Below are 55,336 nucleotides of genomic sequence, written 5' to 3'. Positions count from 1 at the left end.
TGAACGGATCTCAATCTGGCGAAGGAGGGCTATGCGGTGGGTGATGTGAAGCGCACGTATTCCATCATGCGTAGATGAACGCTAAGGGAAGGAAAGCTTTCTGTTCGTTTACGAGTCGTGCGCCAGGCAAGGGAGCGCCTCGATGACGGCGAAAAAAAACCAGCCGAAGGACTGGCCTTCGGCTGGCTCGGTGCTGCTTTCGAAGTGCTGCTTTCGAAGCGTTGCTTCGGACTGCTTAGCGCATCGTCAGAACTTGTGGCGCAGGCCCAGGCTGACGAGGGTTTGGTTCGACGTGCCGGCGTAGCCGTACGAGCCGACCGATGCTTGAGCCGCCACCTTGCCGCCCGTGCCGTCGCCCGTATCGCCGCTTGCATGCTGCCACGCACCGACCAGATACACGTCCGTGCGCTTCGACAGGTTATAGTCGGCGCCGGCGGAAACTTGGTGATACGTCGCCGATGTGTCGCCGCTCGACTTCGTGTAGCTATAGCCGAGGCCCAAGAGCAGTGCCGGCGTTGCCTGGTAGTTTAGGAAGCCTTGGCCCGTGTTGTACTTCTCGGTCGTATGGAACGCGGAGAATCCATCAGCCTTGTACTGCGCGTTGCTGTAGCCCGCGCCGAACGTGAATGCGCCCAACGTGTACTGCGCAGCCACTCGAGCGATGCCGATCGACTTCGCCGTGGCATAACCGCTGTTAACCGGGCCATCGAACGTGCCGTCAGACGTTGACGATACCGCTGCCGATCCCGTCGACGTCCACGTGGTGCGCGCCGCGCTGTTCGCGTTGTCGGTCAGCAAATAGCCGGCCGCAACGCCAATCGGGCCGTTGTTGTAAGCTGCCGCAAACGACCAGGTTTGGCCACTGCTCGTCTTGCCGGCCACGCCGCCAAGCGCGTACAAAGCTTCGACCTGGAAGCCGGCATACGTCGGCGACGTGTACTTGATCGCGTTGTTGACGCGGAAGCTGTTATCGTAGTTGTCGACGTCACCCGCCGTAGCAAAGACGCTGCCGAAGTAGTTGTCGGCGGTGATACCTTGCACGAGGTCGATGAGCGGATCGTACTGGCGACCGAGGGTCACCGTACCGAACTGGTTGCTCTGCAGGCCGACGAAGGCTTGACGGCCGAATTCGCGCGAACCCTGACCCAGCTTGCCGTTGCCCGGGTCAAAGCCATTTTCCAATTGGAAGATCGCGGCGAGGCCGCCACCGAGATCTTCTTGGCCCTTCAAGCCCCAGCGCGTGCCCGACAGGTCACCGGAGTTGCTGTTGCTGACCGACCACTGATTCTTGCCGCCGTCGGCATGGTTCACATACGTGATCGACGTATCGATGATGCCGTACAGCGTCACGCTGCTTTGCGCGTGCGCCACTCCAGCTGCACCGATAAGCGCGAGCGAGAGGCTCGACAAAGCGATTTTTTTCATCATTTCTCCACGCGGATGAGTTATGAGTCTGTTGCGGAACGCAGAATAGCTCAATGCCCTCGAGACGACGAACGGAAAAAATAAAGTGTCTCAAAAAGGTAACAACGCGTTGCGCGGCGCTGGACAACGGTCTGCCGGTTATCTCGATCGAAGCTGGCTTGAGCCGATGGGTGTTTTATTTCATATTTGGAAATAGCTAATTAGCCGCCTTGCAATAATTCATTCTTTGCATCTCTTTTGGGCTTGATGTCCCATTCAGGTGCGCGCGGACCGCTGAATGAGCAATGAACTGACGATTCAACGCGCCGAGTGCGAGCCGCCGTGCGCGTGTTCGGTGCGTGCCGCTGATCTGGCGTGCGTTCGCCCGCGCGCCGCGGCGTATTCCGCTCCGAAAAGCAGCACCGCCGCCGAAAAGTAAAGCCACATCAACAGCACGGCCAGCGAGCCGGCCGCCCCGAATGCGTTGGCCATCCCGGCATGGGCGAGATAGATCGCGAAGAGCTTCTTGCCGCCGGAAAAAAGCACGGCGGCGAGGATTCCTCCGATGATCGCATCGCGCCAGGCGACATAGGCGTCGGGCAGGAACTTGAGCAACGCGGCGAACGACAGCGAGAGTACGCCGAGGCCGAACGCAAGTTGCAGCGCGTCTCCGACGATGACATAAGTCGAGTTGCCCCAAAGCCATGTCCCGATGTAGGTGATGAACGTATCGAGCACGAGCGAGACGATGGCGAGAAACGCCACCCCGAGCACGAGACCGAAAGAGATGAGGCGAATCTTGACGAGCGAGAGTACGCTTGCGAAGCGGCCGCCCCCGCTTTGCGGCCATATGATGGAGAGCGCCGTGTTGAGCGAGGCGAAAGTGGCGGACGCACCGAACGCCAACGCGATGAAAGAGACGAATGCGGCGAAGCCCCCCGTGTCGCTATGCTTGCGCGAGTTGATGACGATCATCTGAACGGCGGCGGCCGCCTGATCGCCGATCAACTGGTGCGCATCCTGGTAAATCTGTCCTCGTATCGCATCCGTTCCGAAAAACCACCCGGCGACGGCGATGACCATTACGAGCATTGGCGCCAACGAGAACGCGGAATAAAAGGCGATGCCCGCCGCCATCGTCGAGCAGCGATGTTGACTGAAACGCATAACGGCATCCGCGAAGCGCGCGCCTTCGCGACGCGTCGCACTGAAGAAGGTTCGCAGCGCGATGGCGGACATCTATCGCCTCCAAACCAATGCTCGGTTGCGTCGATGAGGGAGATGCAGAACACGTGCCTGTTTGGGCTGCCACACCGTTTGATCGGGTGGCGCGTCAGCGCCATTCAGGTCTCGATGCCTTTCATTGCGTCGCGCACGAAGGAGACGAAGCGGTCGGTCACGGCGTCCTCGCGTGCCGACGGCCACGCGAGCCCGACGCGCCATGTCGCTGGCCTGCCGTGCAGCGGCAGTATCGTCGCGTCGCGCAGCAGATGTTGCGCGCGCGAAGGAACGAATGCGATGCCGACCCCGGCCGCGACCGACGTCAGCACCGACTGAATATCCTCAGCCTGCTGCGTGACGTTCGGCACGAAGCGGTGCTCGCCGCACCAGCGATCGATCTGCGCGGCGAGTCCCGGGCCGCGCGAACGCGAGAGCGCAATAAAGCCGATTTCATTGAGCGTGCCGAGGTCCGATGGCAGCCGCTTGTAGCGAAGCTGAGGAGGGATGGCCAACGCGAGCGATTCATCCATCACCTTGAACGACGAAAGCCCTTCTCCGACCGGCAGGCGCAAGAAGCCCGCGTCGAGCTTGCGCGAAAGGAGCCGGCGCGTCTGCTCGGCCGACGAGAGATCGCTCAGCGTAATCGCAACGCCGGGATGTTGACGCCGGAAATCGGAGATGAGCTTCGGCACGAGCGTGAGCACGGAGATGCAGATGCCGACGCGCAGATGGCCGCGGCGGCCGCTGCTCGCTTCGCGGGCTCGCACGAGCACTTCCTCCGCATCGTGAACGAGCGCCTGCGCATCGGGCAGAAATTCCTCGCCGAACGGCGTCAGCTCGGCGCCGTGCCGTCCCCGTTCGAAGAGCTTGCCGCCGAGGCTCGCCTCGAGCGCGCCGATCTGCTTGCTGAGCGCCGGCTGGCTCATATGGAGCGCATCGGCGGCACGGCTGAAATGGCGCAGTTCGGCGACGGTCAGGAACGTCTTTAGCAGTCGGATTTCCATTCTATGCGGTGATCGAAACGGTAGAAACATTCATTTTACTTATCGATCGCCGCGACGTTCAATGACTGCATGCAGTCTCACTGACACCCCACGAAATGTCCTCTCGAACGATTTTCGATGCGGCAGCAGCGGCTGGTGCGGTCATGGAACCGACAGCCGAAAGCGGCGACGCCGCTCCTCCTCGCGAGGACCGCGTCGATTCGCGCCGCGACTCGCCGCGTCGGCGCCGCTACGCGCAATCCGCAGGGCAGGCGCAATCCGATACATGCCAGGCAATGGGCTCAATCGCGGTGAGCTTTGCTGTCGTCAGTCGTAGCCGATGGCCCCGTTGAAGCCGGCCGCGTGGACTCGTCGTTCGAGCCGCATTTCGGGCGGTAGAGGCAATTTGCAAACTGCGCTGGCCGGCCCCGCATCGCGAGGCGAGCCAAGTCGTCAGGCCCGATGGCAGGGTCCCGTTGAATCGCGAACTCTCAGCTCCGCAGGCACTTCGTGGCCTGCGACGTCGGTGCCGCCCGCCAGCAGGTCGAGCAGCGCGGAAGCCGCGATTCTTCCGATCGCGTCCGTGTCGACCCACATCGTCGTCAGCGAGGGGCGCAGCTCGCGGGCGAGCGCGATATCGTCGAACCCCGTTATCGATAGCTGTTGGGGCACGTCGATCCCGAGCGCCTGCGCTTCGAGCAGTGCGCCGACAGCGAGGTTGTCGTTGCCGCAGATGACGGCCGTCGGCCGAGCGGTTGAGCGATCCCATATCGCCCTCAGGCTTTGCCGGCCGAACTCGATCGTCGCCGGACCTTCGCGCAAATTCGTAGGCCGAACGGCGAGCCCTTGCGCCGCGAGCGCCTCATGAATCCCTCGCAGGCGTGCCTGCACGCGATCGTTGCCGGCCGACGGTTGCACGATCACGGCGAAGTCGCGATGGCCGAGCGCCAGCAAGTGGTCCGTCATGGCGGCGAATGCCGCGCGATTGTCGAATCCGATGCAGCAATGCGGACTGCCCGCGCGATACGCATAGGTGACGACATAGGGCACGCCGCGATTCGTCAGGAGTTCGAAGAGTTCGGGCGGATGCGCCTCGCCCACCACCGATACCGCTTCGACGCCGCGCGCGAGCATGGCGCCGACTTGCGTGAGCGCTTGCGCGGGATCGTAGTTCGAACAGCCGAGAAAAAGCGTGATGCCGTGCTCGGCCATCACCGTCTGCATGCCGGCAACCTGCGATGCAAACACGTGGTTGTCGAGCGTCGGAATAATCGCGCCGACGATATGGGTGCGAGTCGATGCGAGCGCGCGCCCCGCGGCATTGGGAATCCAGTTCAGTGCTCGCGCTGCATCGCGCACGCGCTGTTGGACTTCGGCCGATACCTTGCCGGGATCGTTATAGACGCGCGAGACGGTGGCGGTGGATACACCGGCCAACTTGGCGACATCGCTGAGCACCGGGCGCCCCGTGCCGCGGCGCTCGCGCATCACGGCGGTGTCCGAGGTGTCATGCAGCATCGTTGTTTACCCTCGGTTCGAGCAGTGGGCCTTGCATAACGAGCGATGCCTGTGAGAATGTAAGCGCTGACAGCACGCCGATCGCTGCCATTATGCCAGTAACGCGGTGCGCTGTATCCCCGCATGTTTCACGAGATTCCCAGCAGCTGGCCGTTCGCTGCTTGCTTATGTAAGCGGTTACACGCAGCGCAACATCAGCGCTGCGCCACCAGGGCCAGGCCAGACGATCAATACATGGAGACAACGTCGATGAAAGAGACCTCATCCGAGCCAAGCGCGTCGCCGCGCATTCGCCGCGCGCAGCGCGTGGCGCTTGCGTTGCTGGTAGTGAGCGGCGCCGTCAACTATCTCGATCGCGGCACGCTTGCGGTCGCGAATGCTTCGATTCGCGGCGATCTCGGATTGTCGATGGGGCAGATGGGCGTCTTGCTGTCGGCGTTTTCGTGGAGCTACGCACTCTGCCAGTTGCCGATGGGCGGGCTGGCCGACCGTGTCGGTCCGCGCCGGCTGCTCGGCGCAGGCTTGATTCTCTGGTCGCTTGCGCAGGCCGCCGGCGGCCTCGTGGCGACGTTCGGCTGGTTCATCATCGCGCGCATCGCGCTCGGTATCGGCGAAGCCCCGCAGTTCCCCTCGGCCGCGCGCGTCGTCAGCAATTGGTTTCCGCTGCGCGAGCGCGGAACGCCGACAGGCATCTTCAACGCGGCGTCCCCGCTCGGCACCGCGCTTGCGCCGCTCGTGCTTTCGATCCTCGTCGTCTCGTTCAGCTGGCGCTGGGCGTTCATCGCGACCGGCGCGGCAGGCATCGTGGTCGCACTCGTCTGGTTCGCGCTTTACCGCGATCCGGTGCGCTCGCGGCTTTCCGTCGATGAGTGCCGCTACCTCGATGCGGGTGCCGAACACGGTGTATCTGCGCCCAAAGTGACTTTCGCGGACTGGCGCGAACTGTTTTCGCACGTCACGACATGGGGCATGTTGATCGGCTTTTTCGGCTCGGTTTACCTCAACTGGGTCTATCTGACCTGGCTGCCGGCCTATTTGACGACGGAACGTCACATGAGCCTGCTGCGCACGGGCTTCGCCGCGTCGGTCCCGTTCTTCTGCGGGTTCATCGGCGCGCTGTCCGCGGGCTGGTTTTCGGACTTGATCACGCGCGGCAGTCGCAACGCCGTCGCGAGCCGGCGCAACGCGGCGGTGGTCGCCATGCTCGGCATGGTCGCCTTCACGATCCCCGCGGCGCTCGCGCAAAGCAATACCGTGGCGATCGCCTGCATTTCGGTCGTCATTTTCCTGGCCAACGCGGCGTCAGCGTGCTCGTGGGCGCTCGCGACGGCCGCCGCTCCGTCGAACCGCGTTGCTTCGCTCGGCTCGATTCAGAACTTCGGCGGCTTTATCGGCGGTTCGCTTGCGCCGATCGTCACCGGCTTCATCGCGCAAAGGTGGTCGTTCGTCCCGGCGCTGCTCACGGCGGCCGCGATTGCGTTCATCGGCGCGATGGCCTATCTGCTGCTCGTCAGAAAGCCGATCCCCGAGCACTCTGCCCATGCCGCGGCCGCCGCGCCGTCGGGCGAAGCGCCCGCTGCCCAATCTTGAAAGATCAAAGGAGGATGTGATGGTCCATGCAGTGCAGTCCGGCAAATCGATCGAAGGCATCGTGCCGGTCATGCTGACGCCGTTCGACGATAGCGGCGCAATCGACTACGCCGGACTCGAGCGTCTCATCGAATGGTATCTGCAGCACGGCACGGACGCGCTTTTCGCCGTCGCGCAATCGAGCGAGATGCAATTCCTCAGTCTCAGTGAGCGCTATCAGTTGGCGCGCTTCGTCGTCGATTGCGTAGCCGGCCGCGTGCCCGTCGTCGTGTCAGGCCATATCAGCCACGCGCTCGATGCGCAGGTCGAGGAGTTGACGGTGGCCGCGGAGTCGGGGGCGCAGGGGATCGTCCTCGTCACGAACCGTCTCGATCCGCACCGGCAGGGAAGCGCGACATTTCTCGAGAATTTGAAACAGCTGCTTTCGCGACTGCCGTCCGATGTCCCGCTCGGCCTTTACGAATGTCCCGCACCTTATCGCCGGCTGTTGAGTGACGACGAATTGAAAGCCTGTATCGATACAGGCCGCTTCGTCATGCTGAAGGACGTGAGCTGCGATCTGGAAACGGTGAAGCGGCGCGTTGAGCTCGCGCGCGGCTCTTCGCTGAAGATTCTCAACGCCAACGCGGCGATCGCCTGGGACGCAATGAAGGCGGGTTCAGCGGGATTCAACGGGGTATTCACGAACTTTCACCCCGATCTCTATCAATGGCTGCGCACGCGCAGCGCGACGGCCCCCGCTCTGGCGGAGGAACTGTCGGCATTCCTCGTCGTCGCGGCGGTATCCGAAGCGCTCGGCTATCCGGCGCTCGCGAAGATGTATCACCAGCGCATCGGCACATTCCAGTCGATTCGTTGTCGCGCGATCGACTATGACGTCCGCGAGCGCTTCTGGGCGCTGGACGCCGTGCTCGACAAGATCGTGGCCGGCACGGAGCAGTTTCGCGCACGCATCGCGGCGTTGTAGCGCCCGCCGTGCCGCATGCGGCTCGATCGTTCACTCGTCGCCCGGCACTCCGTAGCTCGGGGCCGCGGTCGGGTTGAGCGCGCGCACGACGTAATCGTGCATCTGCGGCCGGTAGGCTTGCCATAGCGCGTCGAGTCGGGCGATCGGGTCGTCGTCCGCCCAGTCGACGCGCAGATCGACGATCGGCCAGATCGGTGTGTCGACGATTTCGAGCGCAGCCGAATGCACGGGTCCCGCTTCGCCGCCGGCTTCGACCGCTGCGTGCATGGCCGCTATCAGCCGATCGGCGAGCGCGCCTTGTGTCTGCTCGAACGCTTTCACCATCGCATCGATCACGTGTCGATCGGCAAGCAGGTTGCCCGCCGCGACACACTGATCGCCGGCCACGGCGTGGTGCACGCCGAGTGCTTCCTTGCCGGTGAACATCGCGGTTCGGCCTTGACTGTCGACCACCGTCACCTGTCGGTACTCGCTCCATTCGCTCTCGCTCAACGCTCGTTCGAGCGCCGCATCGGGCCCGGTCCGCTCGTGTTCGAGCAGATCGAGAATCCGCGGGCCGAGCGCGGGCAACGTGACATTCTGCGTCGCCACCGCGCCGACGCCCGCGCGCGCCCACGGACACCGCGCGCCTACCGCGATACTCGACGAACTGATGGCGATGCCGAGCTGGCCCGTTTCCCGGCAACGTCCGACGATCGAGAATGTCATGATCGATTCCTTACCCTTGAGCGGGGTTCCAGTTATCCGGAATCACCGCGATGACGTCGATCTCCATCAGCCACTGCGGCTGCCCGAGCGCGCTCACGACGAGCCCCGTCGAAATCGGGTAGACGCCCTTCAGCCACTTGCCGATTTCCTGATACACCGGCTCGCGATAGCGTGGGTCGATGAGGTAGGTGGTCGTCTTGACGATGTGCGAGAGGTCGCTGCCTGCTTCTTCCAGCAGTTGCTTGACGTTTTTCATCGCCTGCTCGGCTTGCGCGCGAGGATCGCCGAGCCCGATCAGATTGCCGTCGAAATCGGTGCCGACCTGGCCGCGTACATAGACCGTGTTGCCCGCGCGGACGGCCTGACAAAGATCGTTGTCGAGCGACTGGTTCGGGTAGGTGTCTTTCGTATTGAACATGCGGATGCGAGTATGCGTCGGCATCAATTCACTCCTATTTCGTTGGCTCGATGTGCGTGCGATGCGCTGCCGTCGCACTCGGCGCCGCTCGAGTCGGCGGTACGCGCGTGGCCTGCCTCCTGCCGGCGCTGCGACGCGTCGTGATACGAGAGGTAGCGGCGCTGCGTGGCGATGTGATCGGCGATGCGCTTCGCGTCGTGCCAGACGCCCCAGATAAACGACGATCCGCGATGCGACAGGTAGGGCAACCCGAGGAAATACAGACCGGGCTCCTTCGAGACGCCGCGCAGATGTCGGGGCTTGCCTTTTTCGTCGAATGTATCGACGTGCAGCCAACCGAAGTCGATCGAATAACCGGTCGCCCAGATGATCGTGTTCACGCCCGCCTTCGTCAGGTCGAGTTCGGCGAGCGGATGCGTCACGCATTCCGGATCGGGCGGGATGACGCGCGCCTCGGGATCTTCCGGCAGATCGATGCCGTTACGAATGACGTAGGCATCGGCCGCGTCGAGCAGGGACATCAGATTGTCGTCGCCGCGCTTCAGATTCGCGGCGAGGTCCTGCTCGAACGTCGCGAGGCCGTTCTCGAACGATTTCGTCGTACCGAGGAGCATCATGCCCTGGTGCGCGAGCCCGCGGAAATCGATTGTCTTGCCGCCGTACGCGCCGCTCACCGCGATCGTCACGTGCTCGCGCCCCGGACCGGCGGCTTCCTTGTCCCATTCGCCGAGCACGCCGAGCCACCAGCAGAAATCGCGATTGCGGTAAGCGCGCGGCGGACGATCGTGCGCGCCGACCGACAAATAGACCCTGCGTCCGGCGCGCAAAAGCTCGTCCGCGATCTGGACGCCCGACGAACCCGCGCCGACCACGAGCACGGCGCCCTCCGGCAATTGCGCGGGATTGCGATAGTCGGCCGAATGAAGCTGCGTGAGATTCGCGTCCCGCGGTGCGATCGTCGGAATGACAGGACGTTGGAACGGCCCCGTCGCGACGACCACGCGATTGGCCTCGATCGTGCCGTCGGAGGTTTCGACCGTAAAGCCCGGCCTGCCGGTTTGCCGAACGACGCTCGTCACTTCGACGCCGGTGCGAATCGGCGCGTTGAACCTGCGCGCATAGGTCTCGAAGTAATCGGCGACCTGATCCTTCGTCGCGAAGGCGTCCGGATCGAGGCCTTCGAATTCCATGCCGGGAAAGCGATCGTGCCAGGCCGGGCCGTTGGCGACGAGCGAGTCCCAGCGGCACGTGCGCCAGCGCTCCGCGATACGGTCGCGCTCCAGCACGAGATGCGGCACGCCCAGCCGGCTCAGATGTTCGCTCATCGCCACGCCAGCCTGACCGGCCCCCACGACGAGCGTATCGATCGACGATTTGTCAGCCGTCATGGCTGTCTCCTTCGGAAAAGCAGTCGGGTTCAGATCCGTCTTCCTCGACGCATCCGTCATCGAGGCGCGTCGACGATCGCTTCGCTCGAGCTGGCAAGCAGCGCGTCACGATTTGCCCGACCGCGTTCGGACAGAATCTACGCTCCGTCGCGGCTGCGGAAAAATATATTTAAAAAATGCTTTGCATCGCTTTTCTCTATGCAAACGCCCGATCGGAGAGCGACAATGGCCGGACAGGCCAAGGAGGGCGCAGATGGACGGCAACTCGGTGCGGTATTCGTTGCGTCAGCTACGGTATTTCGTCGTCACGGCGGAGACGCTTTCTTTTACCGCCGCGGCGAGGCGGCTGCACATTTCTCAGCCATCGATATCGACGGCGCTTGCCGATCTGGAGGAGTCGTTCGGTGTGCAGCTCTTCGTCCGCCACCACGCGAGCGGCCTTTCCCTCACGCAACCGGGCCGCGATCTGCTCGGCCACGCACGCAACCTGTTGAAGAACGCCGAAGAGCTGCAGTTGGCGGCGAAAGAAATGGACGGCGGGATGTCGGGCTCGATCTCGCTGGGTTGCATGGTATCGCTTGCCCCGCCGCTGATGCCCGGCATCATCAGCCGCTTCGTGCAGGATCACTCGGCGATCACCTTTCGCACTACCGAGGGCCATCAGGACACGCTGCTGAACGGACTGCGCGACGGCTCGCTCGATATCGCGCTCACCTATAGCCTCGATATCAGCGACGGCATCGCGTTTACCCCACTTCTTTCTCTGCCGCCTTATGCAATTCTGCCCAAGACACACCGCCTCGCACGGGCGCGCAAGGTGTCATTGGCCGATCTGCTTTCGGAGCCGTACGTGATGTTGGACCTTCCGCATAGCCGGGAGTACTTCTCGGCGCTCTTCGATGCGGTCGGCAGCCGCCCGACCGCGGCTTTCCGTTCTTCGCAGCCGGAAGTCGTGCGTGGCATGGTGGCCAATGGGTTGGGCTACAGCATTTTGAACTTCCCTCTGAAGTCGAGCCGAACCGTCGACGGGGAAGACTTCGTCATTAAGCGTTTCAAGGAGAACGTCAATGCAACGAACCTTGGCATTGCATTGCCGAGCGCTGTGAAGCCGCGTGAGGTCGTCAAGCGCTTCTCGACGTTTTGCGAAACCTACATCCGCCGTCTGCATATCTGACGGGCTCCGGAGCGGCTTCGCATAGGCTCGGCCTATTCAATGCATCCAAAAACAATATTTTACCTAGTAATTTGGATTGTTAGATTGGTGCTCATCGCATGCACGCACCGCCAGGAGGCCCGCATGGCAGCCTTTCCTCTTTCGCCGGACGCTGGATTCGACCTTGTCCGCGCCTTGCGCGAAAACTGCGAGCGCCCGTTCGAGGATGCACGAGCGATGCCGCCTGGCGTTTATACGTCGGAAGCGTTCCTGACGCTCGAGCAGCGTGATTTGTTTGAACACGAGTGGTTGTGCGTGGGCCGGGCGAGCGCGCTTGCTCAGAGCGGCGACTACCTGACGGCGCGCATCGGCGACCAGCCGGTGGCCGTGCTGCGCGATACGGACGGCGCGTTGCGTGCGCTTTCGAACGTCTGCCTGCATCGAATGTCGGTGCTGCTCGAAGGGCAGGGCAACGTGCATCGCATCGTATGCCCGTATCACGCCTGGAACTACACACTCGACGGCAAGCTTGCCGGCGCCCCGTTGATGGATCGCCAGCCGGGCTTTTGCAAAGAGCATTACGCGCTGCCCGCCGTCCGCTGCGAAACGTGGCAAGGCTGGATCTATGTGACGCTGAACGAGCATGCGCCGCCCGTCTCCGCCCACCTCGCCGAGCTGAGTGCGCTCATCGAACCGTACGGCATGACCGATTACGTCGAGACTTTCCACGAAGAACACGTGTGGGATACCAACTGGAAGATCCTCGCGGAAAACTTCATGGAAAGCTATCACCTGCCGATGCTGCATCGCGCGACCGTCGGTCCGCACTCGAAGCTCGACGAAATGGAGTGCCCGCCAGGACACCGGGCGTTCAACTATCACTGGATCACCAAGGAAGCGACGCTGCCGATCGGCAACGCGCATCCGGCCAACCAGCGCCTGCAAGGCCATTGGCGCCGCACGACTGCGCTGCTCGCGATCTATCCGACGCATCTCGTCACGCTCACCCCCGGCTACTTCTGGTATCTGATACTGCAACCGATGGGCGTAGGGAAAGTGCATATTCGATTCGGCGGCGGACTCGCGCCGGAATTCATCGACGATCCTAAAGCCACCGACTACATGGCGACGTTGAAGACACTGCTCGACGAAGTGAACGCCGAAGACCGGCGCGGCGTCGAGGCGGTGTTTCGCGGTGTGCACGCGCCGCTCGCCAAGCCCGGCCGCCTGAGCCCGCTGGAGCGGCCGAACTACGACTTCGCGCGCTACCTCGCGAGCCGCCTTGGCGCAATGTGACAACGTCGCCGCGTATGAACAGCCAACAAACCGCCGACCTTCTCATGTCAAGCGATCCGTTCATTTCTTTCTCGGGCGTCAGCAAGTCCTATGACGGCGTAGCGAACGTCGTCGAAGGGCTCGACCTCGACGTTGCGCGAGGCGAGTTCGTGTCGTTGCTCGGGCCGTCCGGCTCGGGTAAGACGACGACGCTGATGATGCTCGCGGGATTCGAATCGCCGACGCGCGGCGAGATTCGCCTCGCCGGCAAGCGTCTGGACAATAAGCCGCCGCATCAGCGCGACATCGGGATGGTGTTCCAGAACTACGCGCTGTTCCCTCACATGACGATCGCCGAGAACGTGGCGTTTCCGTTGTCCGTGCGCAAGATCGCCCGCGGCGAGCAGAAGACGCGCGTTAAGCGCGCGCTCGAGATGGTGGAGCTCTCGCAGCTGGCGGGACGGCGGCCGGCGCAGTTATCGGGCGGCCAGCAGCAGCGCGTCGCGCTTGCCCGTGCGCTCGTCTTCGAGCCTAGCGTGGTGCTGATGGACGAGCCGCTCGGTGCGCTCGACAAGCGGCTGCGCGAAAGCATGCAATACGAAATCATGAGGCTTCATCGTGAGCTCTCGCTCACGATCGTCTATGTGACGCACGACCAGAACGAAGCATTGACGATGTCGGATCGGGTCGCCGTGTTCTCCGACGGACGCATTCAGCAGGCCGCCACGCCGACGGAGCTCTATGAAAACGCGGCCAATGCATTCGTGGCGAACTTCGTCGGCGAGAACAACGGACTGACCGGTCGCGTCCTGGTGGGCGACGGCGAATGGGCCGCACTGCAACTCCGCGACGGCAGCACGGTATATGGTCGTGTGGGCGCGGGGCTCGCCACCGGCGATACCGCGATGCTCGCGTTGCGCCCGGAGCGCGCGCATATCGCGGCGACGCCCGAAGCCGCCCAGGAAGCGGCACGGCAAAGCATGAACATCGTGCAGGCGCTCGTCGAGGAACTCGTCTATTGCGGCGACCATCACCGCGTGCATCTGAAGCTCGGCCATGGCGAAACCGTCGTGGTCAAGGTGCCGAACACCGAGCGCCACGATCTGCCCGCGCTCGGCAGTCAAACGGCCGTCACCTGGCGCCGCGACGACTGCAAGGTGCTGCCCGCCGCGGCGGCCACGCCGCATGCCGCCGCATCGACCGACGGCGCCGACTACTCCGCTGCTTCCGCTTCCTCACCCGCCTCGCCACTCATCGCAGGAGCCAACTAGAAATGAAAACTATCCCGTCATTCCGGACCACCGTCGCAACCTGCGCGTTTGCGTTATTTGCTGCGGTCGCGGCTCATGCGGCCGAGACCATTTCCGTCGTGACCTTCGGCGGTGCCTATGAAGCCGCCGCGAAAAAGGCCTGGTTCGAGCCGTTCACGGCGAAGACCGGCGACCAGTTCGCGACCGAATCGTACGACGGCGGCCTCGCCAAACTGCAGGCGATGGAACAAGCGAAGAATCCGACCTGGGATCTGATCGATCTCGAAACCAACGATGCGATCACCGCCTGCGACGAAGGCCTGATCGCAAAGTTCGACAAGAAGTTGCTGGGTAACACCAGCGATTTCCTGCCGGGCTCGATAAGCGACTGCGCGGTCGCGGCGATGGTGTGGTCCACCGTTTATGCGTACGACGCGAGCAAGCTGAAGAGCGCGCCGACGACCATCAACGATTTCTTCGATTTGAAGAAATATCCCGGCAAGCGCGGAATGCGCAAGTCACCGAAGGTGGCCATGGAGTGGGCGCTGATCGCGGACGGCGTGGCCCCGAAGGATGTCTATAAAGTACTCGGAACGTCTGCCGGCGTCGATCGCGCGTTCAAGAAACTCGACACCATCAAGTCGAGCATCGTTTGGTGGGAGGCGGGTGCGCAGGCGCCGCAGCTTCTTGCCGACGGTGCAGTCGTGATGACGCAGGCTTATAACGGTCGCATCGACAATGCAGTGCATCAGGACAAGAAGCCGTTCAAGATTGTCTGGGATGCGCAGGTTTACGACTACGAATGGTGGGCGGTGGTCAACGGCGCAAAGCATGCCGATGCGGCGCAGAAGTTCATCATCTCGTCCTCGACGCCCCAGGCGTATGCCGACCTGTCGAAGTACATCGCCTATGCGCCGCCGCGCAAGGACGCTATTGCCCTGATCGACAAGGCGCGCCTCAATGATCTGCCGACGGCGCCGGACAACTTCAAGCGTCCGCTGCAGATCGATGCAACGTTCTGGGCGGACAACGCCGATGCGATCAACAAGCGGTTTCAGAACTGGCTGACGCAATAAGGCAGTCACGTCCGCCGGAAAAAATCGTGATCGGAGAGACAGGAATGCGATGAACACGCCGCTGCCCGCCACCGTTCGTTTTGATCGCGGCCCGCAGGCCGCGGACCGCGAGTCGTTCCGCGCCGCGCGCCGCAAGGCTGCGGCGCGCGCACTGCTGCTCGCATTGCCGCTGCTCGTGTTTCTGCTCGTCACGTTTGTCGCGCCGATTGCGAGCCTGCTCGGCCGTAGCGTGCGGAACCCCGAAGTGCGCGTCGGCATGCCGGAGCTGAGCGCGGCGCTCGCCGGGTGGAGCGCCGCGGGTGTCCCCGGCGAGCCCGCATTTGCCGCGCTGGTGCATGACCTGAAGGATGCGGGCGAGAACGGTCAGCTCGGCAACATCGCGCGCCGCATGAACTTTTATCAGCCGGAGTTCCGCAGCCTGCTCTTCAAGACGGCGCGCGCCACGCGTTCGCAGACCTTCGCGCAATGGAAGCCCGCGCTGATCGAACTCGACCCACGGTGGAACGCGCCGGAAACGTGGCGCTTGCTCAAGCGTGCGTCCATCTCGCCGACACCCGACTATTTGCTGAACGCCGTCGATGCGAAGGTCGGGCCCGATGGCTCGGTGACGCCCGTCGCGGCCGATAGTGCCGTCTATCGTGCAGCTTTTGGACGCACGGTGACGATCAGCGCGACCGTCACGCTGTTATGCCTTTTGTTCGGCTACCCGGTGGCATATCTGCTCGCGACGTTGCCGGAAAAGCAGAGCAACCGCCTGATGCTCTTCGTGATTATCCCGTTCTGGACCTCGCTGCTCGTGCGCGCGACTGCGTGGTACGTGCTGCTGCAACCCGGTGGCGTCATCAACAGCGCATTGATGAGCTTTGGGTTCGTCAATCATCCATTACCGCTCGTGTTCAACCGCACCGGAGTGTTGATCGGTATGACGCATATCCTGCTGCCGTACATGATCCTCGCGATTTACTCCGTGATGAAAAACGTTTCCCCGGTGTACATGCGCGCGGCGAAATCGCTCGGTGCGCACCCGGCGGAGGCTTTTGCGCGCGTTTATATTCCGCAGACGCTGCCCGGTGTCGGCGCCGGATGTTTTCTCGTGTTCGTGCTCGCGCTCGGCTATTACATCACGCCGGCCCTGCTCGGCGGCGCCGGGGACGAGATGATCAGCCAGCTCATCGCATCGCAAACCAACGATCAGCTCAACTGGGGCCTCGCGGGTGCGCTGTCGTGCTATCTGGTCGTGTTCACGGCGGTGTTCTATTTCATCTTCAACCGGCTGGTCGGTATCGACCGCTTGCGCTTCGGCTAACGGCGGCGGCAAGACTCGACGATCATTCATATCGCTCACCTACAGGCGGACCCCGATGAAAGACGGACGGACCCGGCTACTTTCGGAGCGCATCGCTGCCGCCGGATTGCGCGTGCATTGCGCGATCATTTTCTTTTTTCTCGTTGCGCCGATTCTCGCGATCGTGCCGCTGTCGTTCAATTCCGGTTCGTTCTTCTCCTACCCGATGCAGGGCTTTTCGCTGCGCTGGTATGCGCAGGCGCTCAGTTCACCGGATTGGCAACGGGCGTTTGCGAACAGCATCGGCATCGGCGCGGCCGCGACGCTGATCGCGACGGTGCTCGGCACACTCGCCGCGCTCGGGTTGAGCCGGACGCAGTTTCCGTTCCGCTCGATTGTCATGCCGATCATCGTGTCCCCGATGATCGTACCGATCGTGGTGGTCGCGGCGGGTTTCTATCTCGTTTTTTCGCCGCTAGGGCTCGTGAATTCTTATGCGGGCGTAGTGCTCTCCCATGCCGCGCTCGGGACGCCGTTCGTCGTCATTACAGTGACGGCATCGCTGCTCTCGTTCGATCAAACGTTGCTTCGCGCCGCGGCGGGCCTCGGGGCTCCACCCTGGGTGACCTTCCGGCGCGTCACGCTTCCATTGATCGCTCCCGCTGTCGCGACCGGCAGCATCTTCGCGTTTGCGACTTCGTTCGACGAAGTGATCGTGATTCTGTTTATCGGCGGGCCCGAGCAACGGACCGTGCCGCGCCAGATGTGGAGCGGTATCCGTGACCAGATCGATCCGTCGATCCTGGCCGTGGCCACGCTGTTGATGGCGTTCGCCATTGCTTTGTTCGCCTGCATGAACTGGTTGCGCAAGCGCGCGGCGGCGGCCAGCCGCTCGTTCGCCTGAGTTCGCCCAATCGCTGTAGGTTCGCCGTGGTGCAATGACAAATTGCACAGTAATAAGATTAAAATCTCGCCACGCGCGGTGTTCCTCCAAAAGGCAGTCCGAATAAACTCACCCATGAACAAGACCGAATTCGAAGTGCATGACGCGCGCTTTCGCGCGCTGATCCAACCGAATGCGCCGCTCGAAAAGCTCTACGGCGAATGCCTTTGGGCCGAGGGCCCCGTCTACTTCCCGGCGGGCGACTATCTCGTCTGGAGCGACATCCCTAATAGCCGCATGCTCCGGTGGGTGCCGGGCATGGGAGTGGGGGTCTTTCGCGCGAACTCCAATTTTTCGAATGGGAATGCGCGGGACCATGAGGGGCGGCTCGTGACATGCGAGCATGGCCTGCGACGCGTCACGCGCACCGAGCACGACGGCAGCATCACCGTACTGGCCTCGGCTTATGACGGCAAACGGCTCAACTCGCCGAACGACGTCATCGTCAAATCGGACGGCTCGGTATGGTTTACGGATCCCGATTACGGCATCCTCAGCGACTACGAAGGGGGCCGGGCCGAGAGCGAGATCGGCCGATGCAATGTGTATTGCGTGCAGCCGAAAAGTGGCACCGGCGAGGCTGTGCTCGTTGCGGACGACTTCGTGAAGCCGAACGGCCTTGCGTTTTCCCCCGACGAGAGCCGGCTCTACATCGCGGATTCAGGAGCGTCGCACTTCGAGAATGGGCCGCATCATATCCGCGTATTCGATGTCGTCGACGGCAAGTTGCGCAACGGCCGCGTGTTCGTCGAGATTCAGGAAGGCATCCCCGACGGCATGCGCATCGACGAGCAGGGCAACGTCTGGACCAGTGCCCTCGACGGTGTACACTGCTACTCGCCCGCGGGCGAGCTGCTCGGCAAGATCCTGATTCCCGAAGTCGTCGCCAACCTGACATTCGGCGGACGGCTGCGCAATCGCCTTTTCATCACGGCGAACTCCTCGCTTTACTCTCTTTGCGTTGCGGTGCGCGGGGTGGCGCCATAACGCTTTAAGGCCAAGACACTAATGAGCACAATGAGCGCGACGCAGCGATTCTTCTCCAATCGTCCCCGCTTCATCATCGGTCTCATTTTCGGTGTCGTCGTCTACCTTCTGGATCCCTGGCATTTGCGTCCCATTCAGCACGCACTGCTGGCATGGGACAGCTGCATGTGGGTCTTTCTGATCCTGATCTGGTTCAGGATGGCGAAGGCGAGCCCGGCCGAAGTGCAACGTGTGGCCGAGCGCGAGGACGAGGGCGCGACGGCCATGCTGACGATCATTACGATCGCGGCCGTCGCGAGTATCGTCGCGATCGTCGTCGAACTCTCGCAGGCGAAGGGACTCGGCGGCCGCGCTGCGCTTGTGAATTACACGCTCACAGGGGCGACGATGGTGGGCACATGGCTCCTGATTCCGACGATTTTCACGTTGCAATATGCGCGTTACTACCATCAGTCGGGCGACAAGACATCGTTGAAATTTCCGGAAGAAAACCCCGAGCTCGACTACTGGGACTTCCTTTATTTCTCGTTCACGATCGCCGTGGCATCCCAGACGTCCGACGTCACGGTTTGCTCGAAGGAGGCACGGCGTACCGCGCTCGCGCAATCGATCCTCTCGTTCTTCTTCAATGCGGCGGTGCTCGGGTTATGCGTCAATATCGCAGCCGGGCTGTTGGGATCGTAATGGAGAAGCGCTGAGCCGCTTCAGTTCGGCCCCGGATTCGACATCGCGGCCAACGGAATGTAAATTGGTTGGCGTCCGCATGCATCGATGTCGACGCGACCGATGCTTCCCGACGTGCGGGCATTATTGCAATCGGGAGATGACTGCCATGAGCAAACAACCCGGCAAAACCGAAGCGCCTGATGAGGCGCCGCGAGAACCCCCCACCGATCTCCCCAAGCCAATTGGCGACGCCGTGCCCGCGCCGGAGGAGCCGGGCCTTGATCGGCCACTGCCACCGACAACGCACCCTGACGAGACTTCCGACGAAACGGCCGAGCGTCCGGAGGAGCCGACGGAGGCGCCACCGGCCGAAACTTCGGAGCCGCTCGGTGAAGCTATCCCCGCGCCGGCGGAACCCGGCCTCGATCAGCCGCTGCCTGCGAAAAAGCCGCCGCCCCGTTGACAGGGTCCGCGCTTAGCGCGCCGATGACGATGGCTGGTGGCGATTCTTTCGTGGTGCTAACTGATTGCGGGCCTTGTCGTCATTCCGGTTGTCCGCGCTCGCGCAGCAGATCGGACAAGCTGCGCGCAGCCGGTTTCAGCGGCATCCGATGCTGCGTCCATCCCATTTGCCGCGCGGGCGTCAAGGCGCGCAGCCGCGTGGCCGACCAGCGGAAGAATCGATACACGCGCGGATGCGAGAACGCGCCGCTCCAGAATCGCCAGATGAGCTGCTCGCCGCGACTATGGCTCGCGCCCTGGCCGCGCAGCGGGTGTGCAACCTGCTCATCCGGTGCGCGATTTGCCTCCGTCCGCAGCCGCACCAGCAATTGCGGAATCGGTATGCGAACGGGACATACTTCGCCGCACGCGCCGCAAAGGCTCGAGGCTGTCGGCAAATCGGCGGTCGCGTCGAGCCCCAGCAAATGAGGGGAAATGATTTTGCCGATCGGTCCAGGGTAGGTCGTGCCGTACGCTTGCCCACCGATGCGCGAGTAGACCGGGCAGTGGTTCATGCATGCGCCGCAACGAATGCACTGCAGCGTCGCGCGTAACTGTTGGTCGGCATAGGCTTGCGTGCGGCCGTTGTCGAGCAGCACGAGGTGCATCTGGCGCGGGCCGTCGAGCTCGCCGGGCCGTCGCGGGCCGGAAATCAAGTTGAAGTAGGTCGTGATCGCCTGCCCGGTTGCCGAGCGTGTGAGCAGGCTCGCGAGCGGAACGATGTGCTCGAGTTTCGCCACGACCTTCTCGATGCCCATGATCGCGATGTGCACGGCGGGCACCGTCGTGGAAAGCCGGCCGTTGCCTTCGTTCTCGACGAGCCACAATGTACCGGTGTCAGCCGCCGCGAAGTTGACGCCCGAGATGCCGACATCGGCTTCGACGAATGCGCCGCGCAATGCCCGCCGGCCGGTCTGGATCAACTCGTCGACGTCTTCCGTATACGAGGTATCGGGGATATGCGCTTCGAACAGCTCGCCGATCTGCTCGCGCGTTTTGTGGATGGCCGGCATGACGATGTGCGAGGGCTTCTCGCCTGCCATCTGCACGATGTATTCGCCCATGTCGGACTCGAGGCAATCGATGCCGCGCTCGCCGAGGTAATGGTTGAGCTCCATCTCCTCGCTCGCCATCGATTTTCCCTTGATGACGCGGCGCGCGCCGTGGCTTGCCACGATGTCATGAATGATGGCGTTGGCTTCTTCGCTCGTTTCGGCCCAATGGACGCGGACGCCCGCGGCCGTCAGCTTCGTCTCCAGTTGCACGAGCAATTCGGGCAAGCGCGCGAGTGCGTGCCGGCGAACGGCTTCGCCAAGGTCGCGCAGCGCTTCGCGTTCGTCTTCGTCGGGAAACTGCGCGGCGCGTTTCGTTTGCAGAAAGTTCATCGCTCCGCGCATGCTTTTGCGCAGCAACGGGTCGTCCAGTGCGGCTCGTGCGCGCGCCTTGAAATCCGCGGCGGGAACGAATTGCATCGGGCTCGTGCTCATCGGTGGTCTCCTTCCCTATCGACCGATTCGGTCACGATGACAAGCCATAGCCATCGGGGGCCATGTGCCCCGTAGGCGAGCGTTTGCTGAATGTCGGACGTCTTGGACGGCCCCGAAACAAGGACGAGGTTCGTCGGCATGCCTGCATGCCAACGCTCGGCTCGCGCCGCCGCATGCAGGTCCGGGTGCAACGTACGTTCGTGAACGAGCGCGATATGGAGTGGCGGCGCGAGAGAAGCGGTGCGCGGCGAGCCGGCATCGGGTGCGAGGACGAGCGTTCCCGTCGCCGCGATACCCGAGCGTGCGACGGTGAAGCCAGCGTCGACAGTTTCGAACAGCTCCCGCTTCCAGGCTTCGATCGGCCGGTCATAAGATATCGCTTTGACAGTTGGCGGCAGCGCGTGCGCCAATGCGGCGCCCTCGCGGCTGCCTTTGTCGACGAGCAGCCGTCGCACGCGATGTTCCGCCAGACGTCGAGCGATTTCCTCAGGCCACGCCGTTGCGCTCGAACACCATACGTCGGCATGCGCGGTTTTCAGCGACGAATGCATCGCCTCGACCAGCTCGCGCTTCGATGTCGGGCCGGCTGCGCGGCGGCGCTCGTCGTAGTGCGCGTCGATGCGCTTGTCGATTTCGGTAACTTGAATTTCGGGCTGTGACGCGGCGGCGCGAAGACGGCCGAGGATTCGTTCGCGTGCGGTGAGTGCGCTCATGCCGTTTCTCCCATGTCGCGCTGATCCGTGCCGGCGCCGCCCGTGCGACGCCATAGGAAGCTCGCGAGATGCTCCACCGGTAGGGGGGCGCTATGGTAAGCGGCGGCATTGCCGATGTTGAGCAGGCAGCCGCAGTCGGCCGACACGAGGCGATCGCAGCCCGTCGCGCAAGCGGAAGCGATCTTGTCATAGACCATCGCACCCGAGATATCGGGATGTTTCAGCGAAAACGTGCCACCGAATCCGCAGCATTCCGACTCGCGCTCGTGATCGATTCGAGTGACGCCCGGCAGCGCATCGACGAGCGCCACGCCGTGCTGACGCGTGCCCATCTCGCGCCGTGCCGCGCAGGAAGTGTGCAGCACCACGCGCTCCGGCGTCGGCTTGTTAGCAAGGTAACGGGTGACGTCGAGCTTGACCACGTTCAGCAGGAATTCGCCGAGCTCGTAGATGCGCGCCGCGAGCTCCCGCGCTTTCGTGCTCGCCTCCGGGTCGCCTTCGAACAGCTTCGGCCAGTGATGGCGCATCATGCCCGCACATGAACCCGAAGGAACGATGACCGGCCATGGCTCGGCAAACAGGTCCAGCTGCGCACGCGCTACTTCGCGCGCTTGCTCCGGATTGCCGCTGCTGTAAGCGGGCTGTCCGCAACAGCTTTGCGCACGCGGGAAATGCACGGTCAATCCTTCGCGCTCGAGGAGACGGACTGCATCGAGGCCGGCCTGCGGGACGAACAGGTCGACCAGACAGGTCGCGAACAGATAGATGTCGTTGGGCGGGGCCGAAGGGTACTGCCGTTCCTGCATGCTTTTCTCCATCGCGCCGCTTGCGCGCCTGACGCGCGATGAGAGGGTGCGGCGATCCAGGCATAATCCTGTCGACGGGCCTGATGCACAAATTGGTTGGACCACTCCGCATCGCGGGCCAGCATGATGGACGTGTGGATTCCGGCTTGTCGGCCGGCTCAGCGACGGTGGGAAACGGAACGATGATGAGAGGCGAAGAAGGCGGACGTGTCGAAGCGGTCATGCGTCGGCTCGAGACGGCCTTGATCGATGGCACGTGGCCTGCCGGTGCGCGTCTGCCGGCCGAGCGCACGCTGGCGAGCGAATATGCGGTATCGCGCAATACGGTTCGCGAGGCAATCCAGCGTTTGGCGGCGCGCGGGCTCGTGCAAGCGAGACATGGAGCGGGCGTATTCGTGACGGACCGCTTGCGGACGGGAATCGCCTCGCCATGGGGGCAGCTCGTTGCCGATCACCCCGTACTGCGCGACGACATGCTCGAATTTCGCCGCGTCCTCGAAGGGGCGACGGCCTATTTCGCCGCATTGCGGGCGACGGCCGAGGACCGCAAGCGTATCCGCGCGCTCCTGCGCGACCTGGAGAAAGCTCGCCGGGCGAACGATATGGCGGCCGAAGCACGGGCCGATACGAGCTTCCACGAGGCGATTGCGCGCGCCTCGCACAACGCGATGTTCCTTCATCTGCACGCGAGCGTGATCAGCATGCTGCGCGAACATATCGCGACGAGCGGCACCGGCCTGCGTGAAAACGACGAAGAGGCGTCGGACGTTCTGTTGCTGCAGCACAAGGCGCTTTGCGAGGCGATATGCACGCGCAACCCAGAAGAAGCGCGCACCGCGATGCAGACACATATCGATTTTGTCCGCGGTCGGTCCGGTGCACGCGATGCGTGATGACGCGATTCAGGGTCGCGTCACTATGCCTTGTTTTCCAAACAGGGTTAGCTCGCCCGCTGCAATTGGGCGACTACGACGCGCGCGGCGTCAGCGATGGCCTCATCGCGTCCCCGCGTGTCAGGCTTTTCCTGAGTGTGATAAATGGCCAAGACGATCGGTTTGCGTGAGGGCGGCCAGATGACCGCAACGTCGTTGGCTGTTCCGTGGTCGCCCGTGCCTGTCTTGTCGCCGACATCCCAACCGGCCGGCACCGCGGCCCTGATTCGCTTCGCGCCGGTCTGACAGCCGCGCAGCCACGTCTGGAGGGTATCGCGTTGCGTTTCGGGGAGCGCATTGCCGAGCGCCACGGCTTGGAGCGTGTGCGCCATAGCCCTCGACGTCGTGGTATCGCGCGGGTCGCCCGGTATCGCGGTATTGAGCTCGGTTTCCCAGCGATCGAGCCGGAATGTGTTGTCGCCGATCGAGCGCGCGAAGGCGGTCACGGCGGCAGGCCCGCCCAGCAGTTTGATCAGCTGGTTCGCGGCCGTGTTGTCGCTCAATTCGACGGCGGCGCGGCAAAGCTCGGCTACCGTCATGCCGTCGGCGACATGCTTGCGTGATATGGGCGAGTAGCTGACTAGATCGCTTTGCGCGTACTGCATCCGTTGCTCCATCAGGCCCGGCTCCTGGACACTCTTCGCGAGCACAGCGGAAGCGAGAACCATCTTGAACGTGCTGCAAAATGGAAAGCGCTCGTCCGCGCGGTGACGGATCTCCGTACCGCTGCCCGTATCGAGGGCGTAGACGCCGAGCCTTCCTCCGAATTGTTTTTCGATCGCCGCCAGCTTGGTCTTTGACGGTTCGCGGTCTTCTCCTGACATCGCGCGTGCGTCGAGCGCAAACGCGAATGGTGCAGCGACCGCGGCTAGCAGCAATGCACGGCGGTTGGGTGAATGAGCCATCTTTGTCACATGCTCCTTTGCAATCGAATGGTCTCGGACCAAGTCGTCCGGAGCACCGACTATCGGGCAGTTCAACGGTATCGACAAACGGCAAATTCTGAAGACTGTCACAAGAAAAACTAGGGGCTCGGCACCCGTGACCGCCCGATAGCTTTTGCCAATCGCATAGATTTGGATTATCGAATTCACGACGCGATAGGTTTATCGCATAATGGTCACACTTTCACCCAACCATGAGGGATCCAGTCGAAATGTCGATCATCAACAGCCAAGTCAAACCGTTCAAGGCCACCGCTTTCCACAACGGCGATTTCGTGACCGTTACCGACGAAACGTTGAAGGGCAAGTGGTCGGTCGTCGTCTTCTATCCGGCGGACTTCACGTTCGTCTGCCCGACCGAGCTCGCCGACCTGGCGGACCGCTACGCTGAATTCCAGAAGCTTGGCGTCGAGATCTATAGCGTGTCGACCGACACGCACTTCACGCACAAGGCGTGGCACGATACGTCGGACGCCATCGGCAAGATCAAGTATCCGATGATCGGCGATCCGACCGGCGCGATCACGCGCAACTTCGACGTCATGATCGAAGAAGAAGGCCTCGCGTTGCGCGGCACGTTCGTGATCAACCCCGAAGGCCAGATCAAGCTCTGCGAAATCCACGACAACGGCATCGGTCGCGATGCGGGCGAGCTGTTGCGCAAGGTCCAGGCCGCACAATACGTTGCCGCGCACCCGGGTGAAGTCTGCCCCGCCAAGTGGACGCCGGGCGCCGAGACGCTCAAGCCTTCGCTCGATCTCGTCGGCAAAATCTAACAGCTCCCAGCAGCACCCCGCAGCCGACGAGGCTGCATGAGCGGCGTCATCCAAAAGATGACGCCGCGGCTCTCCCTCGCCCTTCGCAAAGCACAATCGGACGAACCATGCTCGACGCCAACCTCAAGACGCAACTGAAAACGTACCTCGAAAAAGTCACGCGGCCGATCGAGATCGTCGCATCGGTCGACGATACTGCAAAGTCGCAAGAGCTGATTGAACTCCTGCGGGACATCGAGGCTTTGTCGGACCACATTACCGTCATCGAACGCCGCGGCGACGATGCGCGCAAGCCGTCGTTCTCGATCGGCGAGCTTGGCAAGCCGGCCGGTATCCGCTTTGCCGGTATTCCGATGGGCCATGAATTCACTTCGCTCGTGCTGGCGCTGCTGCAGGTGGGCGGCCATCCGGTCAAGCTGGACGATGCGGTGATCGAGCAGATTCGCGAGCTGGACGGCGACTATCAATTCGAAACTTACTTCTCGCTGAGCTGCCAGAACTGCCCTGAGGTCGTACAGGCGCTCAACGTGATGGCAATGATCAACCCGCGCATCCGCCATGTCGCGATCGACGGTGCCTTGTTCCAGCAGGAAGTCGAGGCGCGTGAGGTCATGGCCGTGCCGACGATGTTCCTGAACGGCGAAGTGTTCGGGCAAGGCCGCAGCGGCGTGAAGGAAATTCTCGCTAAGCTCGATACGAATGCCGGGGCGAAAGCGGCGAAAGCACTCGAGAACAAGCCCGTATTCGACGTGCTGATCGTCGGCGGCGGGCCGGCCGGGGCGGCTGCCGCGATCTACGCGGCCCGCAAGGGGATCGCGACGGGCGTTGTGGCCGAGCGATTTGGTGGTCAGGTGCTCGATACGCTCGCCATCGAGAATTTTGTTTCCGTGCAGGAGACGGAAGGGCCCAAGTTTGCTACGGCACTGGAACAGCACGTGAAGCAGTACGAAGTCGACATCATGGACGTGCAGCGCGCGCAAGCATTGATTCCCGGCGCGGTGAACGAGGTCCGCCTTGCGAGCGGCGCCGTGTTGAAGGCTAAGACCATTGTTCTTGCGACCGGTGCGCGGTGGCGCGAGATCGGCGTGCCCGGCGAGCGCGAGTACCGCAATCGCGGGGTCGCTTATTGCCCGCACTGCGACGGCCCGCTGTTCAAGGGCAAGCGCGTCGCCGTCATCGGCGGCGGCAATTCGGGCGTCGAAGCGGCGATCGATCTCGCGGGTATCGTCCGCGAGGTGACGCTGATCGAGTACGGCGAGAGCCTGAGGGCCGACGAAGTGCTCCAGCGCAAGCTGCGCAGTCTTGCCAACGTGACGGTCGTCACGCGTGCGCAGACCACCGAAATCGAAGGCGACGGCGCGAAGGTGAACGGCCTCGTTTATAAGGACCTGCGCACGGGTGAGGCGAAACGCGTGGCGCTCGAAGGCGTGTTTGTTCAGATCGGTCTCGTGCCGAACACGGAGTGGTTGAAGGGCACGGTCGAACTGTCGGAGCGGGGCGAGATCGTCGTCGATGCGAAGGGAGCCACGTCAGTGCCGGGCGTCTTTGCCGCGGGCGACGTCACGACCGTGCCTTTCAAGCAGATCGTCATCGCCGTCGGCGAAGGCGCGAAAGCCGCGCTCGGCGCGTTCGATCATCTGATTCGTAGTGCACCTCAAGAAACCGTCGGGGCAGACGAGGAACGGGAAGTGGCGGTCGCCTGAGAATAAAACGCGGCGCGATGCGTCTCGCCGCTGATGCTGACAGCACTGCATTCGCGATATCGAGTCTCTTTGCCGGATTCGATATCGCGCACGCGCCTTGAATGCGTCGCGTCAATTCCCGATGATATGGGCCACGACGTCACGCGAATGCTCGCGCTGCCGGTGCTCGAACAGATAGATACCCTGCCAAGTGCCGAGCACGAGGCGACCCTGCTCGATCGGAATCGATAATTGAACCTGCGTCAGAGCCGTGCGTAGGTGAGCCGGCATATCGTCAGGACCTTCTGTGCCGTGCTCGTAACGCTTCGGGTCCTCGGGTGCGATCGTTTCGAAGTACCGTTCGAGGTCGCGCTGCACTGAGGGATCGGCGTTTTCCTGGATTAGCAGCGATGCCGACGTGTGGCGGCAAAAGAGCGTCAGAACGCCGATGTCGACTGACTGCCGATCGACGAACTCGCGGACTTGCTCCGTGATTTCGACGAGCCCGCGTCCGTCGGTCTCGACTTCGAGGTGTTCAAGGGCTTGGCGCATCAGGGGCCTCCGTAGTGCAGGTTCGGTCGCGTTTATCGATCCGATATGTTACTGCTGCGCTGGGACGAAGCCAAAATGACTTGCCAAAGTGGTCACATTGAGCTACGATTATGACTCTGGTCAGGTGACTATAGGTGCGTGGATGGAAGCTAATCAAGTTTCGAAGTCCGAGTTCAAGGCGAAAGCGCTCGAATTTTTCCGCCAGGTCGAGGCCTCCGGCGAGAGTGTCGTCGTGACTGATCACGGCAAGCCGACGTTGGAGGTCCGGCCGTACCGTAGCGATGAACGGAATCCGCTCGACGTTTTGCGCGGCTCGGTGGTCCGCTATGATGATCCGACCGAGCCGGTAGATGTTGAGTGGGAGGCTAATCGGTGATCGTTCTCGATACGCACGCGCTGGTTTGGTGGGCGAACGGTGATGACGCTCTGAGTAAAAAAGCTAAGACGGCCATCGATCGAGAGTTGGACGGTGGCCAGATCGTGGTGTCTGCGATATCTGCGTGGGAAATCGCGATGCTGGTCGATCGCGAAAAGTTGGTTCTCTCGATGGACGTAGCAAGCTGGCTCACCACCGCATCTGCGATCGAGGCCGTCCGCTTTCTGCCCGTGGATGTCGAAATCGGCCTCAAGGCGGTAGACCTGCCGGGCGAGTTTCATAAGGACCCCGCTGACCGCATGATTGTAGCGACAGCGCGTAAGCTGGCTGTCCCGCTCGTGACGCGAGACGAGAAAATTCGCGCCTACAAGCACGTCAAGACCATTTGGTAATCGGAAGACGGAGCGACGGTGCACCGTGGCCGCTGTGCTGTTTTGTCGGCCCGTTTTCTGCTCGAGGTTTCAGTTTTAGCGGCGCACCTCTTCGAGAGGCGCGCTCGGTCGAACCCGACGCCTGCTGCTTCGGCCAGGCGTCCGTTCGTGTGCGGTGTGCGTAACAGCCCGAGATCGCTACGTGCTAGACAGTTGCCTGACTGTTCGCAATGAGTTCGCAAACGGCCTCGGTAACCTGCGCGGTGGTCGCGCTGCCTCCGAGGTCTCCGGTGTGAAGTTTCGGGCTCGCCGTGACGGCTTCGATCGCGCGCATCAGCCGCTTGGCGGCACCGGATTCGCCGAGATGCTCGAGCATCATGACGGCGGACCAGAAGGTGCCGATCGGATTGGCGAGGCCTTTGCCCATGATGTCGAATGCCGAGCCGTGGATCGGCTCGAACATCGAGGGATAGCGGCGCTCTGGATCGATGTTGCCCGTCGGCGCGATGCCGAGGCTGCCGGCGAGCGCGGCGGCGAGATCGCTGAGAATGTCCGCATGCAGGTTCGTCGCGACGATCGTATCGAGCGAGCCAGGGCGATTGATCATGCGTGCCGTCGACGCATCGACGAGTTCCTTGTCCCACTTCACGTCGGGGAATTCTTTCGAGATCCGTAGCGCCACCTCGTCCCACATGACCATTGCGTGCCGCTGGGCGTTGCTTTTGGTGATGACGGTCAGCTGCTTGCGCGGACGCGACTGCGCGAGCCGAAAGGCGAAACGCATGATGCGCTCGACACCGGCGCGCGTGAGGATCGATACGTCGGTTGCCGCTTCGATAGGATGCCCCTGATGTACGCGCCCCCCGATGCCGGAGTATTCGCCCTCCGAGTTCTCGCGCACGATGACCCAGTCGAGATCGCCGGGCTTGCAGCGTTTGAGCGGAGCGTCGATGCCCGGCAGGATTCGCGTTGGCCGCACGTTGGCGTACTGATCGAACCCTTGGCAGATCTTCAAGCGCAGACCCCACAGCGTGATGTGGTCGGGGACGTCGGGATCACCGGCCGAGCCGAATAGAATCGCGTCCTTGTCGCGCAGCGCGTCGAGGCCATCGGCCGGCATCATCACGCCGTGCTGGCGGTAATAATCGGCGCCCCAATCGAAATCCTCGAATTCGAAAGTTAAGCTATCGGCGGTCTTCGCAAGTGCCTCAAGCACGTGTTTGCCGGCCGGAATGACTTCCTTGCCGATGCCGTCGCCCGGAATCGCTGCAATGCGGTACGTCCTCATTTGGTCAGCTCCTCAAATCTTTGTCGCCAGGGCTCCGAAGTTAACGCAACGTGGGTTGAGGTGGCCGGTGCTAAACTCAAAGCATTCTTAACTTCAATTCATAAATCGGCCGCGTCGGAAACCGTTCTTCCGTCCGATCTGAGCCTTTTTCGACGCTTGCTGCATCCGGAAATGGCAGTGCCGCGGCGCGCGAACTACGCCGTCTACGCTCATGGCATCAGATGTCGACGAGGATTCGCGCGTTCGTCAATTTTCCGGCGAGCACCGCGAAGGCGTTCGTGGCTGGTCGTAGCCGAACATATATCGCGCATCGGAGCGATTGAGGATTTTCCGAGAGTAAGGATTTTCCTGGTTTCATGTCGGCATACCGACAATCGGCGCTTTCGTTCAAGAACCGCCTATCGCGCATCTAAAGTTAGAAATCGAGCGGTCGTTTACATAGTGGTTGATAGTAATTTTGTTGGCGAGACGCAGTGTCGGACAAGCCGGCGAGCGCTCTTCTTCCATCCTCCCCGATACCTTCGATTGCGAGCACGTCGATGTACAACCTTCAGCCGAGTCTGGCTGCTCATGAGCAGGCCCTGATCGAAAGCGAGACCCGCCTGTTGCATGAGGTGCCCCCCGCGGGTTCGCGACATCCCTCAAAACCGCGGCGCCCATTGCCTGCTGCGCTCGACGATTGGCGTCTCGCTCACGCCGTACGCTTCATGGAACGCAACATAGCTGAATCGGCGCGACTGAACGACATCGCCGCGCATGTCGATCTGAGCGCGTTCCATTTTCAGCGCTATTTCAAGCAGGCGATGGGTGAGACGCCCGCGGCCTACGTCCGTCGCGTGAAGCTGGACGAAGCAGCAGTCAGCCTCTGGATTAATGACAAGTCGGTGATCGAGCTTGCGCTCGGCTCGGGCTACGGAAGCCATGAAGCATTCGTGCGCGCGTTTCATCGGCAGTTCGGCCTCGTCCCCTCGCAGTACCGGGCATACGCGAGACGAGCGGCAAGCCAGCCGGATCCGGCCGATCTCGAGCGCGCCAAAACGGTGCGCGTGCAACAAATGCAGCCGATTCCGCTGCTCGCAATGCGCTTTTACGGTCCTTACGCGAATGTAGAAACGCACTGGCAGACCTTTGCGAGAGCGGTTCGCGCCGCCGGCCTTAAGCTGGACGATCTGCAAGCGATCGGCGTTGCGTATGACAGCCCGGAAATCACGCCGAACGAACTGATCCGCTACGATTGCGCGATCGTGGACCCCGGATTCGATACGCGCGGCTCCTCACTGACGCCACTCTCGTTGGCATCCGATTACTACGCAACGCTAGCGCACCACGGCCCCTATCACGAGATCTTTGCGACGTATCGCGTCCTCAGCGTCACCTGGCTCGCGGGCGCGGCTCACCAGTACGGCGTCGAAATCATCAAGGCATACGAGTTCTATCGAGAACTGCCTTGGGAAAACACGGGCCGCACGCAGCGCTTCGACCTGATGTTGCCGGTTAAAAGAAAAAAATAGCTATTGCCTCAAGCGCAAGTTTTATCAAGCTTCCTCAATTCTGCGTCGTTATATTCGACCCGGCCCAAACCAGTCGGAGTTGGCCGGGCCGAGCGACGATAAGCGCCGGCGGGACAGGCCATTGAGCCGGTAGATGCGCCCCGAGAGGTGCTGGCGAAGGTATGAGAGGAACGCACGAAATGACCGAAGCGATCGGGGCGGCGCAGCAGCGTCTTGGCGCGATCAACTCCATGTTCCCGGCGTTGATCCGATTGCATGAGGCGCTGCATCGCTGCGCCTACCCAATCGGCGCGATGGATGATGAGACGCATCAGCGGCGTTTGAACGATCTCGCGGGAAAGACTGTCGAGGTGGCCGCGGCGTTCCTTTCTTGCCGCTCGGATCTTGACCTCCACACGAAATCGAAGATCGAGGAAATCGTCACCGGGCTGACAACGATGCCGTCGTGGGCGCATCGTGATTCCTCTCGCTCTCGTCTGATCGAGCTCGAGCGGGATCTGCGCGCGGTAGCGGGAGCCATCGCGGCGGCACGCGACTGAAGAGCCCGCCAGCGGTCAGTGTTTGTTTCTTGAGCGTAAGGATTGGAAATTGAACATTTTCGCGCTATCAGGGTTTAGCGGAGCGACGATCGCGATGCTCCTGCTGATCCTCTGGCTCTCCGCGGTCGTGAGCGGTCTGTCCGGCTTCGGCTTCTCCGCCATCGGCGCGATCTGCCTCTGGCTGTTGCCCCCGACGCTTGCCGTCCCACTGCTGATGGCGTTGTCGTCGGCAAACCAGATGATGTCGCTTAGGCAGATTCGCGCCGACATGAAGCCGCTCCATCAGTGGTGGCCCCAAGGTCCTGCGCCATTCATTGCCGGAGGCTTGATCGGCGTCCCTATCGGCCTATGGCTGCTGCATTCCCTGCCGACCCCTGTCCTGATGGTGATCTTCGGCGCATTCCTCGTTGCCTACGCCGCTTATTCCATGGCGACTCCTGCGAATCCGCGTGTGCTAACCGGCGGCTGGGCGATTGCCGCGCTGGTGGGCATGGCGGGCGGCGTCGTTGGCGGCTTCACTGCCTTTCCCGGCGCCGCCGTCGTCGTATGGATCGGGCGGCTGGGGTTGCCAAAAAAAGAATCCAGGGCAATCGTGCAGCCTTACATCTTCGCCATGCAAATGGTGTCGCTTGCCATGCTGACCGTTCAGCACCCGTCCACGTTCAACGCTACGTTCTGGAGTCTCTTCGCCCTGACCATCGTCGCCGTGCTGCCCGGCACGTTATTGGGCGTGTATATCTACAAATCGCTTTCAGACATCAACTTTCGGCGCGTTTCTTTCTCTCTACTTGGCACATCTGGGCTCGCGATTTTGACCAAAGGCATTGGCGGACTGGGGATTGCAACCGGACTGTTGTCGGTGATGTCGCATTAGACGCGCCTATGTATCCGCCATAGTACCTGAGCGCCGATCCCGGCCGTGTCGAACGTTGGCGGCAACGCCTCGCACACCTGCCGCGACCGCTCGTCGCGCTGGTGTGGGCAGGCCGGCCGACCCATTTCAACGACGCCAACCGGTCGCTGCATCTCACCCAGCTCGCGCCGCTCGCAGTGCCGGGCGTGAGCTTCGTATCAATCCAAAAGGGGCCGGCCGAACTGCAGGCGACCGAGCCCCCGGCGGGGATGTCGCTGCTATCGTTGAGCGACGAGATCCGCGACTTCGAGGACACCGCGGCGATTCTGGAGGTCGTCGATCTGCTAGTGTCGATCGATTCGTCGCCGGTGCATCTGGCCGGCGCGCTGGGCCGGCCGGTGTGGCTGATGCTGCCGTTCGTGCCCGACTGGCGCTGGCTGCTCGGACGCGCTGACACACCTTGGTATCCGGCCACGCGTCTTTACCGGCAGCCGCGACGCGGGGATTGGGGCAGCGTGACGAACGCAATTGGCAGTGAGCTGTCCCGGCTCGCACAACGTGGACGCTGATTCCGTGGAATGTCCGTCGATCGAAAAGACGCGGGGGCTATCGCGGCGGAGGCCGCGTTTGCGCACCGCCTCGTTAGTCGCCTTGTGGTGCTTGGTGGTGAGCGTGGCGCCACTGCTGAGCGCGTGCGAGCAGTTCGAGCGCAACGCACACGCGAATGGGTTGGCCGCACCGGCAGGGATGAGGCGCGAGCAGATCGTGACGGCAAACTTCGTGCTGACCGCATGGTCGCGCATCGGCCGTTCGAATCAGCAGATCGATGTGTATATCGAAGGAGACGGCCTTGCCTGGCTATCGCGCAGCGAACCATCGCTCGATCCAACGCCGCGAGAGGCGACCGGGCTCGCGCTCGCTGTGGCCGATCCCGCACCCAATGTTGTCTATCTTGCACGTCCTTGCCAGTTCACACCGATGGCGCTCAATCCCCGTTGCGGCGTGCCTTACTGGACCGGTCGACGTTTTGCGGCGGAAGTCGTGACATCGATGAATGAGGCTATCGACCAGATCGCGGTCCGGGCACCTGGGCAGCGTATCAACCTGGTCGGCTATTCGGGCGGAGCCGCTATTGCGATTCTCATCGCCGCGCGACGCCGTGACGTCGAATCGATCCGCACGGTCGCGGGCAATCTCGACGACGAGTACATCAATCGGCTGCACGGGGTATCACGAATGCCGGACTCGGAGAACCCGATCGACGTGGCAACCGGCGTGGCATCGATCCCGCAGGTGCACTTCAGCGGCGCCGACGATGAGGTGGTTCCACCCGAGGTGGCAAGGCGCTTTGTCCGCGCAGTTGGCGGGCGGTGTTCTCGGGTGCAAACGGTGCCAGGCGCCACGCATGGCGGAGACTGGAGCCACCAGTGGCCGGCGTTACTGGCGATAACGCCAGGCTGCGGAGGAGGGCGGTAGGCAGCCCCTCGCCCTATTAATTTCGCTGCACCAAGCATGCCCCGATGCTATTCTGAAACCATTTTTAACTTGAATTCATAAGTCGAGCCGTGTCCGAAACCGTTCTCCCGTCCGATTTGAGCTTCTTTTCGACGCTCGCGGCCTCGGGCAGTCTCAGTGCCGCGGCGCGTGAACTCGGGCTGACGGCGGCCGCCGTCAGCAAGCGGCTCGCGTTAATGGAACGGCGCGCCGGCGTCGCGCTCGTCAACCGCACCACGCGGCGCATGATGCTCACGCCGGAAGGCGAGCTCTATCTCGCGCACGCGCGCCGCATTCTCGATGAAATTGGCGAACTGTCGGAATTGCTCGGCAGTGCGAAGAAAAGTCCCAAGGGATTGTTGCGCGTCAATGCAACGCTCGGTTTTGGCCGAAGCCACATCGGGCCGGCGATATCGCGCTTCGTTGCTCAGTACCCGCAGGTTTCGGTGCAGCTTCAGTTATCGGTGGCGCCGCCGCCGCTGACCGAGGATGCGTTCGACGTCTGCGTCCGATTTGGCGAGCCGCCGGACACACGCGTGGTGGCGCGCAGGCTCGCGCCGAATCGCCGGCTTCTTTGCGCGGCGCCGTCCTACATCACCTCACATGGAATGCCCACGTGCCCGCGCGATCTCGCCAAGCACAACTGCATCGGCATCCGGCAGGGCGACGAGGCCTACGGCGTATGGCGGCTCACATCGGGCAGGGGTGCCGCGCGCAAAACCGAAACCGTGAGAATCAACGGCAACCTGACGACGAACGACGGCGAGATCGCCGTAAAGTGGGCGCTCGACGGCCACGGCATTCTGATGCGGGCCGAATGGGACATCGACGAGTACTTGGCCGACGGCCGCCTGGTGGCCATTTTGCCAGGGTATGACACGCCGAGCGCCGACATCTATGCCGTCTATGCGCAGCGGCACCAGATGTCGACGAGGATTCGCGCCTTCGTCGATTTTCTGGCGCGGCACCTGGAAGGCGCTCGAGGCTCCGCGTAGCCGGGTTCAGAATCTCGATCGAACTGACGGAAGGCAATCCGCGGCAACAAATTACTACGCTTTAAAAGCCGAGTTCGACATCGACTTGATGGATAAGCGAGTCGTTTCTCTGCAAGCGACGCACGTTTTCGACGACCTGCCCCGCAATGGCATCAAGACTGGCCGCCGATGCCATGTGCGGCGTCACGATCAGGTTCGGTACACCCCACAGTGCATCATGCGGCGGCAGCGGCTCATGGGGAAAGACATCGACGATCGCACCGCCGAGGTGGCCATCCGATAGGGCCGCGACGAGCGCATCGAGGACGAGCTGCTCACCTCTGCCGACATGGATCAGCTTGGCCCCCCGGGGCAAACGCCGCAGGACGACATCGCCGACGATCCCTTCGGTCTCCCGTGTGAGCGGCAGCAGGCACACGAGCACGTCCAGCCCATCGAGGAAACTCGGCAATGTGTGCGAGCCGGCGAATGTCTCGATGCCGGACAGCGTCTTCGGCGTTCGGCTCCAGCCCCGGACGCGAAAGCCGATGCTTGCGACGGTGGCGGCGACGTGCGCACCGATGCGGCCAAGACCCATCACGCCGACGGTAACGTCGGAGGCGGGCCGCTGTTGCGGCATGTCCCAGCGCCGATCGCGCTGATTGGCCAGCACGCGATCGAACTGCCGATGAAAATGCAATACGCCCCAGAGCACGAACTCGGCCATCCCGCGTGCCTGCACGGGGTCGACGACTCGACAGAGCGGAACGCGAGGCAGCTCAGGGTCGGCCAGAATGTTGTCGACGCCGGCTGCGATCGCGTGCACGAGGCGCAGGTTCGACAACGTGCGCAGTGCACCGTGCGGCGGGTCCCAGCAAACGGCGACTTCTGCGTCGGTGGCGCCGGGCTCGCCGAAGTCGCAGACGTGCAAATCGGGCGCCGCGGCTAATATCGCGGACCTCAAGCCGTTAATGTCGAAATCGTGACCGACGAGAACGAGTTTTGTCATGCGGGGATCGTCTATGAACGGTAATCCGGTACGTCGTCTTCGATGAGCCGCAGCGCGGCCTGCCAGGCGAGCCCGATGATACCGGCGGAGTCATCGTCGGCGAATTGCATTGCCGTTCGCTCACAGACTTCCGGCGGTGGCGTGCGCAGCGGCGTGCCACCCGCGAGCGCGCTGATTTGCGCCTGGCACGCGCGCTCCAGGAAGTAAATTTCGTGGAACGCTTCGGCCGCCGATCCGCCAACCGCGATGAGGCCGTGATTGCGCATGATCATCGCCTTGTGCGGACCCAGATCGGCGACGAGCCGCGCTCGCTCGCCCAGGTCGAGCGCGATGCCTTCATAGTCGTGATAGCCGAGGCGTCCATAGAATTTGAGCGCATGCTGGCTGATCGGCAGCAACCCGTGCTCTTGCGCGGAAACGCCAATACCGGCCGCCGTATGCGTATGCACGACGAATCCGACGTCCTCGCGCGCCATATGGATGGCCGAATGGATCGTGAAGCCCGCCGCGTTCACGCGGTAGCGATCTGATCCGTCGTGCGCTCGTTCATCGATGACATTCCCTTCGTAATCGATCTTGACCAGATCGGAGGCGCGCATCTCATGGAACAAGACGCCGTACAGGTTGATCAGAAACGCCGGCCGCTGTCCTGGCAATCTTGCGGTGATATGCGTGTCGATCATGTCCGTCATTCTGAAATGAGCGACGAGACGATAGAGTGCGGCCAATTCGACTCGGATCTTTCGCTCGACGGCCTGGAGATCGTCGACGAACCCCTTTTCAACATTCATGATTGTCCCTCGCTTACTGCGATTTGCGATTGAAGCGCCCGCCGCCTCCGCGAGGCGCTTCAATCGCGGGCAAACCTCAGCGCCGCTTCACGCCCGGAAGGACGCACAGCATCTCGTAGAGGAGATTGGCGCCGAGCAGCGACGTATTGCCGGTCTTGTCATACGGTGGCGACACTTCCACGAGGTCGCAACCGACGAGATCGAGCCCCTGACATCCACGAATGATCTCGATGGCCTGAATCGTCGTCAAGCCGCCGATCTCGGGGGTGCCCGTGCCGGGTGCCCACGCGGGATCGATGCCGTCGATGTCGAAGCTCAGGTAGACCGGGCCGCCCTGAACCTTGAGCCGGACTTCCGCCATCAGCGGTTCGAGCGACCGGTGCCAGCACTCCTCGGCCTGAACGACGCGAAATCCCTGCCGCCGGCTCCAATCGAAATCGTCCGCCGTGTAACCTTGCGCGCGCAGTCCGATCTGAACCACGCGCTGGCAATCGAGCAATCCTTCTTCGACAGCGCGGCGAAACGTCGTGCCGTGCGCGATCTTCTCTCCGAACATGTGGTCGTTGACGTCGGCATGCGCGTCGATGTGCACGAGGCCCACCTTGCCATGCTTGCGCCTCATCGCGCGCAGAATCGGCAGTGTGATCGTGTGATCGCCGCCAAGGGTCAGTGGAGTCACACCGTGTTCGAGGATTCGATCGTACGATTCCTCGATGATTCTGACTGCATCCAACAAGTTGAACGTATTGATGGGCACATCACCGATATCGGCAACCGAGAGCGAATCGAACGGCGCCGCGCCGGTCGCCATGTTGTACGGACGGATCATGACGGATTCCGTCCGGATTTCACGCGGGCCGAACCGCGTGCCCGGCCGCAGCGACGTGCCGATATCGAGCGGCACACCGACGAAGGCGGCGTCGAGACCTTTCGGCGACGGAAGATGCGGCAGCCGCAGCATCGTCGCGATGCCGCCGAAGCGCGGCATTTCATGTCCGCCCAACGGCTGATAAAACTGTTTGCCCATGACAGTCCTCGGATCGATTCCCATGTTTTGCAACTGTCATCGTGCGACGTGGGCGGGCAACGACAAATCGCTGGCATAAAAAATTTAGTTCAGTTATTTCTAAACTATGCCGCGCGGCGACGAACGCGTGTCGTGCGAAGGAGCCCAGATTGACCACCGTCTTGCCCGAAGCCCGCTTACTGCGAATCTTTACCTGCGTGGTCCGTCATCAGGGCTTCGCATCGGCTCAACAGGAGCTCAACCTGTCGACCTCCGCGATCAGCACCTACATGAGCCAGCTCGAATCGTTGGTCGGCGTAGTGCTTTGCCATCGCGGACGCGGCGGCTTCAGCCTTACGCCGAAGGGCGAGGAGTTCCACCAGGAAGCGCTGCGCCTGCTTGGCGAAGTCGAGGGATTCGAGCGTTATGCGGCGAGCTTGAAGGGCGATCTGCGCGGAAGCTTTCGGCTCGGCGTGCTCGATGCGACGGTAACCGATGCATCGCTGCCGCTCGCGGCCGCGATCGGCGTATTTGCCCGCGAGCATCCTGCCGTCCATTTGCATCTGAACGTTCAGAATCCCTATGAGCTGCAACTGAGCGTGCTCGGCAACCGGCTCGACATGGCGATAGGCGCGTTTCAATTGCGTATGAACGGGCTCGTCTACCATCCCTTATACCGCGAGCAGCATTGGCTCTATTGCAGCGATAGCCATCCGCTCTTCGACGAAGAGCGGATTCAGCCGGAGATCCTGAATCGACAGCGCATGGTCGGGCGCGCCTACTGGAGCCAGACAGAACTGGCGCGGCATGGCTTCAAGCGCAGCGAGGCGACTGTCGACAGCATGGAAGGCCAGTTGATCTTGATCCTATCGGGCGCTTACATCGGCTTCCTGCCCGAGCACTTTGCGCAGTCCTGGGTCGAACGCGGACGCCTGCGCGGGCTCGCGCCGGCAAGCTTCGGCTATCAGGCGCCGTTCTCGATGATCGTGCGGCGTGGGCGGGCGAGGGAGCCGCTCGTGCAGAAGTTTCGCGAGACGTTGCGCTCGCAGAACAGCAGCTAAGCTTGCTTGAGAATCGGTGTCGCCGGGGCCGGATATGCTTGCGCCGAATTGCCCATGAAGCGCCGCACACGTTCTCCTTCCGGGGCTGTCCGTACCGCTTCCGGCGATCCGTCGAACTGGATCTTGCCGTGCTCCATGAACACGACCCGATCTGAAACGGACATCGCAAAGTCCATTTCGTGTGTGACGATGATCATGGTCATCCCTTCCTTAGCGAGTTCGTCGATGACGCTGAGCACATCGTCGACGAGTTCCGGATCGAGCGCTGAGGTCGGTTCGTCGAAGAGCATGACGGCGGGCTCCATGGCGAGCGCGCGTGCTATCGCGACACGTTGCTGCTGGCCGCCGGAAAGCTGATGGGGATACTTGTGCACGTGCGCGAGCAACCCCACCTTGTCGAGCAGTGCGACGGCGTGCGCTTGAGCCGCTTCGCGGCTGAATCGCTTATGGAAGCGAGGTGCGAGCGTCACGTTGTCGAGGATCGTCCGGTGCGGGAAAAGATTGAAGCTCTGGAACACCATTCCGATATCGAGGATGGCTTTGCGTACGCGCTGTGCGTGCGGCCGATCACCCGCGGCAATCAGCCCCTGCCCGAACAAGACGATCTCGCCTTCGTCGAGCGTCTCGAGCGCGTTGATCGTGCGAATCAGCGAAGTCTTCCCGGAGCCTGACGGCCCGATGATGGCAACGACTTCCCCTGTGCGCACTTCGAGGTCGATTCCCTTCAGCACCTCGTGGTGGCCGTAACGCTTGTGCAGGTTTTTTATCATCACAGCACTCGGCGCGCCGCGCGGCTCCGATTCGGCACGCGTGACCCGTGGCTCCGCGATCTCAGAGCGCAAGGCGGTGAGCGCCGCATCGTCGAGCGTCTGGGGCTTGCGCCGGGCGAGTTCCAGCCGCCGCTCGACATACTGCAGCAGCCATCCGAAGACGGTCACGATCAGCACGTAGTAGACGGCAATGGCCGACAGCGTCTCCATGACGAGAAAGTTCTGCGAGTAGAGACGTTGGCCAACCATCAAAAGCTCGGTGAGTGAAATGACCGAGGCGAGCGACGTGAGCTTGACGCAGGTCACGAACTCGTTGATGAGCGCCGGCAAGGCGATCCGGAAAGCCTGAGGGACGACCACGAGACGTTGCCGTCCGATGGTGCCGATGCCCAACGCGGCAGCGGCTTCATATTGACCGCGCGATACGGAGAGCAATCCGCCGCGGTGGATCTCCGCCATATAGGCGGATTCGGTCAACACGAGTGCCACGAGGCCGGAGAAGAACGGGTGCGAGAGCGCAACGCCTGTTGCCGGAAACATCTGCGGCAAGTTGTAGACGAAGACGATCAGCACGAGCAGCGGCACGCTGCGGAAGAACCAGACGTAGACCGCGGCCGGCGCCGAAATCCATCGGAATCGGAACCGTTTGGCCGCGGCAAGCGGAAAACCCAGTAGCAGGCCGAGCAGCCACGACAATGCGCTCAGCTCGATGACGGTCACGCAGGCCTGCCAGAACGCCGGGAACGCGAACAGCGACAGGAAATAGCTGAGGTCGAAGTGCATGAGAAATCCCTACGCGCGGCGGCCAAAAACTGTCAATGGCCGATCACGATGATTGGCCGGCGGGAGGCAAGGCGAGGCTGTACTTCTTCAGTATCGCGTCATACTCGCCGCTCGTCTTCAATTGGTCGAGTGCGTTTTTGACGAGGTCATAAAGTGCCTTGTTGTCCTTTCTGATGTAGATGCCAAGCGTCTGCGGATAGATGAGCGCCGTCGACGCGACGATGACACGGCCGCCCGATTTCTGCGCGAGCGCGTGCGCGGCACCGGCGATTTCCATCTGCGCCTGTACGTTGTTCGACAACAAGGCTTGCAATACTTCGGGGGCGGACGGGTATTCGCTGACCGTTATCTCGCCTTTGCCGTTCGGCTTGCAGTAGTTCTTCGAAAGCGCCTGCAACTGTGACACCCACGTCGTACCCTGCTCGAGGCCGACGTGCAGTCCGCACAGATCCTCGGGCGTCTTGGGCCTCAGCGAACCGCTCGCTGGCACCATGATCGCCGCGCCCGTCTGCGCATAGGGGATCGCCTGCGCTTGTGCCGCGCGTTCCGGCGTGACGTACATGCCCGAGATGACGAGGTCGTAATGGCGTGCGTTGAGACCGAGAATAAGGCCGGAGAAGCGAGTATCGACAAAACTCGGGGCCGCGCTGAGTTGCTTGGCGATCGCACGTGCAAGGTCCGGGTCCGAGCCGACCACCCTGTCGCCCTCGTATGACTCGAACGGCGGATACGTGATCTCCATGCCGACCTTCAGTTGGCCGGGCTCAAGCGTGGCGGGCGCCGTTTGGGCGAAGGCGGATGCGCCGGTCAGCGTCATCGCCGTCGAAATGGCGATTGCGGCGAGGCTGCGTCGAGCGTTTTGTATGAAATTCATCAGCGATTCTCCGGTTTGTCGTAACAGGGGGCGAGCGCTCGCGGATCGGTTCAACTCGGCTGCGCGTTCTTTTTCAAGTGTCCGAAGCTCGCCGGCTTGCGCGCTCGCGGCGGCAGAACGGCTGTGCCTTCTTCCACGCGCCGCCGCAGGTATCGATAGGTCTGCAGCGCCTGCGAATACATGTGCTCGCCGATCGTGATGGGCTCATATTCATCCGTGCCATTTGCGAATGCAGGCAGAGGCTCGATCAGGGTGTGGTAGTCGCACGCGTAGAAGAGGGGAAACGAATAGCGCTCCTCCTTCACCGTCCGTACCCGGTGCGCCGTCGCGACGAATGCGCCTGCCGTCATGACTTCGAGCATGTCGCCGATATTGACGACGAACGTGCCCGGGATCGGCGGCGTGTCGATCCATTCCCCGCGTCCATTCATGACTTCGAGGCCGGGGGCGTCCGCGTGGAGGATCGTGAAGCATTCGTAGTCCGTATGCGCGCCGAGCCCCGGGGCGTCCTGCGCGTCATCGTCGAACGGGTAGTGGATCAGGCGCAGCTTTGACGGAGGCCGTGTCACGAAGCCATCGAAATTGTCCTCGGGCAGACCCAACGCGAGTGCAAATCCGCGAAACAATCGGCGTCCCAGTGCGAATACCTGCGCGTAATAGCGTTGAACGGCGGGCCGGAACCCGTCGAGCGACGGCCAATCGTTTGGTCCGAGCAAGGGCGTGCGTGCGATCACGAGCGGGTCGTCTTCCGGGACTTCAAAGCCGATATCGAATGCCTCCTTGTGGTCGGGTTTGCCCTTGTTGTAGATCTCTTCGCCTTCCGGAACGAAACCTTTATGGCTGCGTGAGGCCCCGATGTAGTGCTCCATCTTTTTGTCGAGCGGCTGGGCAAAGTAATGTTTCGCCGCTTGCCGCAGCCCTTCCACGACGTCGGGCTCGATGCCGTGGCCCGAAATGTAGAGAAAGCCGACATTGCGTGCCGCGTCGCCGAGCTTGCTGGCAATGGCCTGGCGTGATGAAAGGTCGTCGCTGAACAGGCCGGAAATATCGACGACGGGCACCGACGTGAAGTGTTTGGACGGCTTGGCGAGCGTGTTGTCAGCGTCTTGCATCGAGTGCTCCTTCTTGATCAATTTTCACGATGCGGTGGAAATGAGAGCGTTCCGTCCGCGCCATCCAATCGTTGAGTTGCGTCAGATCAGCGACGGGGACGTCGGTGAACGGCAGATGGTGCAGGTATCCGTCCGGTCCGAATTCAGGCGTCAGCGTCGAGGACTCGTAGCCGCGCGCTTTTTGGGCACGCCATACGGCGGCCCAATGCGACTGATGAAACGCCAATTGGGCCGCGAACTCCGGTGCGGCCGGATGCGGCACCTGCGGCCCCTGGTCATATCCGACGCGGGCCTGGATGTGGTGAACGCGCTCGACAAACGGCGTGAGGTCGTCGGCCGGGTCATCCAGGAGGCGCTCGCAGACCACCACCCAGTGGCTGATGTCGCTCGTAAAGCGAAGGTCCGGCAGTTGCCGGATGAGGTCGAGCGTGACCCAAGGGCTGTAGAGCGAGCGCGCGCGATGCGTTTCGAAACTGCAGAATTGTCCGTGCCGGACAGCGAGTTCCAATGCGCGGCCGAAGAAGTCGACCTGTTGCGCGAGCGGCCATCTGTCATTGCCCGCGAGCACATTGACGAACCGCGGCGAAAGCTCCGAGGCCCAATCGAGCTTTCGCCCGAGGTCCTGCAAATGTTCCGCGGGCGTCGCGTGCTGGCGCGGGAGCACGGCACTGTCGGTAAAGCAAATGGCGATGTAATCGAGCCCGTATGCGGCGAGTGATCCACTGAGCGCCACGCGAGCCTCCGGCTCGAGCGGCAGGCGGGCCTCGATACCCGCGAGTTCGGACGCGCTTGCTTCTTCGAGCACGGTCCGCATTTCGCCGCGATAGCCCCAGAGGGAACGAAATATGTCTAGTCGCATGAGTGATGCTCGATCAGATTCGGCGCCAGTTACAGCAGTCAGGCACCGATACTGTCATCGAGCATACGTAGCGAAAAATCGCGGAAACAAAAAAATCAGTTTTGGTTTTTCTGAACTAAACCGATCGACTTGGCCATTTCCGTCGTTGTGCCCCAGTCGAGGCCCGAGTAAAGGCCGCGCCCCTGTTCAGTCGCATGCAGGATGGCGTATTCGACGCCGCGTTTCGCAAACTCGGCTTCCGCCATCCGCATGAGCTCGCGCGCCAGACCGCGCTTGCGAGAGGTCGGTTCGACGTAGACGTTGAGGACGTACCCGCGCTTGTCCGTCTCTGGATGCAATGGATGCGGTGGCCAGTCGAGTTCCATCAGACCGATACCGGCGACGGCCTTCCCGTCTTCCATGAGCATGAAGCCAAAATAGCGGCCGTCTCGGAGCCTTGGTGCGAGCCAATGCCGGAAGTGTTCCGTCATTGTCCGTAAGACCTCTTCGCTGCGGCCCGCTTCACGAAACATTTCTTCGCGGTGGCGGCAAATGAGGTCGAGGTCGGCTTCGCAAAGCTCACGCACGTTCATTGGAGTGGTCCTCTCCTGTGGAATCGCGATTATAGGCAACGCGGTTCAGGCAGGCGGCATGCGGGCAATCACTTCGAGCATGAGAGCGATGCCTGTTTCAGCGCATCGTTGCCGGAGGGATTTTGAAAGAACGCTTCAAGACTCGCGTGTGCGTTATCGGCGGCGCTGCTGAGGCACGATTTGCCGCCATTGACGTCGGTAACGTGCGACGGCGCATCGGTGCGGATGACGGTGATCGACAAAACCACTGCGACGAAAGCGGATGCGGTCAGGATTGCGATGACCCACCGCCTGCCGTCGTTCATACCCGTTCTTTGATTCATGATGGGGGGACCTCATGGATGTGAGGACTTCTGAGGCAACCATCTTCCATTGAAGGTAACATTGCGAAAAGTCGAATTTACTGATCGATAGATTCAGTAATCCTGAACTAAGTCCAAGGGGACTCGGTAGACATGCGTGAGATCAGCCTCGATCGATTGCGAACGCTCGTGGCCATCGCCGATTGCGGTTCGTTTGCCGACGCCGCGAGGGCGTTGCACCTTGCTCCGCCGACGATCAGTCTTCACATCGCCGATCTCGAGGAGCGTTTCGGCGCGCCGCTTTTGTCGCGCAAGCGAGGGCAGGTGCGGCCGTCGGCCGTCGGGGAGACGCTCGTCAAATACGCGCGACGGCTGCTTGCCGAGGCCGAGCAGGCATTGCAGGATGTAAAGCGTCAGGTGGAAGGAAAGGGTGGGCGAGTACGGCTCGGCGCGTCCACGGGTGCGATCGCGAATCTGTTGCCGCGGGCGTTGGAGTTGCTTGCTCTCCATCATCCGGGCATCGACTTGCAGATTGCCGTACTGACTTCGCAAGAAACGCTGGCGCGGCTTAAGTCAGGTGCGCTGGACGTTGGCCTCGTCGCACTGCCTCAGCAGGCCACGGATGGACTGACCATCAAGCGTTGGCGCCGCGATCCCGTCATGGCGTTTATGCCCGCGGGATGGAAGTGCCCCGCGCGCGTCACGCCGCAATGGCTCGCGGTACGGCCGCTGATTCTGAACGACTCGAGCACTCGGTTTTCCCGCCTGACTGCGGAGTGGTTTGCTTCCGGCGGCCAGCATCCGGTGCCGCGAATCCAGCTCAATTTCACCGACGCTATCAGGAGCCTCGTGGCGGCCGGATACGGTGCGGCGCTGCTTCCTCAGGAGGCAGTTGCGCCGGTCCAGGATCCTCGCATTGCGATGCGGCCCTTGCGGCCGGCCCTTTGGCGCGAACTGGGCATCGCGCATAGTGCCGAGGACATCGATCGCCCGACTCAGCACGTGCTGGATGCGTTATGGAGCCTGCGGTTGCGCTAGGGTCTGGGTGGATTTATCGTGGCTGGCGCGTTCGTTGCTCGCATTGCTCTGGTCGGTGAAGCGAATTCGCAGGAGGCACTATGAGTTCGACGAATGACAAGCCGCAACAACCGGATCTGGCGCATCCAAAGCCCGCTCAACATAACGACGATGAGCGGAGCCGTATGCCCGAACGCGAGGACAAGCAGCGCAAGCAGTCACCTGCCGATAAGCCGGGCAAGCAACCCGGAGAGGGAGAGACGTCGGTGGGGTGAAGCATGGGAAGGGGGAGCGCGGGCCGGTCACTCGGCCGGCCGGTCTCGCCCTACTCGAAGAGGTCAGCATGTGTGCCGGCGCGGACAAAGGTGACTTCGTCATCCTCTAACCGCTAGATGAGCAAGAAGTCCCCGCCGATGTGACATTCGCGGTGATGTATCCAGGGGCCGGCAAGCGGGTGATCGAGGTACTCCGGAGGCAGCGGCCCTTCGTTTGCGATGAGGAGTAACATCGCCTCCTTCAACCGCCTCATATTGAAGACGCCGGAATGCGTGAGCCGCTTCCAGTCCTTTTGGAACTCCTTAGTGTTGTCAAACGCGCGCGGAAAGCTAGTCCTTTTTGTCGAGATCATCAAACAGGTCCTCGGAGGACCGATAGCGCGCGCGACCCCTCATCTCCTCCGACTCGCGAAGTGCCCGCAAAGTGGTTTCGTCCGGAATGCGGACCTCGAACGGCAATCCTCTCGTCATCACGACCTGCCTGAGAAAAAGCCGAAACGCTTCCGAAATGGTCAGTCCGTTCTGAGCGAGAACGTCCGCCGCTTCCTTCTTGAGCTCGGGTTCGATGCGCGCGCGCACATCGGTAGTCTTAATGCTAAGAGCGAGCATTTGGGAACCTTCATGTCTCGTTGATGAGTCCGCGGATTAGCCCCTGTCGGAGAGGCGACTACAACGCCGCTACGACGCAATATGGGACCGCCGCTCGGCCGAGATCCAATATCGGCTCGCCGTACACTCGCTTACTGTCACTGATCGTAACCATCTCAAAAGCGAATCGATGCGGTCCTGGCAAGTTTCGGTTATCCCGGCCTCCGCGACTCTAGACGCCAACGGGCGCCCCCACCTCTTTCGGTTCAATCCAATTTGAAGCGAACGCGCACATCCTGACGACTCTCGACGGGATGCCCAGCCTTTTTCGCCGGGACGAGGCGCCATCTATGACTGCTGGCGTAGAGCGCAATAAATCTGTCACCATCCCCCGCTCGTAACGGCGAGGCCAAGCGCGATCGCGTTGACACTTCTATTTCCATTCGAAACGCAATAAAAGTGTCAATTCGCATATGTCCGCATTAAATTTGTCAATTCGCCTCCTACACTTCGAATCCCGTCCGTAAGGTCTTGATCTTATGGAAGATTCTCTGCGCAACGCAGAGCCGGTCGCGCTCGCCCGTCCGCGCGGCGCACATCGGCTCGAAGCGTTCAGCCCGAAGCTCGCGCGCCGCGTGGTGTTCTATCAGCGCACATTGCTCGAACAATGGCTGCTGCTCGAGGCGAACCCGACAGTGATCTCGTTCTGCGAGCGCCCGGGATACGTGCTGATTGACGGACACCGGCATCTCGTCGACTTCTGGGTTCGCTACGTTGACCGAGCAGAGTTAGTTTTCGTTAGCGATTCAAAGATCGAGAGCAATGCTAAGACATCATCTCGCGATCTTGATGGCAACGCGTTTCCGATCCGGCGTGTCGCACCGGCTGAACTGGCCGCTGCGTGTGTCTGGACCGATAACTGGCAGCGCATGCTGCCTTACCTTGTCGCCAACCGGAAGCTCGTTCCACCAACGCTACCACCAGCAATTGCGCGCTTCGTGGAACAACCGCAAAGGTTACTCGCCGTCGAGCGCGAGTTCTCGACCGGCGATCCGGTTCTAGTCCGCACAGCCTTATTCGGCCTTCTCCACTGCGGTCGGGTCAGCGCCCCGGAGCTTCGGACGCAACCGCTGTCGCTGCTCACGTCATTCGTGGCTGCGCAGGTGGTGCCATGAATCGCCGTAGACCGGAGTTCCAGGCGATCGACGTTAACGCCTGGCCCACTGTCGCCCAGACGGAACTCAACGATGCCGCGCGGCGCACGTTCGAGACACGCCGGCACGCCGTGGTGCGCTACCTAGCGGGGGATTCCGTCAAAACCATCGAACGCTCGACGGGCATCAATCGCCGGCAATTGTACCGCTGGCTTGAGCGGGCCCAGGCGCCGCATCCGGACGGACGACCCTTCGGCTTTCGAGCGCTCATTCGCTACCTGCGCGTCGCGGAGTACGGGCGAGTGCGCGATGTGCAAGTGCGTGGCGATCGCGGCAGCCGTGGCGCGGCGGGCGCTCTGTCGCAACTGTTCGAGCGCTACCCCGCGTTGGCGGGCTGGCTGCTCCTTCAGGTGAAGCAACGCAAGGTGCTGCTCGAGCAGCGACACACCGAGGGGCGCTTGCGCACCCGCCTACGCGGTTTGCAAGCGCTGCACGACGATTTCCTGCGCCAATGCCGCGCGGTTGGCTTGACGGCGGCCGACTATCCGTTCAATACGGCAGGCCACGCGATCCGTTCGCTCTCGCATCGGTTGAAGGCGGAGATGTTGCGCAGCTTCGGCACGGCAGCCCGCTCGGCGGGCGCTTCGCACCTGAAGGGCTTGCCACGCCCTGACGACGCGGGCACGCCCGCGGCGGCCCGCCCGTATCAAGTCGTCGAATTCGACGGTCACCGGCTCGACATCCGGCTCAAAGTAGTCGTGCGCGATCCGCTCGGCTTCGAACACGAATTCGAGATGGAACGGGTATGGCTTCTCGTGATCATCGACGTCTGCACGCGCGCTGTGCTGGGCCACCACATTGCGTTGGCAAGGGAGTACAGCCGCTACGACGTGGTTAAGACCATCGAAAATGCGCTCGAGCCCCATCGCCCGCGAGCCTTCACGATTCCCGGCCTCGGGTACGGACCGCAGGATGGCTTCCCGTCACAGCGGTTGCCGGAGCTGGCGTATGTGACGTGGGAGCGGATGAGGCTCGACAATGGGAAGGCGAATCTCGCAAACGAGACGCTGACCGCGTTGTGCGAGTTCGTCGGCTGCCTGGTCGATGCCGGACCGAAATACAGCCCCGATGAGCGGCCCTACATCGAGCGGTTCTTCGGCACGATTGCGAGCCGCTTATCCTCGCGCCTGCCCGGGTATACGGGCGCTCATCCGCGCGACCTGCGCCGGGTGCTCGCCGATCCCAAGGGCGACTTGCGCCTCTACGTCTCGCTCGACGAACTCGAGGAACTTGTCGAGTACGCCATCGCGAGCTACAACGCCACCCCGCACAGCGGCCTGAACAACGCGACGCCGCTTGAAGCGCTGGAGTACTTCGTGCGCGGCAGGCAGACGCTGGTGACTTGGCTCGCCGAGCATCATCGCCGGGCGCTCTGCCTGATGCAATCGGCACGGCGCTGTCGTGTGCGGGCCTATCTCGAGCAGGGCGTGCGTCCGCACATCAACCTGCACGGAGTGCGCTACACCAACGGTGTGCTTGCGACTAGCACGCATCTGATTGGCCAGCAATTGCTGATCTACATGAACGCCGATGACCTTCGCTGCGTACGATCCTTCCTGGCGGACGGCACCGAGTTGGGCGTGCTCGAGGCCCAAGGGGCGTGGCGCGTGGTGCCGCACAACCTTAAGGTGCGTCAGGAGATTCGCAAGCAGGCGGGCAAGCGCCGGCGGCGCACGGCCGCCGACACCAATCCAATTGAAGCCTACGTCCAAGAAAAACTCGCGCGGGCAAAGCAAACCCGCAAGGCTGCAACCGAGCTTGCGCACGCGATGCGGTTGCTGGCGAGCGCGCCAACTGTGCGCACGCCCGTTGGTCCAACGCGTCCGGCAGAACCGACGACCGCCGCCGCGCCGGACTCCGCAGCCAGCGTCGCCGCACCGGTGACCACCGTCGATGAGCTCACGCCGCGCACGCCCGTGCGTCCGCGCAAGCTCTCAATCGGGACTGGCCAGGTCTTTTAAACCACATTCACGTTGGGAGGTGCATCATGTCGCTTCAGATACCGCGTCCGATCGATCCGTCGCTGCACCCACTCGTCACCGGCAATTACCGCATCGCTACGCCGGCGATCGAAGCCTTCTATGAGCTGGTCGTCCGCTGTCTCCGCTACCGGATCATGGGGGCGCTGATCTATGGTCCGTCACGCATCGGCAAAACCCGCGCAATTGAGTACGTGCGGTTGCTGCTCGCCCGCAACTATCCGAAAATGACGAGCTACCACGCCCAATGCGAGCACAAGCCGCGTCATGCCGAGGGGCCGTTCTTTGCGAACTTGCTCGAAGCCGTCGGTGACCCGGACCCGAATGCCGGCGCGAATCCGTCGAAACGCATGCGCCTGTCGCTGCGCATCCGCGAGGCCGCGGCGCGGGCCGGTAGTGGCACCGTCCTGCTCTTCTGCGACGAAGCGCAGCGTTACAACGAGAACGAATATGAATGGCTGCGTGATGTGCATGATGCCCTCGACCGTCAGCAGATCAAGCTGTTCACGTTCCTCGTCGGTCAACAGGAACTCCTTGCGCAAAAAACTGCCCTGCAGATCGCCGGCAAGACCCAGATCGTGGCGCGACTGATGGTCGAGGAGCTGTCGTTTTACGGCATTCGCAATGCCGAGGACGTGGCGACGTGCCTGAACGGATACGATCAGACCGCTTACCCGGAAGGGAGCGAGTGGAGCTTTACCCGCTTCTATATTCCCCAAGCCTTTGACGCAGGCTATCGACTGATCAACGACGCCGATAGGCTCTGGTGCGCTTTTGAAGCCGCGCACAATAAGGCCAATTTGCCGGGTCACCTGGCCATCCCGATGGAATCGTTCGCGCGTGCGGTCGAAATCGTGCTGAAGGAAAGCGAGCTCAAGGACGGCTTGGGATATTGTCCGGAGCCCGCCTTGTGGGCCCACGCCGTGCATCACTGCGGCTACGTGCAGTCACGCCATGCAACCGGCCGCGTTCTCGTCGCCGCTGCGTAGCCGCGGGCTGTTGCGGCCTCCGAGCTTTCCGATCCTCACCCTCGACGAACGCAAGCTGACACCTTCGCTCGGGTACGTCTTCAACAAGAAGTGGCTCGATCCCTGCGAGTCACTTGTCTCGATCTTGTGGAAGTTCGAGAAGGCGAACGCGTTGCCGGGCCATGTCGTCGCGCGATTGATGGGACCGGACATCGATCCCTACGAGGGCATTGTCCCGCAACTTGGACTGGTCGACATCGTTCGATTGCACGAAACCTTAGCGGTGCCCGTCAAAATGTTGCGTGCGGCGCTATTGCAGCCAAGCCAGCGGCGACCTTACTGCAGCGTCTTTCGTCACTGTCGCCGCTGCGTGGCGCACGGCTACCACAGCGTGTTGCACCAGATCGAGAGCATCAGTGTTTGCCCGGCGCATCGTCGGCCTCTGGAAATAGCCTGTCGGCGCTGCGGCTACGAAGCACCGTATCTCGTCAGCGTGCGACTGTTGGAGGCGCCCTATCGTTGCGCGTATTGCCGTGCCGGCTATGGAGGCCAAGGATGGTCGCCAAACAATGCTCAGCCGATGAAAGCCGAGTTTCGCAAGGCATTCACTCGGCAATATTTTGAGCGCTACATAGGCTAACTGCGACGAAGATTGCAATGCCTTTGGTCACCTGGATGTAGCGCGATCGATGCTGTCATCTATCTCGCAACAGACGCCTATTCAGATAATCCTTCTTATCGCACCAGACGGATTTCCGACCTAAACTGAGGGTCATGAAAACGCGTCTAGCCCGGGTCGCCACGCCGCATCCCTCACCGAAATTGTCCACGTTCCCCGATGCCGATGCGCTAGCCGCGCTGCGCGCCTGGTACGCGGGGCTGTCCTCGCGCGCAGCGGTCGAGCGGTACCTCTCGGATGCTCGACCACCCGGGGCGTCGGCGCGCGGACTGATTGGCACGATCCGCCGGCAACTGATTGCCTTCGCGCGTGAGCGGCGACGCCCTGACCTCGCGGCATTGCTCGCCCACCCCGCCGACGAGCGGCGGAAGCACGCCGAAGCGGTTGGCCACGCGATCGAGGTCGTGCGCGCGCTCCCCTTGCCGGTGCCACAGATCACCGACGACGTCGATCTGTGGCTGTCGCCGCGCGTGACGCGCGTGCTGCGTGCGCGCGGCATCGCGACCCTTGCTGAGCTGACGGTGCGCGTTGACGACTATACCGCGGTGCAAGCGTGGCTCGCGCTGCACGAGGCGCCGGCCACTCAGCGCGCCTATCGCAAGGAGGCCGAGCGGTTGATACTGTGGGCGATCGTCGAGCGCGGCCGCGCGCTCTCGTCGCTCACGACCGAAGATGCCATCGCGTACCGTGCCTTCCTGCGCCACCCGACGCCGCGCGAGCGCTGGATCGGGCCGCCGCGGCCCCGCACGGTACCGGACTGGCGGCCGTTCGCCGGCAATCTGTCGGCACGCTCGACCGCCTATGCGCTGTCAGTGCTCGGGGCGCTCTTTCGCTGGCTCATCGAGCAGCGGTATGTGCTCGCGAACCCGTTTGCCGGTATCAAGGTGCATGGCCGTACGCGCGTCGCGCCACTCGACACTGCGCGCGGCTTCACCGAAGGCGAGTGGCTGCTGGTGCGTACGCTTGCCGACGGGCTTGAATGGTCGAACGGCTGGTCGGCGTCGGCGGCGCAGCGGCTTCGCTTCCTGCTTGATTTTGCGTACGCGACAGGCTTGCGTGCGAGCGAACTGGTGGGCGCGACGCTCGGCGACGTTAGCTTCGACGAGCGTGGCGATCATTGGCTGCATGTGGTCGGCAAGGGGCACCGCCCGGGCAAGGTCGCGCTGCCACCGCTGGCGCGCACGGCGCTCGATCGGTATCTCGTCGAGCGTCGCCTGCCGTTCACGCCGAGGCGCTGGGAGCCAAGGACGCCGCTACTCGCGAGCCTCGACGAGGACCGCGCCACCGGCATTACGGGAGCGCGCCTGTGGCACATTATGCGGCGATTTTTCCGGCGGGCCGCCGACGTCATCGGCGCCGACTATCCTGTCGCCGCTGAGAAGCTGCGGCGCGCCAGCCCGCATTGGATGCGGCACACGCATGCGACGCACGCGCTCGCGCGCGGCGCGGAGCTCACGAGCGTGCGCGATAATCTGCGCCATGCCTCGATCGCGACGACTTCGATGTACCTGCACAGCGATGACATCCAACGCGCGCGACAGATGGCCGGAGCTTTTACTGCCCGAAAATAAGGTCTGACCCGCTAAATCAAAAATGCTTCAAAAATATCTGCCGTTTGGGCGTACAACGCTCAAGGCGTGCCTGACCTCGTGCCAAACTCGAGCGGCAGATCGGTACGCCTCGGCGAGAGACAGAGAAGTTCCTGCACCGCACATTTGGCTGTCGATGTCTTTCTTCGGCCGCCGGGCAAGCGGAGTTCAATCAGAATCGACTGCGCGACTGCTTCGACGAGGGAGCGTGCCGTCGTTCGCGTCTTCGAGATTGTCTGCTGCGTTTGTCATGACCTGTGCAATTTCGGCTTGTACGAAGGACTGCTCCACGCGGTGCATGCGCACCTCGCCGATGCCATGAGCATGCAGCGCAGTGACCAGCGGCAGTGGCGGGCAGCGTGCCCAACATCTCGATCGCGCGCCCGACCGCTCCGGTGCGGCGACATCGTTCAGAACGGTCAGTCTAAATTTAAATCCTTCGGATTTTGGCGTGGCTGGTTTTTTTCATGGGTAGCCGGAAAACAGATTGAAACGTTTGCGGGTTCGAGGCTAGCGTGACTTAGTGGCGTATACGCGTTAACCATTACTTGAAAATTAGGGGCGCGTAGTATTCACTGGGCAGAATAAAGCAAGAAGTAATCGACGTCAGGGGCATCATCTAGGTCGTTTCAATTGTCTCTTGGCTGCGCCACGCTTCGACAATTGCAGCTACCCCTTTGAGCGAGAGTGTAGCTGTTCTCATTGATTAAACATAATTGACCGTGTGTTATTTCCGTCAGGAGCAGTGGCTTAATAGGTTTCGCGGAACGGGGGATTATCGGATGATGCCATTCATCGCACGTCTTGGCGTGGGTCGTAGTCTCACTTTGTGCGCGCTCGGTGCGACGCACGGTCAAACTATTGTTCGTGGCGGCTCATTTAGAAAAACGTTCAATTTCATCCCGGAAAAAACACCGTGTGTTGTGTTGCGCTCTGCGCTCCGGGAGCTCGGGCTATATTTTGCACGAATGCCAGCCGTCATCATTGTGTTGGCTTTGGCATGCACTTTGTATCCGATGTTTGCGCGTGCGGATGGCGATTATATAACCGCGTCGGTTGGTTATTATAACAATAATCGCGCAATTTTTAAAATTCCGCGCAAGTATAAGCCCGAGGTTCAAGAAAGTTTTTTTAAAATAATAGTCGATTATCCGTCCATGCAGCCAACGGTGGGCAGACGGTCGCCGCCCATAAGCTTTAATTCGTTGGACATCATTGTTGAGGGATACCCAAAGAATGGAACACTGGCTGACGATTTGATCTCGGGCGACACCGGAGCTCGATTTATTGGCCGCGAGAATGATCGCGCCGTATATAGCGAGCCCCTCGGTAAAAATGCCGATCAGAAAGCAATAATTTTCACGGATCATCAAGGGGACAGCGTGGTGGTTGAGATTTTGGGTTCATGGGCAGTTCGCAATAGGATTACTCATGGGGTCCGGGGACGCTACGCGTTTAGATTTTCGGTAAGCAAAAACGTGAAGGTGCGCTTCGAAGATATCGATGAAGCTGTAAGAAAGCTTATTGCATCAATGTACGTCAGCAATCAATAATTGATTGGTTATTTCAGGGTTAAATATTATGTGGGGCTGATAGGCAGTTTTTTTGCTCACGGGGGCTATATGGCGGGCCTGATCAATTTGAACTCGAATCAAGTCACTACATTGCGCGGATATCTCGCAAACGCTGACTATCCGGGTGGCTATCTGTACCTGCAAAGCATCATCGACAGCGCAAATACAACTGGCAATCAGAATATGTCTGCCGCGTCAACATGGTTCGGTGATGCGGCGCAAATCAACGGTAACTATGGATTTCTCGGCCCATTTGCCCGGGGCTACGTCGAATCCGTTGCTACAGAGAGCGGTATCAACATTTCTGACGATCAATTCCAGGTAGCATCGGATAGCTTTGCACGGTCAATGCTAAGCGGCATTGCAGATTCTGGCGTTATTCCGTCGACTCAAACGATAATACCGACGGATGTATCGAGTATGGAGAATACCCTGGGTGTTCCGGAGTATGCCTGGCCCGGCACGTTGGGAGACGCGTTTTTCTTCGGAAATAGCTATACTAGCGTTGTTGATCCGAATGGAAACCCGATCAACACGGCAAGCAACTTTTTGCAAGCTTCTGACGGTGTAGCTGCTGGTTTTAAACGAGCTATGAATGACATGGCTCAGAATGCGTCAAACGATCTTTCGAATTTTTTCTCCGATCTTTTCGGGCCGAATGGCATGTTTTCCAATATGGATGCGGTGCCATTCCCGACCGATGGAACGACTTCAGATCCACTATACGCGTTTACTGTTCCTGCTTTGCTTGGGCGAAGCATGACAGACCCACTGGTATTAGACCTATCGGGTAACGGAGTACAACTAGTGCCACTGACGCAGTCGAACGCCTTCTTCGATCTGTATGACACGGGTTACGCAGTCCACACGGGATGGGTTGGCCCAGAAACCGGGATCTTGGTGAACGAAAACAGCGACGGGACAGTCAACAACATCAGTGATCTCTTCGGCAATTCGAGCACAGACGGGTTTACCGCGCTGGAAGCGTTGGACACCAATCATGATGGCGTCATTAATGCGAATGACCCAGGGTTCGCTAATCTGGAAGTCTGGACGGACACGAATGGCAATGGGGTCGCCGATCCGGGGGAACTGCACTCCTTAGCCAGTTTGGGCATCACCTCGATCAACCTCACCACCCAGAATGTGAATCAAGCCGACGGCGGCAACTTGATCGCCGAGGTCGCGACGTACACGCGATCTGACGGGACCACGAGGGAAATAGCCGAGGCCTATTTTGACAACAGCCAGCTTGATTCTCACTTCGAAGGCAGCTATCAGCTCAACCCGATTGTTCTCACGCTACCGAATCTGCGAGGCTATGGGACGTTGCCGGACCTCTACATCGCGATGAGCCTCGACCCAACGCTCCTGCAGATGGTGCAGAGTTTCGCAAGCGAAGGTGCGAACGATGCGGCGAGCTTTGCTTCTCAGACAAGGGCGATTTTGTATCAATGTAAGCGCTAAATCTGCCCCACATCGTTAGGTTTCGCGTTACCGGGTAACATCTTTCGAATCGATAGTTACCGGGTAACGAGGGAGATGGGAGATGACACAAACGACGGCACAACGGCAAGCGGCTTATCGAGCAAGGCGCGACACGGCAGGCAAGGATGGCAACGGTGATCGACGTCTGGATATGTGGGTGAGCACGGAGGCGTATCTTGCTCTGACGCGGTTAGC

Annotated in this window: 55 protein-coding genes and 1 pseudogene; 32 read left to right on the top strand and 24 right to left on the bottom strand. The window is 61.8% G+C overall.

What is annotated here, in order from left to right; all coding sequences use genetic code 11:
• Positions 1-246 precede the first annotated feature (246 nt).
• The 4 genes from B0G57_RS17765 to B0G57_RS17750 all read right to left on the bottom strand — a co-directional run bounded on the left by B0G57_RS17765 (position 247) and on the right by B0G57_RS17750 (position 5,126).
• Positions 247-1,425, bottom strand: a complete 1,179-nt coding sequence (locus B0G57_RS17765) for a porin (protein ID WP_026230350.1) — start codon at positions 1,423-1,425, stop codon at positions 247-249.
• Between the two features lie 297 nt (positions 1,426-1,722).
• Entirely contained in the window at positions 1,723-2,643 is a 921-nt protein-coding gene (locus tag B0G57_RS17760) for a YihY/virulence factor BrkB family protein (protein WP_018444306.1), read from the bottom strand.
• Positions 2,644-2,747: 104 nt separating this feature from the next.
• Complete coding sequence (locus B0G57_RS17755) at positions 2,748-3,629, bottom strand: LysR family transcriptional regulator (RefSeq protein ID WP_018444305.1); 882 nt, start codon at positions 3,627-3,629, stop codon at positions 2,748-2,750.
• Positions 3,630-4,061: 432 nt separating this feature from the next.
• Positions 4,062-5,126 (bottom strand): LacI family DNA-binding transcriptional regulator, encoded by a 1,065-nt coding sequence (locus B0G57_RS17750; RefSeq protein ID WP_018444303.1) that lies wholly within the window; start codon positions 5,124-5,126, stop codon positions 4,062-4,064.
• Positions 5,127-5,375: 249 nt separating this feature from the next.
• Here B0G57_RS17750 and B0G57_RS17745 point away from each other — a divergent pair, with 249 nt between their 5' ends.
• Positions 5,376-6,716: an MFS transporter gene (locus B0G57_RS17745; protein WP_026230349.1), complete on the top strand. Its 1,341-nt coding sequence runs from the start codon at positions 5,376-5,378 to the stop codon at positions 6,714-6,716.
• A gap of 19 nt (positions 6,717-6,735) precedes the next feature.
• Positions 6,736-7,683 (top strand): dihydrodipicolinate synthase family protein, encoded by a 948-nt coding sequence (locus B0G57_RS17740; RefSeq protein ID WP_018444301.1) that lies wholly within the window; start codon positions 6,736-6,738, stop codon positions 7,681-7,683.
• Between the two features lie 30 nt (positions 7,684-7,713).
• On the opposite strand, the gene B0G57_RS17735 is transcribed toward B0G57_RS17740, so the two are convergent.
• Genes B0G57_RS17735 through B0G57_RS17725 form a run of 3 tightly spaced genes read right to left on the bottom strand, consistent with a single transcriptional unit; the run spans position 7,714 to position 10,197 of the window.
• Complete coding sequence (locus tag B0G57_RS17735; protein ID WP_018444300.1) at positions 7,714-8,391, bottom strand: DUF1028 domain-containing protein; 678 nt, start codon at positions 8,389-8,391, stop codon at positions 7,714-7,716.
• Positions 8,392-8,401: 10 nt separating this feature from the next.
• A complete protein-coding gene (locus B0G57_RS17730; protein WP_018444299.1) occupies positions 8,402-8,833 on the bottom strand; it encodes a RidA family protein in 432 nt (143 codons plus the stop codon).
• A complete protein-coding gene (locus tag B0G57_RS17725) occupies positions 8,833-10,197 on the bottom strand; it encodes a flavin-containing monooxygenase (RefSeq protein ID WP_026230348.1) in 1,365 nt (454 codons plus the stop codon). Before B0G57_RS17725 ends, B0G57_RS17730 begins: the two co-directional genes overlap by 1 nt.
• 253 nt (positions 10,198-10,450) lie before the next feature.
• On the opposite strand from B0G57_RS17725, the gene B0G57_RS17720 reads away from it, so the two are divergent.
• The 9 genes from B0G57_RS17720 (at position 10,451) to B0G57_RS17680 (ending at position 19,295) form a co-directional block, all read left to right on the top strand.
• The gene (locus tag B0G57_RS17720; RefSeq protein WP_018444297.1) at positions 10,451-11,371 is read left to right on the top strand and encodes a LysR family transcriptional regulator; all 921 of its coding nucleotides are present in this window, start codon (positions 10,451-10,453) and stop codon (positions 11,369-11,371) included.
• A 123-nt stretch (positions 11,372-11,494) separates the two neighbouring features.
• The gene (locus B0G57_RS17715; protein WP_018444296.1) at positions 11,495-12,646 is read left to right on the top strand and encodes an SRPBCC family protein; all 1,152 of its coding nucleotides are present in this window, start codon (positions 11,495-11,497) and stop codon (positions 12,644-12,646) included.
• 44 nt (positions 12,647-12,690) lie between these two features.
• Entirely contained in the window at positions 12,691-13,896 is a 1,206-nt protein-coding gene (locus tag B0G57_RS17710; protein ID WP_026230347.1) for an ABC transporter ATP-binding protein, read from the top strand.
• A 2-nt stretch (positions 13,897-13,898) separates the two neighbouring features.
• Positions 13,899-14,951, top strand: coding sequence for an ABC transporter substrate-binding protein (locus B0G57_RS17705; protein ID WP_018444294.1), 1,053 nt, complete (start codon positions 13,899-13,901; stop codon positions 14,949-14,951).
• Between the two features lie 49 nt (positions 14,952-15,000).
• Positions 15,001-16,257, top strand: coding sequence for an ABC transporter permease (locus tag B0G57_RS17700; RefSeq protein WP_018444293.1), 1,257 nt, complete (start codon positions 15,001-15,003; stop codon positions 16,255-16,257).
• A 55-nt stretch (positions 16,258-16,312) separates the two neighbouring features.
• Positions 16,313-17,140, top strand: coding sequence for an ABC transporter permease (locus B0G57_RS17695; protein WP_018444292.1), 828 nt, complete (start codon positions 16,313-16,315; stop codon positions 17,138-17,140).
• Positions 17,141-17,254: 114 nt separating this feature from the next.
• Positions 17,255-18,166 carry an SMP-30/gluconolactonase/LRE family protein gene (locus B0G57_RS17690; protein WP_018444291.1) on the top strand — a complete coding sequence of 304 codons (912 nt, stop codon included), beginning with the start codon at positions 17,255-17,257 and terminating at the stop codon, positions 18,164-18,166.
• A 30-nt stretch (positions 18,167-18,196) separates the two neighbouring features.
• Positions 18,197-18,850 (top strand): DUF1345 domain-containing protein, encoded by a 654-nt coding sequence (locus tag B0G57_RS17685; protein WP_018444290.1) that lies wholly within the window; start codon positions 18,197-18,199, stop codon positions 18,848-18,850.
• Between the two features lie 148 nt (positions 18,851-18,998).
• A complete protein-coding gene (locus tag B0G57_RS17680) occupies positions 18,999-19,295 on the top strand; it encodes a hypothetical protein (RefSeq protein ID WP_018444289.1) in 297 nt (98 codons plus the stop codon).
• 79 nt (positions 19,296-19,374) lie between these two features.
• On the opposite strand, the gene B0G57_RS17675 is transcribed toward B0G57_RS17680, so the two are convergent.
• The 3 genes from B0G57_RS17675 to B0G57_RS17665 are packed head-to-tail and all read right to left on the bottom strand — an operon-like array spanning position 19,375 to position 22,339.
• Positions 19,375-20,820 carry a LutB/LldF family L-lactate oxidation iron-sulfur protein gene (locus B0G57_RS17675; RefSeq protein ID WP_018444288.1) on the bottom strand — a complete coding sequence of 482 codons (1,446 nt, stop codon included), beginning with the start codon at positions 20,818-20,820 and terminating at the stop codon, positions 19,375-19,377.
• Positions 20,817-21,533, bottom strand: coding sequence for a LutC/YkgG family protein (locus tag B0G57_RS17670; protein ID WP_018444287.1), 717 nt, complete (start codon positions 21,531-21,533; stop codon positions 20,817-20,819). The genes B0G57_RS17675 and B0G57_RS17670 overlap by 4 nt, the downstream gene beginning before the upstream one ends.
• Positions 21,530-22,339 carry a (Fe-S)-binding protein gene (locus B0G57_RS17665; RefSeq protein WP_026230346.1) on the bottom strand — a complete coding sequence of 270 codons (810 nt, stop codon included), beginning with the start codon at positions 22,337-22,339 and terminating at the stop codon, positions 21,530-21,532. Before B0G57_RS17665 ends, B0G57_RS17670 begins: the two co-directional genes overlap by 4 nt.
• Positions 22,340-22,521: 182 nt before the next feature.
• Here B0G57_RS17665 and B0G57_RS17660 point away from each other — a divergent pair, with 182 nt between their 5' ends.
• Complete coding sequence (locus B0G57_RS17660) at positions 22,522-23,232, top strand: FadR/GntR family transcriptional regulator (RefSeq protein WP_026230345.1); 711 nt, start codon at positions 22,522-22,524, stop codon at positions 23,230-23,232.
• Positions 23,233-23,279: 47 nt separating this feature from the next.
• Here the strand turns inward: B0G57_RS17660 and bla are convergent, their stop codons facing one another.
• Positions 23,280-24,176, bottom strand: a complete 897-nt coding sequence (gene bla, locus B0G57_RS17655; protein ID WP_018444284.1) for a class A beta-lactamase — start codon at positions 24,174-24,176, stop codon at positions 23,280-23,282.
• A 251-nt stretch (positions 24,177-24,427) separates the two neighbouring features.
• Here bla and ahpC point away from each other — a divergent pair, with 251 nt between their 5' ends.
• Both ahpC and ahpF read left to right on the top strand, forming a co-directional pair.
• Complete coding sequence (gene ahpC / locus B0G57_RS17650; protein WP_018444283.1) at positions 24,428-24,991, top strand: alkyl hydroperoxide reductase subunit C; 564 nt, start codon at positions 24,428-24,430, stop codon at positions 24,989-24,991.
• 107 nt (positions 24,992-25,098) lie between these two features.
• Complete coding sequence (gene ahpF, locus B0G57_RS17645) at positions 25,099-26,694, top strand: alkyl hydroperoxide reductase subunit F (protein ID WP_018444282.1); 1,596 nt, start codon at positions 25,099-25,101, stop codon at positions 26,692-26,694.
• A gap of 111 nt (positions 26,695-26,805) precedes the next feature.
• Here the strand turns inward: ahpF and B0G57_RS17640 are convergent, their stop codons facing one another.
• Positions 26,806-27,225: a secondary thiamine-phosphate synthase enzyme YjbQ gene (locus B0G57_RS17640; RefSeq protein WP_018444281.1), complete on the bottom strand. Its 420-nt coding sequence runs from the start codon at positions 27,223-27,225 to the stop codon at positions 26,806-26,808.
• A gap of 142 nt (positions 27,226-27,367) precedes the next feature.
• Here B0G57_RS17640 and B0G57_RS17635 point away from each other — a divergent pair, with 142 nt between their 5' ends.
• Entirely contained in the window at positions 27,368-27,601 is a 234-nt protein-coding gene (locus B0G57_RS17635; protein ID WP_018444280.1) for a type II toxin-antitoxin system Phd/YefM family antitoxin, read from the top strand.
• Positions 27,598-27,993 (top strand): type II toxin-antitoxin system VapC family toxin, encoded by a 396-nt coding sequence (locus B0G57_RS17630; protein WP_018444279.1) that lies wholly within the window; start codon positions 27,598-27,600, stop codon positions 27,991-27,993. The genes B0G57_RS17635 and B0G57_RS17630 overlap by 4 nt, the downstream gene beginning before the upstream one ends.
• Before the next feature lie 184 nt (positions 27,994-28,177).
• Here the strand turns inward: B0G57_RS17630 and B0G57_RS17625 are convergent, their stop codons facing one another.
• Positions 28,178-29,260, bottom strand: a complete 1,083-nt coding sequence (locus B0G57_RS17625) for a tartrate dehydrogenase (protein WP_018444278.1) — start codon at positions 29,258-29,260, stop codon at positions 28,178-28,180.
• Between the two features lie 707 nt (positions 29,261-29,967).
• On the opposite strand from B0G57_RS17625, the gene B0G57_RS17620 reads away from it, so the two are divergent.
• The 6 genes and pseudogenes from B0G57_RS17620 to B0G57_RS17595 all read left to right on the top strand — a co-directional run bounded on the left by B0G57_RS17620 (position 29,968) and on the right by B0G57_RS17595 (position 34,652).
• Positions 29,968-30,771 (top strand): AraC family transcriptional regulator, encoded by an 804-nt coding sequence (locus B0G57_RS17620; RefSeq protein ID WP_158256624.1) that lies wholly within the window; start codon positions 29,968-29,970, stop codon positions 30,769-30,771.
• Between the two features lie 179 nt (positions 30,772-30,950).
• Positions 30,951-31,310 (top strand): hypothetical protein, encoded by a 360-nt coding sequence (locus tag B0G57_RS17615; RefSeq protein WP_018444275.1) that lies wholly within the window; start codon positions 30,951-30,953, stop codon positions 31,308-31,310.
• A gap of 49 nt (positions 31,311-31,359) precedes the next feature.
• Positions 31,360-32,184 (top strand): sulfite exporter TauE/SafE family protein, encoded by an 825-nt coding sequence (locus tag B0G57_RS17610; RefSeq protein WP_020566599.1) that lies wholly within the window; start codon positions 31,360-31,362, stop codon positions 32,182-32,184.
• A gap of 23 nt (positions 32,185-32,207) precedes the next feature.
• A pseudogene (locus B0G57_RS17605) lies at positions 32,208-32,732 on the top strand (glycosyl transferase family 8); the annotation flags it as partial.
• Between the two features lie 103 nt (positions 32,733-32,835).
• Positions 32,836-33,639 (top strand): alpha/beta hydrolase, encoded by an 804-nt coding sequence (locus B0G57_RS17600; RefSeq protein ID WP_317615715.1) that lies wholly within the window; start codon positions 32,836-32,838, stop codon positions 33,637-33,639.
• An 89-nt stretch (positions 33,640-33,728) separates the two neighbouring features.
• Positions 33,729-34,652, top strand: a complete 924-nt coding sequence (locus tag B0G57_RS17595; protein WP_018444271.1) for a LysR substrate-binding domain-containing protein — start codon at positions 33,729-33,731, stop codon at positions 34,650-34,652.
• 61 nt (positions 34,653-34,713) lie between these two features.
• On the opposite strand, the gene B0G57_RS17590 is transcribed toward B0G57_RS17595, so the two are convergent.
• The 3 genes from B0G57_RS17590 to speB form a co-directional block, all read right to left on the bottom strand.
• Positions 34,714-35,640 (bottom strand): 2-hydroxyacid dehydrogenase, encoded by a 927-nt coding sequence (locus B0G57_RS17590; RefSeq protein WP_018444270.1) that lies wholly within the window; start codon positions 35,638-35,640, stop codon positions 34,714-34,716.
• Between the two features lie 11 nt (positions 35,641-35,651).
• Positions 35,652-36,431 (bottom strand): class II aldolase/adducin family protein, encoded by a 780-nt coding sequence (locus B0G57_RS17585; protein WP_018444269.1) that lies wholly within the window; start codon positions 36,429-36,431, stop codon positions 35,652-35,654.
• Positions 36,432-36,507: 76 nt separating this feature from the next.
• The gene (gene speB, locus B0G57_RS17580; RefSeq protein WP_018444268.1) at positions 36,508-37,458 is read right to left on the bottom strand and encodes an agmatinase; all 951 of its coding nucleotides are present in this window, start codon (positions 37,456-37,458) and stop codon (positions 36,508-36,510) included.
• Positions 37,459-37,607: 149 nt separating this feature from the next.
• On the opposite strand from speB, the gene B0G57_RS17575 reads away from it, so the two are divergent.
• Positions 37,608-38,498 (top strand): LysR family transcriptional regulator, encoded by an 891-nt coding sequence (locus B0G57_RS17575; RefSeq protein WP_026230343.1) that lies wholly within the window; start codon positions 37,608-37,610, stop codon positions 38,496-38,498.
• Here the strand turns inward: B0G57_RS17575 and B0G57_RS32145 are convergent.
• The 6 genes from B0G57_RS32145 to B0G57_RS17545 form a co-directional block, all read right to left on the bottom strand.
• Positions 38,495-40,051: an amino acid ABC transporter permease/ATP-binding protein gene (locus B0G57_RS32145; RefSeq protein WP_018444266.1), complete on the bottom strand. Its 1,557-nt coding sequence runs from the start codon at positions 40,049-40,051 to the stop codon at positions 38,495-38,497. The genes B0G57_RS17575 and B0G57_RS32145 overlap by 4 nt on opposite strands.
• A gap of 43 nt (positions 40,052-40,094) precedes the next feature.
• On the bottom strand, positions 40,095-40,925 hold the full coding sequence (locus tag B0G57_RS17565; protein ID WP_018444265.1) for an ABC transporter substrate-binding protein: 831 nt from the start codon (positions 40,923-40,925) through the stop codon (positions 40,095-40,097).
• A gap of 50 nt (positions 40,926-40,975) precedes the next feature.
• Complete coding sequence (locus tag B0G57_RS17560) at positions 40,976-42,037, bottom strand: isopenicillin N synthase family dioxygenase (protein WP_018444264.1); 1,062 nt, start codon at positions 42,035-42,037, stop codon at positions 40,976-40,978.
• Positions 42,024-42,896, bottom strand: a complete 873-nt coding sequence (locus B0G57_RS17555; RefSeq protein ID WP_018444263.1) for a sugar phosphate isomerase/epimerase family protein — start codon at positions 42,894-42,896, stop codon at positions 42,024-42,026. Before B0G57_RS17555 ends, B0G57_RS17560 begins: the two co-directional genes overlap by 14 nt.
• Before the next feature lie 95 nt (positions 42,897-42,991).
• Positions 42,992-43,468, bottom strand: a complete 477-nt coding sequence (locus tag B0G57_RS17550; RefSeq protein ID WP_018444262.1) for a GNAT family N-acetyltransferase — start codon at positions 43,466-43,468, stop codon at positions 42,992-42,994.
• A 68-nt stretch (positions 43,469-43,536) separates the two neighbouring features.
• Complete coding sequence (locus tag B0G57_RS17545; protein ID WP_146013381.1) at positions 43,537-43,791, bottom strand: hypothetical protein; 255 nt, start codon at positions 43,789-43,791, stop codon at positions 43,537-43,539.
• 132 nt (positions 43,792-43,923) lie between these two features.
• Between B0G57_RS17545 and B0G57_RS17540 the strand changes: the two genes are divergently transcribed.
• Positions 43,924-44,808 (top strand): LysR family transcriptional regulator, encoded by an 885-nt coding sequence (locus B0G57_RS17540; protein ID WP_018444260.1) that lies wholly within the window; start codon positions 43,924-43,926, stop codon positions 44,806-44,808.
• 80 nt (positions 44,809-44,888) lie between these two features.
• Positions 44,889-45,062, top strand: a complete 174-nt coding sequence (locus B0G57_RS31405; RefSeq protein WP_018444259.1) for a hypothetical protein — start codon at positions 44,889-44,891, stop codon at positions 45,060-45,062.
• Between the two features lie 113 nt (positions 45,063-45,175).
• Here B0G57_RS31405 and B0G57_RS17535 read toward each other — a convergent pair whose 3' ends face one another.
• Together B0G57_RS17535 and B0G57_RS17530 are read right to left on the bottom strand one after the other, a co-directional pair.
• The gene (locus B0G57_RS17535; RefSeq protein ID WP_018444258.1) at positions 45,176-45,415 is read right to left on the bottom strand and encodes a type II toxin-antitoxin system YafQ family toxin; all 240 of its coding nucleotides are present in this window, start codon (positions 45,413-45,415) and stop codon (positions 45,176-45,178) included.
• On the bottom strand, positions 45,393-45,671 hold the full coding sequence (locus B0G57_RS17530) for a type II toxin-antitoxin system RelB/DinJ family antitoxin (protein ID WP_018444257.1): 279 nt from the start codon (positions 45,669-45,671) through the stop codon (positions 45,393-45,395). Before B0G57_RS17530 ends, B0G57_RS17535 begins: the two co-directional genes overlap by 23 nt.
• Before the next feature lie 518 nt (positions 45,672-46,189).
• On the opposite strand from B0G57_RS17530, the gene B0G57_RS17525 reads away from it, so the two are divergent.
• From B0G57_RS17525 to B0G57_RS31800, 7 genes are all read left to right on the top strand, one after another.
• The gene (locus tag B0G57_RS17525; RefSeq protein WP_018444256.1) at positions 46,190-46,825 is read left to right on the top strand and encodes a hypothetical protein; all 636 of its coding nucleotides are present in this window, start codon (positions 46,190-46,192) and stop codon (positions 46,823-46,825) included.
• Entirely contained in the window at positions 46,822-48,825 is a 2,004-nt protein-coding gene (locus tag B0G57_RS17520) for a DDE-type integrase/transposase/recombinase (protein WP_018444255.1), read from the top strand. The genes B0G57_RS17525 and B0G57_RS17520 overlap by 4 nt, the downstream gene beginning before the upstream one ends.
• A gap of 26 nt (positions 48,826-48,851) precedes the next feature.
• Complete coding sequence (locus tag B0G57_RS17515) at positions 48,852-49,832, top strand: ATP-binding protein (protein WP_018444254.1); 981 nt, start codon at positions 48,852-48,854, stop codon at positions 49,830-49,832.
• A complete protein-coding gene (locus B0G57_RS17510) occupies positions 49,798-50,451 on the top strand; it encodes a hypothetical protein (RefSeq protein ID WP_018444253.1) in 654 nt (217 codons plus the stop codon). Before B0G57_RS17515 ends, B0G57_RS17510 begins: the two co-directional genes overlap by 35 nt.
• A 134-nt stretch (positions 50,452-50,585) precedes the next feature.
• A complete protein-coding gene (locus tag B0G57_RS17505) occupies positions 50,586-52,061 on the top strand; it encodes a tyrosine-type recombinase/integrase (RefSeq protein ID WP_018444252.1) in 1,476 nt (491 codons plus the stop codon).
• Positions 52,062-52,861: 800 nt separating this feature from the next.
• Positions 52,862-53,632, top strand: a complete 771-nt coding sequence (locus tag B0G57_RS17500; RefSeq protein ID WP_146013380.1) for a hypothetical protein — start codon at positions 52,862-52,864, stop codon at positions 53,630-53,632.
• Between the two features lie 69 nt (positions 53,633-53,701).
• Positions 53,702-55,120 carry a hypothetical protein gene (locus B0G57_RS31800; protein WP_223258698.1) on the top strand — a complete coding sequence of 473 codons (1,419 nt, stop codon included), beginning with the start codon at positions 53,702-53,704 and terminating at the stop codon, positions 55,118-55,120.
• Positions 55,121-55,336: the final 216 nt, after the last annotated feature.

It is taken from the genome of Trinickia symbiotica, from assembly GCF_002934455.1.
In the GTDB taxonomy this organism is placed as follows: Bacteria; Pseudomonadota; Gammaproteobacteria; order Burkholderiales; family Burkholderiaceae; genus Trinickia; species Trinickia symbiotica.
The sequence above is the reverse complement of the archived record's forward strand: the minus strand, read 5'-3'. Positions and strand labels throughout refer to the sequence as shown.

What these genes read in the sequence shown, in the direction of transcription:
- B0G57_RS32145 (WP_018444266.1), bottom strand. Translation starts at nt 40,051, where the DNA reads ATGCACTTCGACCTCAGCTATTTCCTGTCGCTGTTCGCGTTCCCGGCG.
- B0G57_RS17540 (WP_018444260.1), top strand. Translation starts at nt 43,924, where the DNA reads ATGCGTGAGATCAGCCTCGATCGATTGCGAACGCTCGTGGCCATCGCC.
- ahpC (WP_018444283.1), top strand. Translation starts at nt 24,428, where the DNA reads ATGTCGATCATCAACAGCCAAGTCAAACCGTTCAAGGCCACCGCTTTC.
- B0G57_RS17530 (WP_018444257.1), bottom strand. Translation starts at nt 45,671, where the DNA reads ATGCTCGCTCTTAGCATTAAGACTACCGATGTGCGCGCGCGCATCGAA.
- B0G57_RS17550 (WP_018444262.1), bottom strand. Translation starts at nt 43,468, where the DNA reads ATGAACGTGCGTGAGCTTTGCGAAGCCGACCTCGACCTCATTTGCCGC.
- B0G57_RS17730 (WP_018444299.1), bottom strand. Translation starts at nt 8,833, where the DNA reads ATGCCGACGCATACTCGCATCCGCATGTTCAATACGAAAGACACCTAC.
- B0G57_RS17545 (WP_146013381.1), bottom strand. Translation starts at nt 43,791, where the DNA reads ATGAATCAAAGAACGGGTATGAACGACGGCAGGCGGTGGGTCATCGCA.
- B0G57_RS17745 (WP_026230349.1), top strand. Translation starts at nt 5,376, where the DNA reads ATGAAAGAGACCTCATCCGAGCCAAGCGCGTCGCCGCGCATTCGCCGC.
- B0G57_RS17740 (WP_018444301.1), top strand. Translation starts at nt 6,736, where the DNA reads ATGGTCCATGCAGTGCAGTCCGGCAAATCGATCGAAGGCATCGTGCCG.
- B0G57_RS17510 (WP_018444253.1), top strand. Translation starts at nt 49,798, where the DNA reads ATGCAACCGGCCGCGTTCTCGTCGCCGCTGCGTAGCCGCGGGCTGTTG.
- B0G57_RS17675 (WP_018444288.1), bottom strand. Translation starts at nt 20,820, where the DNA reads ATGAGCACGAGCCCGATGCAATTCGTTCCCGCCGCGGATTTCAAGGCG.
- B0G57_RS31405 (WP_018444259.1), top strand. Translation starts at nt 44,889, where the DNA reads ATGAGTTCGACGAATGACAAGCCGCAACAACCGGATCTGGCGCATCCA.
- B0G57_RS31800 (WP_223258698.1), top strand. Translation starts at nt 53,702, where the DNA reads ATGGCGGGCCTGATCAATTTGAACTCGAATCAAGTCACTACATTGCGC.
- B0G57_RS17505 (WP_018444252.1), top strand. Translation starts at nt 50,586, where the DNA reads ATGAAAACGCGTCTAGCCCGGGTCGCCACGCCGCATCCCTCACCGAAA.
- B0G57_RS17560 (WP_018444264.1), bottom strand. Translation starts at nt 42,037, where the DNA reads ATGCAAGACGCTGACAACACGCTCGCCAAGCCGTCCAAACACTTCACG.
- B0G57_RS17760 (WP_018444306.1), bottom strand. Translation starts at nt 2,643, where the DNA reads ATGTCCGCCATCGCGCTGCGAACCTTCTTCAGTGCGACGCGTCGCGAA.
- speB (WP_018444268.1), bottom strand. Translation starts at nt 37,458, where the DNA reads ATGGGCAAACAGTTTTATCAGCCGTTGGGCGGACATGAAATGCCGCGC.
- B0G57_RS17750 (WP_018444303.1), bottom strand. Translation starts at nt 5,126, where the DNA reads ATGCTGCATGACACCTCGGACACCGCCGTGATGCGCGAGCGCCGCGGC.
- B0G57_RS17515 (WP_018444254.1), top strand. Translation starts at nt 48,852, where the DNA reads ATGTCGCTTCAGATACCGCGTCCGATCGATCCGTCGCTGCACCCACTC.
- B0G57_RS17535 (WP_018444258.1), bottom strand. Translation starts at nt 45,415, where the DNA reads ATGATCTCGACAAAAAGGACTAGCTTTCCGCGCGCGTTTGACAACACT.
- B0G57_RS17685 (WP_018444290.1), top strand. Translation starts at nt 18,197, where the DNA reads ATGAGCGCGACGCAGCGATTCTTCTCCAATCGTCCCCGCTTCATCATC.
- B0G57_RS17585 (WP_018444269.1), bottom strand. Translation starts at nt 36,431, where the DNA reads ATGAATGTTGAAAAGGGGTTCGTCGACGATCTCCAGGCCGTCGAGCGA.
- B0G57_RS17635 (WP_018444280.1), top strand. Translation starts at nt 27,368, where the DNA reads ATGGAAGCTAATCAAGTTTCGAAGTCCGAGTTCAAGGCGAAAGCGCTC.
- B0G57_RS17705 (WP_018444294.1), top strand. Translation starts at nt 13,899, where the DNA reads ATGAAAACTATCCCGTCATTCCGGACCACCGTCGCAACCTGCGCGTTT.
- B0G57_RS17565 (WP_018444265.1), bottom strand. Translation starts at nt 40,925, where the DNA reads ATGAATTTCATACAAAACGCTCGACGCAGCCTCGCCGCAATCGCCATT.
- B0G57_RS17695 (WP_018444292.1), top strand. Translation starts at nt 16,313, where the DNA reads ATGAAAGACGGACGGACCCGGCTACTTTCGGAGCGCATCGCTGCCGCC.
- B0G57_RS17720 (WP_018444297.1), top strand. Translation starts at nt 10,451, where the DNA reads ATGGACGGCAACTCGGTGCGGTATTCGTTGCGTCAGCTACGGTATTTC.
- B0G57_RS17710 (WP_026230347.1), top strand. Translation starts at nt 12,691, where the DNA reads ATGTCAAGCGATCCGTTCATTTCTTTCTCGGGCGTCAGCAAGTCCTAT.
- B0G57_RS17615 (WP_018444275.1), top strand. Translation starts at nt 30,951, where the DNA reads ATGACCGAAGCGATCGGGGCGGCGCAGCAGCGTCTTGGCGCGATCAAC.
- B0G57_RS17555 (WP_018444263.1), bottom strand. Translation starts at nt 42,896, where the DNA reads ATGCGACTAGACATATTTCGTTCCCTCTGGGGCTATCGCGGCGAAATG.
- B0G57_RS17665 (WP_026230346.1), bottom strand. Translation starts at nt 22,339, where the DNA reads ATGCAGGAACGGCAGTACCCTTCGGCCCCGCCCAACGACATCTATCTG.
- B0G57_RS17500 (WP_146013380.1), top strand. Translation starts at nt 52,862, where the DNA reads ATGATGCCATTCATCGCACGTCTTGGCGTGGGTCGTAGTCTCACTTTG.
- B0G57_RS17670 (WP_018444287.1), bottom strand. Translation starts at nt 21,533, where the DNA reads ATGAGCGCACTCACCGCACGCGAACGAATCCTCGGCCGTCTTCGCGCC.
- B0G57_RS17625 (WP_018444278.1), bottom strand. Translation starts at nt 29,260, where the DNA reads ATGAGGACGTACCGCATTGCAGCGATTCCGGGCGACGGCATCGGCAAG.
- ahpF (WP_018444282.1), top strand. Translation starts at nt 25,099, where the DNA reads ATGCTCGACGCCAACCTCAAGACGCAACTGAAAACGTACCTCGAAAAA.
- bla (WP_018444284.1), bottom strand. Translation starts at nt 24,176, where the DNA reads ATGGCTCATTCACCCAACCGCCGTGCATTGCTGCTAGCCGCGGTCGCT.
- B0G57_RS17690 (WP_018444291.1), top strand. Translation starts at nt 17,255, where the DNA reads ATGAACAAGACCGAATTCGAAGTGCATGACGCGCGCTTTCGCGCGCTG.
- B0G57_RS17700 (WP_018444293.1), top strand. Translation starts at nt 15,001, where the DNA reads ATGAACACGCCGCTGCCCGCCACCGTTCGTTTTGATCGCGGCCCGCAG.
- B0G57_RS17755 (WP_018444305.1), bottom strand. Translation starts at nt 3,629, where the DNA reads ATGGAAATCCGACTGCTAAAGACGTTCCTGACCGTCGCCGAACTGCGC.
- B0G57_RS17660 (WP_026230345.1), top strand. Translation starts at nt 22,522, where the DNA reads ATGATGAGAGGCGAAGAAGGCGGACGTGTCGAAGCGGTCATGCGTCGG.
- B0G57_RS17715 (WP_018444296.1), top strand. Translation starts at nt 11,495, where the DNA reads ATGGCAGCCTTTCCTCTTTCGCCGGACGCTGGATTCGACCTTGTCCGC.
- B0G57_RS17735 (WP_018444300.1), bottom strand. Translation starts at nt 8,391, where the DNA reads ATGACATTCTCGATCGTCGGACGTTGCCGGGAAACGGGCCAGCTCGGC.
- B0G57_RS17520 (WP_018444255.1), top strand. Translation starts at nt 46,822, where the DNA reads ATGAATCGCCGTAGACCGGAGTTCCAGGCGATCGACGTTAACGCCTGG.
- B0G57_RS17680 (WP_018444289.1), top strand. Translation starts at nt 18,999, where the DNA reads ATGAGCAAACAACCCGGCAAAACCGAAGCGCCTGATGAGGCGCCGCGA.
- B0G57_RS17765 (WP_026230350.1), bottom strand. Translation starts at nt 1,425, where the DNA reads ATGAAAAAAATCGCTTTGTCGAGCCTCTCGCTCGCGCTTATCGGTGCA.
- B0G57_RS17620 (WP_158256624.1), top strand. Translation starts at nt 29,968, where the DNA reads ATGGAACGCAACATAGCTGAATCGGCGCGACTGAACGACATCGCCGCG.
- B0G57_RS17725 (WP_026230348.1), bottom strand. Translation starts at nt 10,197, where the DNA reads ATGACGGCTGACAAATCGTCGATCGATACGCTCGTCGTGGGGGCCGGT.
- B0G57_RS17590 (WP_018444270.1), bottom strand. Translation starts at nt 35,640, where the DNA reads ATGACAAAACTCGTTCTCGTCGGTCACGATTTCGACATTAACGGCTTG.
- B0G57_RS17640 (WP_018444281.1), bottom strand. Translation starts at nt 27,225, where the DNA reads ATGCGCCAAGCCCTTGAACACCTCGAAGTCGAGACCGACGGACGCGGG.
- B0G57_RS17525 (WP_018444256.1), top strand. Translation starts at nt 46,190, where the DNA reads ATGGAAGATTCTCTGCGCAACGCAGAGCCGGTCGCGCTCGCCCGTCCG.